The following is a 56,177-nucleotide window of genomic DNA, read 5'->3' as shown; positions in this document are numbered from 1 at the left end:
CACAATCGCCTTGCCTCTTATCATTTTCTTCCAGGACAAGGTCCAGGCTGAGTGGCGTGAGGAAATGGCCACAACCGCCGATTTTCCAACGCTTTGGCTGGTCGCAATCCTGATCATCGCCGCCGCCGTTGTAGCACTGGTCTTCCTTTTTCTTGGTCGGCTACGCGCAATCATCAACACCGTTGGCGAAGGTGACCCATTCGTACCTGAAAACGCCGAGCGGCTTACTTTCATGGCTTGGGTCATGCTGGCCATCCAGATCGTGGCCATCCCGGCAGTTGCAATTGCGATCTACCTCCAGAAGGCGCTCGAGGGCACTGATGCATCAATCGATGCGCAGCTTGACCTCAGCGGGATCATACTCGTCATCATGTTGTTCATCCTGGCACGCGTGTTCCGCCACGGCACCGTAATGCGCGAAGATCTGGAAGGAACGGTATGATGGCACCTGCAACAACCGCTTCCGAAGGAACCCGCATCATGGTCAAACTCGACGACATCCTGCACGAGCGCCGCATGACGCTGACTGAACTGGCAGAACGGATCGGCCTGACCCTGGCAAATCTGTCCATTCTCAAGACCGGCAAGGCCAAGGCGATCCGCTTCTCGACCCTTGAAGCGATCTGCCGCGAGCTCGAATGCCAACCGGGTGATCTTCTGGCTTACGAGTCCCCATAACAGCCAGCCAATCCCCCGATGAAGGGTCGTCTCATTCGAGGCGGCCCTTCCCTTTTGGGCTGCCGGGAAGAGTTTTCCGATTTTCGGAACCGATGCGAATATCGCTCGTTATGGGGCGGAAGCCGTGCGCGTCTTGCACAGCTGACAACGAGGAATTTACAATGAAAGCACTTATTGCATCCACTCTCCCTGCCGTCATGCTGCTCGCAGCTTGCAACAGCCCGGCCGAAGAACAGATGGAAGCCGAAGCTGAAGTCATGGACGAGCAGGCTGAGATGATGGAAGAGCAGGCTGACGCTCTGGAAGAAGCCGGTGACGATGCCGCTGCTGAAGCCATGGAAGCAGAAGCCGAACAGCTGGAAGATGCTGCCGACGAAATCTAATCGTCAAAAAGTTCGTGGTTTGAAACAGGCCACAAACATCTTGGAGGCCCGCCATAATTGGCGGGCCTTTCTTGTTTTTGGCCCAAGGCGTCTGCATCCACCGTTTGTTGTCCAGCGAACCATACTGCTCTCTCATTGTCGGATGAATCAAACGCTTGCCGAATTGGTCGAAATCATCCGTAATGTGCTATTCACGCGGCGGAGGATACGAAAAGGCCATGCTACGTCACTGGGTTCTCTTGCTAATCGGGATGGTTGTGATCGCCATCGCGGGAGCGCCGCTGCGAGCCGAAGCTGACCATGCTAGTGGGCGGATTGTCGCTGTGGGCGATTTGCACGGTGACTTCGAAGCATGGAAGCGCATCGCCACCGGCGCGCGAATCGTCGATACCAATGGCGATTGGACGGGTGGGGAAACAAGGCTGGTTCAGCTGGGCGATGTCACTGATCGGGGCCCGGATTCGCTCAAGATTATCCGGCACCTCCAGCAATTGCAGGCGCAGGCCAAAGCGGCAGGGGGAGGCGTCATCGTCTTGCTGGGCAATCACGAAGCAATGAATGTCTTGGGCGACCTTCGTTACGTCCATCCAGGCGAGTACGAGGCCTTCGTCGACGAAAAATCAATGGACAGGCTAGAAGGCACTTGGCGCGCCAACAAACGGCGAATTGTCGACTATTATCGAACGCAGAACGAGGACTTGCCAACTCGCGAGATCAAGCGCTTGTGGTTCGGCGCCAATCCACCCGGTAAGCTCGAACATCGCAGGGCGTGGAGTCCGGGCGGTGAACTGGCCCAATGGGCCGCCTCACTTCCAGCCGTCGTCAAGCTTGGTACGAGCTTGTTCGTCCATGGGGGGCTGAGCGGCGAACGCGCCCTCCGGCCACTCAGCGATGTTAACAGCGAAATCTCGGCGGCGCTTGGTGATGGCGACGCAATTGATCGAACCGGCCTTGAGGATCCACTGGGCCCCCTATGGTACCGGGGCAACGTTATCCGCGGGGAGAGCGATGCAAAGCGGGATGGCCTAGATGATGAAGTGGCGCGCGTACTGGCGTATCATCAAGCTGAGCGCATCATCGTGGGACACACGCCATCTGTCTCCGGCATTGAGGCAGTCAGCAATGCTCGAGTAGTTCGGGCAGATACGGGAATCTCCGCTCATTATGGCGGTGTGGCCAGCTTCCTCGAGATTGTCGGGAGTCGGGTGATTGCAAACGAGTTGAGGGGGAATGGGGAATGGATCAGTCGTCAGATCAGCGAGTGAAGATCGGTTTTCGCAGGGCGTGCCTTATCGGCGCGTCATGCCTCGCCGCGGCTGTCGTGGCAGGTCCAGGCAAGACGCAGGAAATGGCAGCGCACGAGAGCAAGGTAACGCCGCTATTTGCCGGGGACAGCGTGATCGACGTAACCATCGCGGGCCCGGTGAAGAAGATTGCGCGAGGGGCTGAACGCTCAACCGAGGCCTACCCTGCCACTCTCAAAGCAGCAGGCGAAACGCACCAGATCGAGCTTTCTGCGCGTGGCCTCTCGCGGCGCAAAAAAGAGAACTGCAGGTTCCCGCCGCTCCGGATAGTTTTCAGCGGCGAGAAGGGTGAGGACTCCTTGTTCAAAAAGCAGGGGCGCATCAAGCTCGTCACGCACTGCAACGACAAAGATGCTGCAGAGCAGACCGTGCTGCGCGAATACGCCGCCTACCGGCTCTACAACGTTGTCACCCCGGAAAGCCACAAAGTCCGCCTCGCGCGGATCACCTATTTGGACGGCGGGAAGGAAGTCACCACGCGGCTCGGCTTCTTTATCGAAGATACCGACGACACCGCTAGGCGGGTCGGAAAGAAGGAAGTCGATACCGGAACCGTCTCAACCCGGGCGCTCGTGCGCGGCGATCTGACACGGTATTTCCTGTTCCAGTACATGATCGGCAATACCGACTTTGCGGTCTATACGGGTCCGAACCCCGATGATTGTTGCCATAACTCGAAATTGCTGGGCGCAAGCAAAGACGCAGAGAGCGAGCTAACTCCAGTGCCGTATGACTTCGATAACTCAGGTCTGGTTGACGCGCCTTACGCCGTGCCTAATCAGATCCTGAAGATCAGGTCGGTGACGCAGCGCGTCTATCGTGGCTTTTGTGCGCTCAATCCGCAGATGACCGAACCGGCAGCCGCGTTCCGGGGGCTTCGTCCGGAGTTCGAAGCCGAGATAATGGCGATACCCGAAATGAGCGACGGGACGCGGTCCAAGCTCATTAGCTATCTCGGCGGTTTCTTCGACGATATTGCCAGTGACGAAGCGCTGCAGAAGAACGTTCTAAAGAATTGCCGGTAATCGGCTAAGGGCAGGGATAGACCGCCAAGCGCGCCTTGGCGGTTTCCCCTCCTTCATCCGCCAACGCCAGGCGGCAGCCGGGCAATATGGCGATGCCTTCGGCCTGCCGGTGAAGCCCGCGGTCGAGGGGACGGCTTTCCATCACGTTGCCGTCAGCATCCAATTCCACCAGCAAGTGGCTACGCCCCGACACTATCAGGAGACGCCCGCGCTCTTCATCCCATTCGATCCCAGACGGGGCGAATTCGGCACGCTGCTGCTGGTCCAGAAATGTGTCGAGCGCAACCGCAAGCCAGGGCTCGCTGTCCGCGTGTTCCGTCCCCAGCCGCCAGCGGTAGATTTCGAGGCGCGCTGTGGAGTCGCCGTTGCGCAGCCGCTTGCACAAGAGGAGAAGAAAGCCGGGTTCGGGCGCACGCGACAGTCCCTCGATCTCGCAGCGCGGGCCGATACCGCTATCATGCGCGCGATAGGGGACACGCTGGCGGTGTTCGCCCATGGGAAACGCATAGATGAGCCCATCACTGGTCACCAGGTAAAGCTGGCCGGAACGATCGCTCGCTATCCCCTCGAAATCGCCTTCGATAGTCGGATTGCCGAGCGCAAACGATCGTGTGATGCGCCCGTCAGCACTGTCGATCTCGTGTATAATGGCGTATTCGTCATCATGCGCCAGGAGCAGGCTATCCCCGACGGCCGCTAGCCCGGACACCTCGCGCAAGTTCGACGGAAGCGAATAGCGGGCCATGTCGCTGGCGGGCTCCTCGCACCCAGCCAAAAGAAAGACTGCCAATAATGGCAGCATGCCCCTCACTTGGATTGCGCCTTCACCTCATCCTCGTCTTCTTCGTGATTGGGGCGCAGATAGCGATGTGCCCCTTTCAGGCCTCCGTAGTCCGCCACCCAGAGGAACGCGAAGACGTAGTTGAATATGACCGTCATCACGAGCGCGATCTCTAGTGCGCCGATGCCCGCAGCGAGCCCTATCCCGATTGCAAGGAGAATGTAGATCGCATCGCCAGAGCTTTTCAGGGTGTTGCGAAAACGCACACCGCCAACAATCCCCGCCAGTGAAAAGGCCAGGGCCAGCGAATTGTGCACCATTACCACAATCGCTGTGACAGCGATCGGAAGCACGATCATCGTTTCGACCAGGGCCTGGTCATACTCGCTGCGGTTGCGGCTTGCCATGTAGGTCCAAGTGACCGGCAAGGTCGTCAACAATGCCCCGCCAATTGCGATCAACAGCCAGAGGATCGATCCGCCAAGGTTTGCCACCCTGCTCGCACCAATTTCGATACTTTCAAACGGGTCGCTCGCAGGTCCGGTCAAGAGCGTCTGTGCACCGCCAATCGGCAGGTAATCTGCCGCACCGGGAATGACGGCGGTGGCAGCCATGACCGTACCTGTCACAAGCAGGTAGAAGAGCGTCAATCGGATGAACAGTCGCAGGACCATGTTACCCCCCTCGCCCGGCATTCGGCGGGCTCTCCCTCGAACCGACTATAGAGCCGCGCGAGACCCACGCAACAGCAAGTCCGCGTCGCCCACCGACAGCAGGTGTTTCGCTTGACTCCAGCGCCGGTTCCGTTATTGGCCCGCCCCGACCGCGGAGCTATTGCTTTACGGTCATCCGTCCGAGACAGTTGGTGACCGGAATCTGCCGGTCTTAATTTCCAGCCTAGACGGGGAAAAGAGATTTTGTGCGAAGCCTCGCGCTTTGCAATCCGGCGTTTTCGCGCCCTCCTTCCCTGATCGACGGACTTTAGCCCGCAAGGAGCCTGTGGCTTCGTGCGGACAATTGTGAGCCGGTCGTCCAGGAGCAATCCTGGCCGATCATTGTGAAGGAGTAAGGTATGGATCGTTCGCAAAAAGCCGAGTCGGTCGCCCAGCTCAACGCAGCCTTCAACGAGGTTGGTGTGGTCGTCGTGACCCGCAATCTCGGCCTTTCGGTGGCCCAGTCCACCGAACTGCGCGCGAAGATGCGTGATGCCGGAGCGTCCTACAAGGTCGCCAAGAACCGTCTCGCCAAGCTCGCCATCAAGGACACCGATTATTCGGGCATCGAGGAGTATCTCTCCGGCCCGACAGCACTGGCCTGGTCTGAAGACCCGGTTGCAGCCGCCAAGGCGGCGGTCGAATTCGCCAAGGCGAATGAAAAGCTGGAAATTGTCGGTGGCTCGATGGGCACGCAGGTGCTCGACGAAGCCGGGATCAGGGCACTCGCCTCGATGCCGAGCCTCGACGAGCTGCGCGGCAAGATCGTGGGCCTGATCAATGCGCCTGCGACGAAGGTGGCGCAGGTGGTCAATGCCCCGGCAGCCAAGCTTGCCCGCGTGTTCGGTGCCTATGGCGCAAGCGAAGCAGCGTAAGACGTTCGAAGCATCTAACGAAACGAAACATCCGGGCCGGGGCCAATTGCGCCGAGCCCATCAATATTTGGAGTGAATATAATGGCCGATATTGCCAAGCTGGTCGAAGACCTTTCGAAGCTGACCGTTCTTGAAGCAGCTGAACTCGCCACGGCACTGGAAGAAGAGTGGGGCGTGAGCGCCGCTGCTGCAGTTGCTGTTGCTGGCCCCGCCGCTGGCGGTGGTGACGGCGGCGCTGCTGCTGAAGAAAAGGACGAGTTCGACGTTATCCTGACCGGAGACGGCGGCAAGAAGATCCAGGTTATCAAGGAAGTCCGCGCCATCACCGGTCTGGGCCTCACCGAAGCCAAGGGTCTCGTCGAAGGCGCACCCAAGCCGCTTAAGGAAGGCGTCAACAAGGCGGAAGCCGAAGAAATCAAGGGCAAGATCGAAGCAGCCGGCGGTACCGTCGAGCTGAAGTAATCTTGTAGCGATTATGTGGGTGTCTTGAAGCGCCCGCAGAATGGAGGGCGGCACCGCAAGGTGTCGCCCTTTTTCGTGACATCACGACCAACTGCACGAATTGGTCGACAAACTGCCTATGCTGACGCGGGTTTCCCGCTAAGGCAGTCTCGAACGAAACTACATGTCTTGGGGGCCGCAAAAAATGACGACCGCGAAACTTCGCCCAACCCTTATTCTTGCCAGTGCTTCTCTGGCGGCAATGGTAGCGACAGGAGCGACTGCACAGGAGGTCACGATTTACCAGCCGGGTGCACCGGGCACCGAAGGGCGTGCGATTGATGCCGAAGCGGCTTCGAAATTGGCCGACACGCGTTATTCGCCGGCGGATGTCGCATTCATGCAGGGCATGATCCACCACCACCACCAGGCCGTGGTCATGGCAGACATGGTCGAAGCGCGTACCAATCGCCCTGAACTGCGTGAAGCAGCCGGTCGGATCAAAGCCTCGCAGAACGATGAGATCGAGTTCATGCAGGATTGGCTCACGACGCGCGGCGAAGATGCGCCCGATCCCACCAAGGGTCATCCACAGCACATCCATCACACGATGGAAGGCATGGCCAGCGCTGAAGACCTCAATACCCTTGCCTCGCTTTCTGGTGTCGATTTCGACGAGAAGTTCTTGCGTCTGATGATCGCTCATCACGAGGGCGCACTGGACATGGTTGACAAACTGCTTGGCACCAGCGGCACAGCACGAGATCCAGCCATGTTCTCATTCGCCGGTGATGTGAAGAACGACCAGAAGGCCGAAATCGACCGGATGATCGACATCCTCTCCAGCCTTTCGACAGACCCGCGCGTCAATCTGGCGGCAGGAGTTTTCGACGCCGGCCAGGCAGCGATGAACATGGAGCTCGTTGCCGAGCTGCGCAAACCCGCAGGCTTTTATGACCCCGCCAACCCTGGCGGCCTTCGTCCGGTCATCGAGGACGAAGATGATGGCGATGAAAGCGACGCGGAAGAGAACGAAGATGCCGAGCCGCAGTTCGGCAGCCGCGGAGCATGGCTGAGCTTTGGCAATACCGACATGGCCTTTTCTGGCGACATGCTGATCGCCGGTAACTACCACGGGTTCAATATCTACAAGCTCGATGCGAAAGGTATGCCCAACCTCTACAGCTCGGTCGTCTGCCCAGGGGGGCAGGGCGACGTTTCGATCGTGGGCAACCTGTTGATCACCTCTGTTGAAGATGAGCGTGGCCGCAAGGATTGTGGCCTCCAGGGCATCGACGAGGATGTCAGCGACGAGCGCCACCGCGGCCTGCGCATATTCGACATTTCCGACCTCAAGCGGCCGCGCCAAGTTGGCCTCGTGCAGACCTGCCGCGGTTCGCACACACACTCAATCGTAAGCGCCGATGAGACCTCGATCATCGTCTACAACTCAGGCACTGCCGGCGTTCGCGATGAAGAAGAGCTCGAAGGCTGCATCGGCAATGTCGCCGGCGACGAGCGCACCGCACTCTTCAGTATCGACGTGATCGAAATCCCATTGGCCGATCCTTCCAAAGCACGCATTATCGATTCTCCGCGCGTGTTTGCAGACGAGGAGACGGGCAATATCGCCGGCCTGTGGCGCGGCGGCGACCATGGCGATGGCACACAGACCACCAGCACGACTAACCAGTGCCATGACATCACCGTGTTCCCCAGCCTCGCGCTCGCCGGTGGTGCGTGCTCGGGCAATGGCATCATTTTCGACATCTCCGATCCCCGCAAACCCAAGCGGATAGACGCGGTGACCGACACAGGCTTTGCCTACTGGCACTCCGCCACTTTCAACAATGAAGGGACCAAGGTCGTCTTTACAGATGAATGGGGTGGTGGCGGGATGCCGCGCTGCCGTGCATCGGATCCGCTCAACTGGGGTGCCAATGCCATCTACGACGTTGTCGATGGTGAGTTGCAGTTCCGCAGCAACTACAAGATGGCCGCGCCGCAGACCGACAAGGAAAACTGTGTCGCACATAACGGCTCGATCGTTCCGGTGCCGGGCCGCGACTTGTTCATCCAGGCCTGGTACCAAGGCGGCATCTCGCTGATGGACTTCACCGACAGTGCCAATCCCAAGGAGATCGCTTTCTTTGATCGCGGCCCGGTGAGCGACGAGCAGTTCGGCTTCGGCGGATACTGGTCGGTCTACTATTACAAGGGCAAGATCTACGGCACCGAGATCACGCGCGGGCTTGATGTGTTTGAACTGCTTCCGAGCGAGTATCTGAGCGCTGAAGAGATCGCCGCTGCGAAGGCGGCCGTCTATCCGGATGATGTCTTCAATCCGCAGACGCAAACTACAGTGACCTGGCCGCAGGATGTGCTCGACCGTCTGGAGGCGAGCCGCCAAGGCGGCTGATCTTGGCTACAAACGGTAATTCAACCGGATCCCCATCGCGTCAATGCCAGGGTTCTGGTCGCGGTTGAATAGCTGCGCATTGCTGATGTGCACCCAGCTAGCTTCGATCGAGAGGCGGTCGTTGAGCTGGGTGCCAATGGCAAGCTCGGGCTCGAACAGCACCCGGCTGCCGAGATCGGTGCGAAAACCCGTTTCCGTATTGACCCGAAACGAAGGTGCGTCGTGAATTACCAGCCCCAATCCGGGTCGCAGGTAGATCGGCCCTATCTCGGCCTTCCAGCTCAGTCCCACCCCGGCAAAGTTGGTATCGCCATCCGAGTTTGCGGACGCAAAGAAATAGGGCTCAGGTGAACCGATGATCGCCAAGGCCTCGATTCCGTCAAACCGGTAACCGACCTGCAAATCGGCGCCGCCTTCCTGCGTGTCGAAGGTGAATGGTGTATCGACCGCGTGGACATAAACACCGCCGTATACTTCATCGGCCTTCGCCGGGCTCGACAAAGCGGCGAAGGAAAGCGCTGCGAAATTCGCGATGGCTAGCTTCCTGATTGTCATCCTGAATTCCCGTGCTGCGGTCACAATTCGTTTCGGATGGCTGTGGCCGGATTGCCGCAAGCTGAAGCGAACATCGATAAGAACGCACCGAGACGCTTTCGGTTGCGCCGATCTCCCCCTATCCGGGACGGCTTTATGTCGTTCGGACAGGCCTCGATTGCCGGGGGAAACCCTTGGCGCCATGAGCTGGCAGCCACCTTGCGGCTGAGCTGGCCGCTGGCGCTCGCCAACCTCCTTCAGATGCTTGTTTGGGCGGTCGATGTCATGTTTGTGGCGCGACTGGGCGAAGTCGAATTGGCTGCGGCGAGCCTTTCAGTCGCATGGTTCGGGACCATCATGTGGGCTTTCACCGGGCTGACGGGCATGGTCTCTGCTTTGGTATCCGCAGCACTTGGGCGCGGTACGGGCGTAGCCCGCGACATCCGCCGCTCGACTCGTATGGCGATGTGGCTCGCGGTAATGGCCGGGGCGGTGATCATCCTCGCCTGCGTCAATGGCGAGGCCATGATGCTGATGCTGGGACAGCGCCCGGATATTGCCGAGCGCTGCGGAGCATTCCTTTCAATCATCATGTGGGCGGGTATCCCGATGCTGCTGGCCAATGTGATGCGCAGCTATATCGCTGCCTTGGGCCGTCCGGTGCTGGCGACGATAATTATCGCCAGCGCGGTCGGTGTCGCCGTGGTCGCGAACTACGCACTTGTGTTCGGCAATCTCGGTGCGCCGGAGATGGGGCTGGAGGGCTCGGCGCTGGCTGCCGTGATCACCTCGCTTTACAGCTTCACTGTTTACGTGATCGTGATCTTCGCAATCCCGAGCCTCGCCCGCTTCCATATCTTCTGGCGGTTTTGGAGCCCCGACTGGAGTAAGTTTGCAAAGCTGATGAAGCTGGGCTCGCCGGTGACCATGATGGTCCTTGCCGAAGCGGGCATCTTCAACGGCGCAGCATTCATGATGGGTATCATTGGAGCGTCGGAACTGGCCGGGCACACGATCGCGCTGCAGATTGCGGCTCTGGCGTTCCAGATTCCATTCGGCGTGGCTCAGGCCGCGACAATCCGCGTCGGGTATTTCTATGGCGCGCGCAATCCGGAAGGAATCGCTCGAGCAGGATGGATAGCGGTAGCGATGGGGACTGGCTTCATGGTCGTGACTGCTAGCGCCATGCTCTTGTTCCCCACACAGCTTTTGCGCATTTACGTCGACCCGGCCGCGCCCGAAAACGCCGCCATGGTGGCCTTCGCGTTGCAATTCATTGTCGTCGCCGCAGCCTTCCAGCTGTTCGACGGGATTCAGGCCGTGGCCGGCGGCGTGCTGCGCGGATTGCAGGACACCCGCGCGCCGATGCTGATCGCGATCTTCAGCTATTGGATACCCGGCCTCGCGACAATGGTTTGGCTCGGCTTCTATACTCCGCTCGAAGGGCTTGGCCTTTGGATCGGCCTGCTGGTCGGGCTGTTCTTCGCTGCCGGATTGTTGCTGTGGCGCTGGTCAGCGCGCGAGCGGATCGGACTCGTTCCGCTATCTGCCGCACATACGATAAATTAGGTTACCGAACCTCGCACACGCTTTGCCGCGCGAGGTGAAACTTTTTTCCGCCTCGCCCCGTTGACTCTGCACGTGCGCATCCCCAAATGCGCCCCGCTGGCACTCTCCGTGTGAGAGTGCCAAAGGACATATCATCCACTTTGAAGGAAGAGGCACAACTATGGCATTGCGTCCACTGCACGACCGCGTTCTGGTCCGTCGCATCGAAGCTGACGAAAAGACCGCTGGCGGCATCATCATCCCCGATAGCGCCAAGGAAAAGCCCAGCGAAGGCGAAGTCGTCTCCGTAGGCAACGGCTCCAAGGCAGAAGACGGCACGGTAACCCCGCTCGACGTCAAGGCTGGCGACAAGATTCTGTTCGGCAAGTGGTCGGGCACCGAAGTCAAGGTCGACGGCGAAGACCTGCTCATCATGAAGGAAAGCGACATCATGGGGATCATCGACTGATCCGCTGATTTTTCGCATCCAGTTCAAAACACGAATTTTCAGGAGAAACACCAATGGCAGCCAAGGACGTAAAGTTCGGCCGCGACGCACGCGAAGGCATTCTCAAGGGCGTTGATACCCTTGCCAACGCCGTGAAAGTCACGCTCGGCCCCAAGGGCCGCAATGTCGTAATCGACAAGAGCTTCGGCGCACCCCGCATCACCAAGGACGGCGTCACCGTCGCCAAGGAAATCGAACTGAAGGACAAGTTCGAAAACATGGGCGCGCAGATGATCAAGGAAGTCGCATCGAAGGCGAATGACGCCGCCGGTGACGGCACCACCACTGCAACCGTTCTCGCCCAGTCAATCGTGACCGAAGGCATGAAATCGGTTGCTGCGGGCATGAACCCGATGGATCTCAAGCGCGGCATCGATATCGCCGTGACCAAGGTCGTCGAAGACCTCGCCGGTCGCTCTAAGGAAGTTTCGGGCTCGTCCGAAATCGCACAGGTCGGCATCATCTCGGCCAATGGCGACAAGGAAGTCGGCGAGAAGATCGCTGAGGCCATGGAGAAAGTCGGGAAGGAAGGCGTGATCACCGTCGACGAGAGCAAGGGTCTCGAATTCGAGCTCGAAACCGTCGAAGGCATGCAGTTCGATCGCGGCTACCTCAGCCCCTACTTCATCACCAACCCGGACAAGATGACGGTCGAACTCGACAACCCATACATCCTGATCCACGAGAAGAAGCTCTCGAACCTGCAGGCGATGCTCCCGATCCTCGAAGCAGCTGTCCAGTCGGGCCGTCCGCTTCTGATCATTGCCGAAGACATCGAAGGTGAAGCGCTGGCGACCCTCGTGGTCAACAAGCTGCGCGGCGGCCTCAAGGTGGCTGCGGTCAAGGCACCGGGCTTCGGCGATCGCCGCAAGGCCATGCTGCAGGACATCGCGATCCTGACCAAGGGCGAGATGATTTCCGAAGACCTCGGCATCAAGCTCGAAAACGTCACTCTCGGCATGCTCGGCGAAGCCAAGCGCGTTACCATCGACAAGGACAATACGACCATTGTCGACGGAGCCGGTGACGAAGGTGATATCAAGGCCCGTGTCGGCGAAATCCGCACGCAGATCGACAACACCTCGTCCGACTACGACCGTGAGAAGCTGCAGGAACGTCTTGCCAAGCTGGCTGGCGGAGTTGCCGTGATCAAGGTTGGCGGTGCTACCGAAGTCGAAGTCAAGGAACGCAAGGACCGCGTCGATGACGCACTCCACGCTACCCGCGCCGCGGTCGAAGAAGGCATCGTCCCTGGCGGCGGTACTGCGCTGCTCTACGCCACCAAGGCACTGACCGATCTCGAAGGCGAGAACGACGATCAGACCCGCGGCATCGACATCGTACGCCGTGCGCTGCAGTCGCCGGTTCGGCAGATCGCCGAAAACGCCGGCCATGACGGTGCGGTTGTTGCAGGCAAGCTGATCGACGCGAACGACGACACGCTGGGCTTTAACGCACAGACCGATGCTTACGAGAACCTCGTAAACGCGGGTGTTATCGATCCGACCAAGGTCGTTCGTACAGCGCTGCAGGATGCGGCATCAGTCGCCGCTCTGTTGATCACCACCGAAGCGGCGATCTGCGAGAAGCCGGACGACAAGGCTGCGGCTCCTGCCATGCCCGATATGGGCGGCATGGGCGGAATGGGCGGCTTCTAAGCCAACCTTCTCAGCTGAGACCTAATACAGGGCCCGGGGGAGCAATCCCTCGGGCCTTTTTCTGCGCCCTGCTGCTTTACTACGGAATTCGTAGTGCTTTCCTTCACTTTGCGAAGCGGCTTGCTACGCTCCGCGAACTAACCCAGCGCCAGCCAGCATGGCATTTGAGTGGCACCGCCGGGCGTTCCCGGGAAACCACAAGAGGAGAATGAAAATGCCACTCGTAACTATCGATGTCATCAAGGACGTGTTCAATGAAGATCAGAAAGAAGACCTGATCCACAAGGTGACAGAAGCCATGGTTGAAGTTGAAGGCGAAGCGATGCGTCCAGTGACTTGGGTGCGGATCATGGAAGTGGAGCAAGGCGACTGGGGCATTGGCGGGCAACTCTTGCGCGCCAGCGATGTCCACGCGCTGGCACAGCAACCTAAGGCAGAGGCCGCTGCGGCCTGACATGCCCTCTCGAACCGAAATCGAAATGCCCGGGGGAGCAATCCTCCGGGCCTTTTGGTTCAGGCCTATTGTTTTGCTACCGAATAGGGCAGCGTTGACTTGATGCTCAATTAGTCCACTCTCACCGCCAATATCGGTGGGGGCATCATTAATGAGCGAATTGAAAGCGCCGCCGCGCGAGATCGGATTGGGCGGAGCAATCCTGATCAACTTCAACGGTGCGGTGGGAGCGGGTATATTCGCTCTGCCCGCCCTGCTCTATTCGAGCGTGGGCACGCTAGCCCCGCTCGCCATCCTCGTCTTCGCGCTGTTTGTCGCGTGCAATGTCGCGATCTACGCCAAGCTATCGACAATCTTCGAACAGTCTGGCGGTCCGCAGCTTTATGCCGAGTATACATTTGGCAAACTGGTTGGCTTCCAGACCGGCTGGCTAAACTTGTGCGCCAATATGGTCGGACGGGCGGCCAATTTCCACGTGCTCGTTTCGTACTTGGCTGCGATCTTTCCGGTATTCGACAATCCGGTGTTGCGCACCGCCACCATGACTGCGCTGATCGCAGCGTTCGCCTTGATCGCCATTATTGGGACGAAGCGCTCGATTGGCGCAATTGGTATCGGGACAATGCTCAAGCTGCTACCTATACTGGCCGTGTGCACTTTTGGTCTGCTGGCAAACGGATTGCCGCGAGAGGTCGCGTTGCCGGAGTTCTCCGGCTTCGAAACAGCCGCGCTTCTCATCGCTTACGCATTTTCGGGCTCGGGCATGTCAATCATCGCGGCCGGCGAAACCAGGAACCCACAAGGAACCCTGCAGCGAGCGATTTATCTCAACCTCGCACTCGTGGCGGTTTTCTACGCCTTTGTGCAGCTTTGCTACATATCGATTGCGCCCGATCCGAACGAGCTCGATAGCCCGCTTGCCGCTGCTGGCAGTGCGGTGTTTGGAAGCATGGGCGTGCTGGTTATCAGCCTTGCTGCGATCTTCTCGGTCGGGACAAACCAGCTCAACAGTTTCGTCGTGATGCCCCGCATTCTCTATGGCATGGGACGGCGCGGGCTGGTCCCCCGCGTATTCGCTAAGTTGTCTGGGAGGTTCGAGACACCTTGGGTAGCAATCACTACATATTCCGCAATCGTAGCTGGATTGGCAGCTTCGGGGACATTTGTGATCCTCGCGACCCTGACGGTGGCTGCCGAACAAGTGATGTTCGTCGTGGTGTTCCTCGCGTTCCTTACGCTGTGGCGCCGCAACGAAGGCGGGATGGCGGACACGATGGGGCTAATATGGATTCCCATCGTTGTAGGCACCATTGCCTTGTTCCTGTTCGTCGCTGCACAGCATTCGCTGGATGCTGGCCTCTCAACACTGGCCCTGATTGCAATCGGCTTCGTGCTGTACGGTATCGCGCGCCTCGGTAAGCACGAGCACGAGGAAATCCGCGTCGGGCAAGGCGAAGCTTAGCCGTACTTGCCCTTCTTCGGCCCGAGATAGCCGAACAGGTAGGCACCCACCTTCCGCATCTGGATTTCCTCCGCGCCTTCGGTGATGCGATAACGGCGGTGGTGGCGATAGATATGCTCGAACGGCTTATGCCGCGAATAGCCGATCCCGCCATGCACCTGCATCGCGCGATCGGCCGCCTGGCAGACCAGCCGGTTCGCCCAGTAATTGCACATCGAGACCTTGTCGGAGATCGTTTTCTCGATCTCCTTGTGCTCCATGTTGTCCATTTCCCAGGCAGTCTTGTAGATCAGTAGGCGCAGCATTTCGCATTGCGTCGCCAGCTCGACGAGCGGGAACTGGATCGCCTGGTTGCGCGCCAGCTCGGCACCGAACGGCTTGCGTTCGCGCGCATACTTCACGCTTTCCTCCACGCAGTATTGCGCTGCGCCGAGGCTGCCAGCGGCTTGGCGGATGCGGTTCTGGTGGACGAAGCTCTGCGCCAGCGCGAGGCCCTTGCCCTCTTCGCCGAGGATTGCGCTGTCGGGCACCCACACGCCCTTGAGGAAGAAGCGCGCGTGGTCGGTCGGCATGTTGAAGGTCCACACGAACTCGTCGATTTCGAGGCCTTCGGTCGGGTTTGGGACGAGGAAGCAGGTGATCCCGCGCGCATCGCCATCCTCCCCGCTGGTGCGCACGAAGAGCGCCACGTGAGTCGCGGCGTGCATGCCGGTGATCCACATCTTGGAGCCATCGATCCGCCAGCCCTTTACGCCGTCACGCTCTTCGGGAACGCCGCGGGTTTCCATATGCGTCGCGTCAGAACCGTGATCGGGTTCGGTCAGCCCGAAAGCTACACGGCGCGAGCCGTCGAAACCGCCGAGGATGTATTCGTCCTGCTGCTCCTGCGTGCCGAAGTGCTCGAACATGGCGACGAAGGGGAAGTTGCCGACGATCGAGTGCTCGTTCTGCAAATCGTTGTGAAGGCCTAGGCCGCGCTGCGCGAAGCGATCGCGGATCACCGCCATCCACAGGTTGGAGCCATCCTTGCCGCCGTATTTCTTTGGCGCAGTGAAGCGCCAGTGCCCGGCCTTGTCCGCGAGGCGTTTGGCCTTGATGAGCAGCTGTTCCCATTCTTCGTTGGGCAGGCCGTCGCGCTCCCAATCGGTGCGCGCATCCTCGCGCCGATAGTCGAAGAAGCGATTGTTATCGCCTTCCATCTGGAGCGGCGTGATTTCATCATCGATGAATTTCTCAAGTTCGGCGTAATAGTCTTCGAGCTCTTGCGGGATGGTGAAATCCATTAGTGTTCTCCGATCCATTTGCGCCGGGCGACGGCCAGCGCGGGGTATTTGGGGACGTCTGCCGAAAGCTTCTCCAGCGCATGCTGGCGCAATTCGGCGAGGAAGCCTTCTGTCGAAAGAGAGAGTTCCTCGGCGAGAATCCCGTCCGAGAGCTTGAGTTCGTGTTTCGCCGGCATGATTTCACTCTCGCGCCGGATCATGCCGAGCGCGTTGCGGGCCACGGCGTGCTGGAAGCGATCGTGACCTTCCATCTTGTCCTTGATCGTCTCGAGCCATTCGGTGATGGCAATGGCCAGCTCGGCCGTGCTCGCTTCACCATGCTCCCTGAAGGGCCTGACGAAATCTACCGGGCGTGCACGTTCTTCCTCGGGTGCCTCTTCCTCCAGCAGCATCAGCAAGTCGAGCTCGTTTTCCGATGTCCGCCGCGAGATCACCGCGCGCTCGAGCGTGCGGTCAGCGCCTTCGCGCCAGGTCCTGGCGCATTTTAGGCAGCCCAGCGCCCACCATACGGTGCGGTGGATCATCCAGTAACGGAACCGCGCGCGGTCCACCGTGCGCCCACTTTCCGCCTCATATGCCGCGAAGTAGTCCGCGAGGTTGCCCAGCCCCAGTGCTGGCCGGTCGTAGCGCGCAAACCGCCACACCGCCATGCAACCGAAGGCGATGTCCTCATGCGGGTCGCTGAAATGCGCCAGCTCCCAGTCGAGTACCCCGGTGAGGTGCCCGTCTTCGGCAAGGATATTGCCGAGTCGGAAATCGCCATGGTTCAGCACCGGCTCGCATTTGTCGGGGCAGTGCTCCTCCAACCACTTGAGGCCCAGCGCAATAATCGGGCGATCGCCGCCCGCTTCCTCGAATTGCTGCCTGAAATCCGCAATCGCCGCGCGATAGTCGATTTCCGGTATATCTTGCGGAACCTGCTCGCGAGTGAGCGAATGGATACGGGCCAGGTCACGCGCCGCTTCCTTGAGGATCGTATCGGCACCGTCCATGCTGAGAATCTGGCGCGGATCGGGCGTGCCCGGCAGTGCGCGCATGATAAAACCGCTGCCCAGGCCATCGCTCTCTTCTAGCACCGTGATGACTTCTGGTGCGGTAACCCCCGCACCGTGCGCCGCACGGATTACCGCTGCCTCGGTCGCATGGCCATATGGCCGGCCTTCCATGAATGCCAGGCTAGGGGCGCGGCGAAGAACAAAGTCCTCGCCGCCGCTGGTGAAACGCCAACTTTCCATGGTCGCTCCGCCGGTGAGCCGCGCCAGGTCGGAAGGTGCGCCAAGGCCGCATCGATCCAGCGCTCGTTTCAATCCAGCGTTCAGTTCGGAAATTTCGATGGCACCCCTCCTCTCATGTGGCCAGCAATGCACTGCAACAGACCGCAACTCAATTAGTCAATTTTCGCAAGTGCGGGCCGGTACAGCCCTTAGGCAGACTCTAAATTTGCTTGGCAACGCAATGATCTGTCGCGCGTTGCACACTTCCTGTCGAGAAATTGCTTGTGCGAAGGAGTCGCTCGCCGTTAAGCATTCGCCAATCTTGCTCTGTTTAAGGTGTGTGAATGGATAGAGGACTGTTTCTCAAGCCATTGCTGGCGATGTCCCTTGCGCTGGGTTGCGCATCTGCCGCACTTGCGCAGTCGGTTCCGCTGGAAGCCGAGTTTGACCGCACGCTCGGCACCGAAGTCCGCACTCCCCAGTCATTTGATGCAGTTTACGATCCGGGTCTTGAACGGCGGATCGCGATGGTTGCGGATGGCGATCGCGGCCGCATCGGCGTCTATGCCATCGACCTGACCACGGGAAAGGAAATCGGGATTCTCGCCGACCAGCGGTTCCCGATGGCGAGCACGAGCAAGGTGGCCATCGCGGCGACCTTCCTGGCCGGCGTCGATGAGGGAAAGTGGAGCTTGACGAGCGAGTACCCGCTTCCCCGGCGAGGAGGCACCTATCTTTCGGCCCAGCGTCATCTCGACCTCATGATCTCGAAAAGCTGCAACGATTGCACCGACGCGCTGCTGGAAGTCGTTGGCGGGCCAAGCGCAGTGAACAAGTGGATGAAAGATGCGGGGATCGAGGGCTTCCAGCTGAACCGCTATATGTCAGCCCTCGTGCGTGAGGACGGCGACGTCGATCCGGCTTCGCACATCGTGCTCAGGGACAGCGCCACGCCGCGGGCCATGGGGCAGCTGCTCGCCGGCATCTACCGCGGCAAATGGCTCAGTGCGTACTCGCGCCATGTCCTCCTCCGGGCGATGGAAGAGACCACAACGGGTAAGAAGCGCATGCCTGAAGGCGTGCCAATGAGCGCCAACCTTGCGCACAAAACCGGCACGCTGAGCCGTACGGCAAGCGATATCGGGATTTTCCATACCCCTGACGGGCGCGCAATTGCAGCGGCGATTTATGTCACCGGGCAAAGCACATCGATGGCAGCGGAGAACGGAAATCGCGGGCTGAAACTGGAAGCGCGCCGCAATCGCGATATGCGAATCGCATCGATCGCTAGGGCGCTCTACGATGGTTATGCGGGCGAGAACCCGGCGCAAGTCTGGACCTCGGCACGGCAGCGCCCGGGCGGCTAATCCTCAGGAATTTCGCCGGGCAAAGAAAAAGGCGGCACCCCGTGGGGTACCGCCTTTCCTGTAAGCTGTAAAAGCTTGAAGAGCGCGATTACTCGGCGGCTTCTTCTTCCATTTCAGCTTCAACTTCAGCAGCGCCTTCAGCAACTTCTTCAGCAGCTTCGTCGCCAGCAGCTTCGACGGCATCGCCAGCAGCTTCAGCGTTAGCTTCTGCGTCGGCCATTGCCGAATCAGCAGTTGCTTCTGCAGCTTCTTCGGTACCTTCCGAGCAAGCGGCGAGAGTAAGAGCGGCGCCAGCGGCGGCGGCTACGAGAACGATTTTACGCATGTGTTTCAATTCCTTGAACAGCGAGTGTTTAATGCAAGGCCGGTTAGGGTCGCTTGCGCAAAGCACGCCTGAATGACGGACTTCGTACGTGCTAAATAATGGCGAGATTGTGTCATTGCAAGCGATTTCGCCACAATTGTGCCTCACTTTGCCCCGCAGGGGGAGTAGACCTAGGGTAGATGAGAGGCAGAGCGGGCGAGACCTGGCGCGGCCGCCTTGAGATGTCAGCGCATTTTCGGCAGGGCGAGCGCGGTTTGCGGCTGACCTGATAGCTCCGCGCTGCTAGCGCTTGCGCATGGCAGATCAAAACCATCTCTATCTGGTCGACGGATCATCATACATTTTTCGCGCCTATCACCGCCTGCCGCCTTTGACCGATCCCGAGGGAACGCCGGTTGGCGCGGTCTACGGCTATACCACGATGCTGTGGAAGCTCGCCGATGATCTCGACAAGGCCGAGGGGCCCACGCATCTCGCGGTAATCCTCGACAAGGATTCGAAAAGTTTCCGCAACGATATCTACCCCGAGTACAAGGCCAATCGCCCTCCGCCGCCGGAAGACTTGGTGCCGCAATTTCCGCTGATTCGCGATGCCACGCGCGCGTTCAGTCTGCCCTGCATCGAAGAACAGGGCCTCGAAGCTGACGACCTGATCGCGAGCTATGCCCGCGCCGCCCAGCGCGAAGGATGGGACGTCACGATCGTGTCTTCCGACAAGGACCTGATGCAGCTTGTTGGCGAAGAAGATGGCGGCAATGGCAAAGGGCGCATCGACATGCTCGACACCATGAAGAGCCAGCGAATCTATCGCGAGGAAGTCGAAGAGAAGTTCGGTGTCCCACCCGAGCTGGTGGGCGATGTGCTGGCGCTGATGGGCGATTCGGTCGACAACATTCCTGGAATTTACGGGATCGGACCGAAGACCGCCTCGAAACTGATTGTCGAGCATGGCAGCCTGACCGGCGCGCTCGACGCCGCTCCCGAGATGAAGAAGTCCAAGCTGAAGGAACGGCTGCTCGAAGGGCGCGAAGAAGCCGAACTCAGCCGGGTCCTCGTGACACTGAAGGAAGATTGCGACCTTCCCCAGCCGCTCGACGAGTTCAAGCTAGATGGCGTGCCGCCCCAGCCGCTCGCGGCATTCCTCGAAAAACACGGCTTCTCCAGCCTGCTGCGCCGGCTCGATGCGGGAAGCGGCAGCCCCGAACGCGCCAACAATCTCAATCCGGCTAAGCAAGATACCGAGAGTGCGCCGGCCAGCGCCGAAGGCAATCGCCAGCCGCCGCCCGAGATGCCAGATGTTGATCGCGCTGCATACGAGTGCGTGCAAAGCCTGGAGCGGCTGGAACATTGGATCACGCGTGCGATCGCCGCACGCCGGGTAGCGGTCGACACCGAAACCTCGAGCCTCGATTCGATGCAGGCCGACCTTGTCGGCGTGAGCCTGGCGCTTGGCCCGAACGATGCGTGTTACATCCCGCTTGCGCACCTCAATGAGGAGGGCGGCGGCAGCGATATGTTCGCCGTGCCGCCGGAGCAGGTGCCATTCGACGACGCCATCGTGGCATTGAAACCACTGCTGGAAGACGATGCGGTGCTCAAGGTCGGGCAGAATATCAAATACGATCTCAATGTGCTCGCACGGCACGGGATCGATGTTGCGCCCGTCGACGATACGATGGTGATCAGCTTCGCGCTCGATGCCGGGCGCGGCAGCGACGGGATCGGCGGCGGTCACGGCATGGACGAGCTTGCGGAACGCCACCTTGGCCACAGCTGCCTTGCGTTCAAGGATGTCTGCGGCACCGGCAAGAAACAGATCTCGTTCGGCGAAGTGCCGCTCGACAAGGCGACCGAATATGCCGCCGAAGATGCCGACGTCACCTGGCGCCTGCACACCCTGCTCAAGCCCCGTCTCGCCATCGAAGGCGGCACACAGGTCTACGAACGCGTCGACCGTCCCACGATACCGGTGATCGCCAGGATGGAGCGAGCGGGAATAAAGGTCGACCGCGCCGGGCTCGCGCGGCTGTCCGAGAAGTTTGCCGAGCAGACGGCCGCACTCGAAAGCGAGATTCACGAGATCGCCGGGACGGAGTTCACCATCGGCAGCCCCAAACAATTGGGCGAGGTGCTATTCGATACTCTTGGGTACAAGGGCGGGCGCAAGGGTAAGAGCGGACAATATTCGACCGACCAGGCGGTGCTCGAACGGCTCGCCGGCGAAGGTGCGCCGATTGCCAACAAGGTGCTCGAATGGCGCCAGCTCACAAAGCTCAAATCGACCTATACCGATGCGCTGCAGGCGGCGATCAACCCCAATACGGGGCGAGTGCACACCAGCTACAGCCTGGTCGGGGCGCAGACCGGGCGGCTCTCTTCGACCGATCCCAACTTGCAGAACATCCCGATCCGCACCGAGATCGGACGCCAGATTCGCGAGGCATTTGTCGCTGAACCCGGTAACGTCCTGCTTGCTGCCGACTATTCACAGATCGAGCTAAGGCTGGCGGCGCATATGGCCGATGTTCCCGACCTCAAGGAAGCCTTCGCCAATGGAGAAGATATCCATTCGCGCACTGCCACCGAAATGTTCGGCCAAGTTGACCGCGATACGCGCGCGCAGGCCAAGACGATCAATTTCGCCATCCTCTACGGCATTTCGCGCTGGGGGTTAGCGGGAAGGCTCGGTATCGAGCCGGACGAAGCGCAGAACCTGATCGATACCTATTTTCAACGCTTCCCCGGCATCCAGCGCTACATCCATGATACGCTCGAGCGGGTGCGCGAACGCGGTTATTCGGAAACGCTGTTCGGCCGCAAGACGTGGTTCCCGCGGATTGGCTCGAAGAACCAGGCCGAACGCCAGGGCTCCGAGCGTGCCGCGATCAATGCCCCGATCCAGGGAACCAGTGCCGATATCATCAAGCGCGCGATGGCGCGGATGGTACCGGCGCTGCGCTCAGCCGGACTGGGCGAGGTACGCATGCTTTTGCAGGTTCACGACGAACTGGTTTTTGAGCTGCCCAGGGAGCAGGTCGACGAAGCCAGTGCAATCATATCAAAAGTTATGGCGCAGGCCGCAGAACCTGCAGTAAAGCTGGATGTCCCGTTGGTGGTCGAAATTGGAGCCGCCGACACTTGGGGAGCCGCACACTGAGCCCATCTGTTTCCTGGTTACGTAGCCGCGCATCCTTGCGATGGCTTAACGTCGCGTTGCTCGGGACGATGGCCCTGGCCATGCTGGGCGCGATCTTCCTGATTTTCACCACGATCGAGGCTGAGCGCTCCGAACGCGAGCAGGTTGCGCTCACCAATGATGTCCTGATCGAATTGCGCAATGTCACCCGAGCAGCCGTCAATGCTGAAACGGGCCAGCGCGGATATATGATCACTTTGGATCGGCGCTACCTTGATCCGTATCGCATGGGGAATGACCAGTTCGGGCCATCGCTCGAGCGGCTGCGCGCACTCATCGGCGCAAACGCGACGCAGCGCCAGATTGTACTCCTCGACGAGATCGAACAGCTGGGAAACATCAAGTTTGCGGAGCTCGAGCAAACGGTAGAGCTCATTGAGGGCGGGGAGTTGATGGCGGCGCGGCGTATTGTCCTCACCGATGAAGGGCAGGAATCGATGCAACGCCTGCGGAGCGCGATCGCGGAAATGGAGGAAATCGAGACCGAGATCCTCAACAATGCGATCACCGAAACGGCTCGCTCCGAAGCCCGGGTACTGCCCATGCTCGGCGGGCTGTCGGTTCTGCTGCTGCTGGCGATCCTTTCGACAGTCAGATTGGTTGCGCGAACCGCGCGCGCTGAAGCGGAGGCCTCGCAAGCACAGGCATTGGGTGAAGCACGTGACCGTGCCGATCTGCTCGCCCGTGAGCTCAACCACAGGGTGAAGAACCTTTTTGCCGTGATAATGGCGATCGTGAAGATGAGCGGCCGGGACCGGCCTGACGCCAAGGATCTGCTCGACAGCATCAACCAACGCATCGGCGCACTGCTGACGGCGCATGAAGTGACCCAAGGTGCGCTCGACAAGCCTGTCGCCTCCCTGCGCTCTCTGATCGAGACAACGCTGGCGCCCTACTGTTCTGACGAAGTTGGTGCGGCGCTCGATGGCCCTGAACTGTTCCTCGATGCCAAGACCGTTACACCCTTGGGCCTCGTGCTTCACGAACTGACAACCAATGCGGTAAAATACGGTGCATGGAGCTGCGACGGCAATCTCGAAGTCACATGGTCCAGCGACGGCGGTGAAGTGCAAATCGACTGGCGGGAAACCGGTCTGAAGCAGGTGCCCAGTTCACAGCGCGAAGGCTTCGGCAGCCTGCTCATGACCAGCTCCGCCCGGCAATTGCGCGGCGCAATCGATCGCCGCTTCACCGAAGACGGGGTACGGGTAACGATCTCCTTCCCGCAATGAAATTGACCTGAACCGCCTCTCGCAATAGGGGGCGCGAATGTTCGAACGCTACGATCCGCGCAACTGGTCGATCTCCTGGGACTACCTCGTCGAGGCGCTGGTCGCGATCGGGGCGGCTGTGGTTGCCGCGCTCGTCCTCCATTGGCTGCTGTTCGTCATCCTGCGGCGGATCACCAGACTTTCGGCCAATCCGGCAGATGATATCGTCGTAAAGGCCGTGCGCGGCCCGGTTCGCTGGGCCATGATCGGCTTCGCCCTGTCGATCGCGGCGCATGCCGATGCGTTGGATGGCCGGGCATGGGACGTTGCGACAAGCTACATCTCGCCGGCCCTGCTGGGCTGGGTTGCTTACTCGCTGGTCAAGGGCCTGTCGGCAGGATGGGAAGCCAAGCTCGAGCGGGCGGACGATCCGGTGGCCTTGCGCAGTCAGCGCACTCGCATCGCGATCCTTGCCCGAACGGTGAAAGTCGCGATTATCATCATCACTGTCTCGCTGGTGATGCTCAACATCCCCGGCGTACGCGATATTGGCGTGACAATGATGGCTTCGGCAGGCCTTGCCGCACTCGCTGTCGGCGCAGCAGCGCAACCCGCGCTCAAATCACTAATTGCCGGAATACAGATGGCGCTGACGCAGCCGCTTCGTATCGGCGATCTCGTCAAGGTTGACGGTCAGGCCGGCCGGGTCGAGGAAATCCGCATGAGCTTTGTGACGGTTCGCACGTGGGACGAACGCGTGCTGGTTGTCCCGACCAGCCGCTTTCTCGACCAGAGCTTCGAGAACTGGTCGCGTATCAACGAACAGCTGACCGGTCCGGTTATGCTGCACCTCGATCCGGCAACCGAAATTGGGCCAATCCGCGAGGAATTCGAGCGTTTCGTGAAGACCTGCGACGAGTGGGACGGGCGCACCGCGACCGCGCTGATGACCGAGGCCTATCCGGAAAGCATCGAGCTCCGGCTCGCGATGAGCTCGGCAACTATCGGCAATCTGTTCACGCTGCGCTGCCTGGTGCGCGAACACATGATCGAATGGCTGCGCGAGGAAATGCCCGACGCATTGATCCGCCACCGGCTCGAAGTCGAAGCCGCCAATGCCCGTGCGATGGGCGAAGCCTAGCTAAGCCTGGCGGCGCTACTCCATCCCGCTTTCGCCTGGTCCGGTGTGCTTCTTGTCACGCGTCGATTCGACCATGCCTTCATGCACGAAGCCGATCGGGTGGACTTCCGACGCGCGCTTTTTGAGCTCGCCGCGCATCTTCTTGTACTCGGCCTCCATTTTTGACGTCACGGTCGCGCGCGAATCCGCAAGCGCCGCGGTGAAATCCGCATTGGCGACTTCGCTTACATCGCTGCCCACCCGGCGCAGTGCGACGAGGCCAGCGCGGCGCACAACATCTTCGAGGTCGGCACCGGTGAAGCGTTCGGTTTCCTTGGCGATCTTCCCGAGATCAACGTCATCTCCCAGCGGCATGTCGCGGGTGTGGATCTTGAGGATGTGTTCGCGTCCAGCCATGTCAGGCGTGCCGACATAGACCAGTTCGTCGAAGCGCCCCGGCCTGAGCAGCGCCGGATCGACCAGCGCGGGCCGGTTGGTAGCGCCGATCACGACGACCGACTGCAGCTCTTCAAGCCCGTCCATTTCCGCGAGGATTGTATTGACCACGCGGCCTGTCACCTGCGGCTCGCCCTGGCCCGATCCGCGCGCAGGGACGAGCGAATCGATCTCGTCGATGAATACAACGCAAGGCGCCACTGACCGGGCGCGCTGGAACATCCGCGCAATCTGCTGTTCGCTCTCGCCGTACCATTTTGACAGCAGGTCCGAGCTTTTCATCGATATGAAATTGGCCTCGGCTTCCTTGGCGACCGCCTTGGCCAGCAATGTCTTGCCCGTGCCTGGAGGCCCGTAAAGCAGGAAGCCCTTGGCGGGACGGATACCGAGGCGATGGAACACGTCGGGGTTCTTGAGCGGAAGTTCGACGCCTTCCTTGAGCTTGTCGATTGCGTCTTCGACCCCGCCGATATCGCTCCATGAGACATCGGGCATCTGCACCATCACTTCGCGCATGGCAGATGGCTGGATACCTTTCAGCGCATCAATGAAATCCTCGCGCGTGACGCACAGCTCTTCGAGCACTTCAGGCGGAATCGTGCGCTCGTCGAGGTCGATCTTCGGCATGATCCGCCTGACCGCTTCGATGGCCGCCTCGCGCGCCAATGCCGCGATATCCGCGCCGACGAAACCGTATGTTGCCTTGGCCAGTTCCTTGAGGTCCACCTTGTCACCCAGCGGCATGCCGCGCGTGTGGATCGCAAGGATCTCGCGCCTGCCCGCTTCATCCGGAACACCGATGACGATTTCGCGATCAAATCGGCCGGGCCGCCGCAGCGCTTCGTCCATCGCGTCCGGGCGATTAGTGGCAGCGATAACCACCAGATTGGCGCGCGCCTCAATGCCGTCCATCAGCGTCAGCAACTGGGCGACCAGCCGCTTCTCGGCTTCGCCGGTGACCTGGCTACGCTTGGGGGCAATCGAATCGATCTCGTCGATGAAAATGATCGCGGGTGAAGAGCGCGCGGCCTCTTCGAACACTTCGCGCAGGCGCTTTTCGGTCTCGCCGTAGCCCGAGCCCATGATCTCAGGGCCATTGATGGTGAAAAATTCGGCATCGGATTCGCTCGCCACGGCCTGCGCCAGCCGGGTCTTGCCGGTCCCGGGAGGGCCGTGCAGCAACACACCCTTGGGCGGATCGACTCCCAACCGTGTGAACAATTCGGGATAGCGCAGCGGCAGCTCGACCATTTCGCGAAGTTGCTGGATAGTCTCGCCCATTCCGCCGACATCGTCGTAATTAACGGCAGCGCGGGCATCGCGCGGCGCTTCGAATTCGGCGCGCAATTCGACTTCGGTATTCTCGTCGATATGGACGATGCCCTTGGGGCTGGTTGAAACGACCGAAAGCCGGATCTGCGTGAGCGCGTAAGCCGGCGTATTAATCATGCGCTGCACCTGTGGCGGCACATTATTCACCGGCTGCTGCCCTGTCGTCGCAACGAGGTCGCCGGCCACCAGCGGGCGGCGGAAGAAATTCTGTTTGAGCGCCTGGGCGGGACCATGAAGCCGCATCTCGCGCTGTGCCGGGGCAAACACCACCCGCTTGGCAGGGCGCGATTCCGCCACGGCGAGGACAACATGCTCGCCCGAGCCAACCTCCGCATTACCGCGCTGCAAGCCATCGAGCCGCACGACGTCGAGTGATTCATCTTCGTCATATGCCGCCATGGCCACCGCAGCAGTTGTACGTTTACCGCGAATTTCGACGATATCGCCTTCAGTAATGCCCAGCGCCTGGAAGGCAGAGCGCGGCAGACGCGCAATACTGCGACCCGATTCCTCTTGCCTCGCAGCAGCTACCTGCAGCCTGACTGTCTTTTCTTCGGTTGCTGCAGCAGCACTTGCATCGGCCATTAAGGCTCTCCGTCCAGCTTGGTCTCGAGCCCTTAGCTAGGAACGCGGGCCCACCGATGCAAACAGGAAGCAGCGCAAGGGTTCCCGAACAGCCCAATAAATGACAGGGAATGAACTTGCTTGGATGGAGGGCAAAAAAATGCCCGGTCGCAAGCGACCGGGCTGGAAAGTTTTGGGAGAGGATGCCTAAAAGGCAGGGAGAGATATGCGTTGCATAATGAAATTGTGCAAGTGCGAAAAGATCACCCTGTGTTGCATGAAGCGCAACGCACCCCGGCCAATCACTTTGTAAACTTGAGCATGTAGCGGCTTGTCTTGCCGCGCACCGCTTCATCGAAGACCAAGACTTCGAGATCGTCATCGAGATTGATCAGTGCGTCGTTTTCCTCGACCAGGCGAAACCCGGCCTGCTCCATTGTAGCCACCGCCGCATCGCGATCGAGCCGGTGCAGTCGCTCTACGACCTCGCGCGGGTCGCCTTCGGGACCATCGTGATCGACAATGATCACAGTGCCGCCATCCTTGAGAGCCGCGTGCCAATTGGCCAGAACCCAAGGCACATCGAGGCGCGGAAAGTTGAACTGTTCGGATTGCCAGAACAGGTCATGAAAAACCATGTGCGTGAAAATCATGTCGACGCTGTCCGGGCCCAGGACCAATGACTTGGGATCACCCACAAGCAGGCGATAGTTGTCGCGCTTCTCCTGGTGCGCAGCCCAGACTTGCGGATCATGAAATCCCGTGGGGTTGACGATATAAACTTTGCCGTCACTCCCGACGATCGAGGCGATCATTTCCGAGAAATAACCATTACCGGCCAGAATGTCGGCCACGACATCGCCCTTCTCGATGTCTGCAAATTCAAGGACAGTCGCGGGTCGGCGCGCCTCGTCCTGCGCCTTCGCCTGCTCGCTACGTGCGTCCGCCGACACCGCAGCCGCCACTTCAGCTGATTGCGCCATGGCAGGCGATGCGGTCAGACACAGCCCAGCCGCCAAAGTCCAGATAGATTTACGCATGATAGGGTCCCCTCGTTTGTGACATTCGGTCAATTCGCGCGCACCGGAATACCATCACCGGATCGGGACAAGTACCCATCGATCAAACTGCCTACTGTTTCGACAAGAAACATGGCGATCACACTCGAAGGCCTGCCACAACGGATGACACAATCCGCACCAGACGCTATGCGGCGCGCACCATACTACGGCGTGATTCCGAAACTCTAGACGAGGTCCCCATGAAGAAACTCTATCCCGATGCAGCATCCGCACTCGAAGGGATCCTCAGAGACGACATGGTAATTGCCAGTGGCGGGTTTGGCCTGTGCGGCATTCCCGAAAGGCTACTCACAGCCATCCGCGAAAGCGGCGTGAAGGGTCTCACCTTCGCCAGCAACAATGCCGGTATCGAGAACGAAGGTATTGGCATGCTACTTCGCACCAAGCAGGTGAAGAAGATGATCTCCAGTTATGTGGGCGAGAACAAGGAGTTCGAACGGCAATTCCTCTCCGGCGAGCTCGAAGTCGAATTCTGCCCTCAAGGCACGCTGGCCGAACGCATGCGCGCGGGCGGCGCAGGTATACCCGGCTTCTATACCAAGACCGGGGTCGGCACGCAGGTCGCCGAGGGCAAGGAAGTGATGCAATTCGCCAACCATGACGGGCAGATGGAGGACTACATCCTCGAGCGCGGCATCTTCGCTGACCTTGCCATCGTCAAGGCTTGGAAAGCCGACGAGACGGGCAACCTCGTGTTCCGTAAGACCGCGCGGAATTTCAACCTGCCCGCCGCCACCTGCGGCAAGGCCTGCGTCGTGGAAGTCGAAGAAATCGTACCCGTAGGCTCGCTCGATCCGGACTGCATCCATTTGCCGGGCGTTTATGTACAGCGGATGATTGTCGGCGCGCCCTATGACAAGAAGATCGAATTCGAAACGACGCGCGAAAGGGAGGCGGTATGATTTTTGGGAAGAAGAGCGGATGGGACGGCGAGATCGATGTTTCGAGCTTCGATTTTCTCGCCAATGCCAGTGAGTTTGCACGCCTCTGGAACGAGGAAGGTGAAGGCCTGACAGCGATTATCGAGCCGCGCGGCCTCGCGCCCGATCCGTTCGTATTCGGAATGGCAATGGTGGATACGATCCGTCACGCAGCCAAAGCATATGCCCATGCGGTGCAAATTCCCGAAGAAGACGCGCTGGCCAGGATCTGGGAAGGCTTCGAAGCAGAGCGCGACAACCCAACCGACACCCCGCAGCAGATCGATCCGGACTCAGGCGAAGCAATCTGAAAGTGATCCGCTTGGTCATCTTCCTGCTCAGCGCCGCTAGCCTCTCCGGCTGCGTCGCTGCCGCGGCTATTCCGGTCCTGGCGGGTGGATCGATGCTGCGAAGCGATGCGGTTGCAGGGAGCGCGACTGAAACCCGCACCACTGCTCAGCAGCCTGCTACAGCAAGCAGCAGCGAGCCCGCGACCGGAGGACAGCCGGCATTGGTGCGTGTCGACATGACCAGCCTTCCCCCACCAACTGCCCAAGACGTGAGGGCCGCGGCGGTCCAACGGATTGAGGCGCGATCTTTCGACGATTTCTACGGCTATGCGCTCGCCCAGGCCTCGCTCGATCCGCTTGAGGCACCGATGCGCTCTGCCTTGCTGACCAATCCGGGCTCGCTCGAACCTATCCGCCACATGTGCGGTGCGCGCGCACCGGTCGTATTGGTCGACCTCGATCCTGAAGGAACCCTCTTCGATCCCGCAGCGGTCGGCAATGGAAACGCGGCGCTCGGCGAAGTTCTCGCCGTGTTGCGCAGCCGCGGGATAACTATCGCCTGGGTTTCCGCCCTCGGCGAAGAAGCCGAACCGGCAATCCGCAATCGACTTGTGCGCGAGCGACTTGATCCGCAGGGCGCTGACCTGTTGTTGCTTGTGAGCGAGGACAATGCCAGCAAGCAGCAGTCGCGCATTACGCTCGCCGAAACGCATTGCCCGATTGCGATCGCGGGCGATGCGCGCGATGATTTCGACGAACTGTTTGCTTATCTCAAGAACCCCGATGCCGCCCTGGCGCTGAACGAGATGTTCGGTGCGGGGTGGTTCCTTACCCCCAATCCGATCGACTGAAGGAACGACAATGTCCGAGACCGCCCCGCATGGCTGGGACCGCAACCAGATGGCCGCCCGCGCTGCCAAGGAACTTGAGGATGGTTATTACGTCAATCTCGGTATCGGCATCCCGACACTGGTCGCCAACCACATCCCCGAAGGCATGCAGGTCACCTTGCAGAGCGAGAACGGCATGCTGGGGATCGGGCCCTTTCCCTATCCCGACGAAGTCGATCCCGACCTGATCAATGCCGGCAAGCAGACCATCAGCGAGCTTCCGCACAGCGCTTACTTCGATAGCGCGGCGAGCTTCGCAATGATCCGCGGCGGGCATATCGACCTGACTGTATTGGGCGCGATGGAAGTCGCGGAGAACGGCGACATCGCCAACTGGATGATCCCGGGCAAGATGATCAAGGGCATGGGCGGGGCGATGGACCTGGTCGCCGGCGTCAAGAAGATCATTGTGGTGATGGATCACACCGCGAAGGACGGCAGCCCCAAATTCATCCCTGAATGCACGCTGCCGCTCACAGGTAAAAACGTGATCGACTTGATCATCACCAACCTGTGCGTCTTCCACCGCCCCGATCATGACAGCCCGTTCAAACTGATCGAGCTGGCACCCGGCGTAACGGCCGAAGAAATCGCCGAAAAGACGACTGCTCATTACGTTAGCTGACGGGAGTAGCGCAGGCGGGCATGAACCGGGCCAGGATTAGGGAGAGACGGCGATGGCGATGAACCAGGTTTGCGAGATGACTGGAGCGGAATTTCCGCTCTTCGCGTTCAGCCATTGCCGCGATGTCGTTGCTGCCGTCAGCAAGGCAGGCGGCTTCGGCGTGCTCGGGGCAACCCGCTTTTCGCCCGACCAGCTCGAGGAGGAACTCGCCTGGATCGATGCGCATGTCGATGGCGCACCTTACGGCGTCGACGTCCTCGTCCCCGAAGTGATCGATCCGCGCGTCGCCGATCTATCCAACAACGCCGCCAGAGCTGCTGCAATCGATCCGAGTTATCGCGATTTCGCCTACGATGTCCTGTCCAGCCATGGTGTTCCGAGCGAGCGAGAGCTGCCGCCGCTTGATGATCGCAAGGGCATCACGCCCGAAAACGGCCTCGCGCTCATGGAAGTCGCCTTCAACCACCCGATCAAGCTCATCGCCAATGCGCTGGGCATTGCACCGGCCTCGATGATCGAAGAAGGCAAGGCGCGCGGCGTACCCGTCGCCGCACTGGTGGGCGCGAAAGAACACGCGATCCGGCAGGCTGAAGCCGGAGTCGATATCATCGTCGCGCAAGGCACAGAAGCTGGCGGCCATTGCGGCGAAATCTCGACCCTTGTGCTGATCCCGGAAGTGGTTCGCGCGCTAAAAGGCGCGGGACACAACATTCCTGTCCTCGCTGCAGGCGGCATCATGACCGGCGGACAGATGGCCGGGATGATGGCGGCCGGCGCGCAAGGCGCGTGGACCGGATCGATCTGGCTCGCCACGCCCGAAGCCGAGACAAGCGAGACCTTCCGCGAGAAAATGGTGGCAGCGCGCAGCCGCGACACCGTTCGCTCGCGCAGCCGCACGGGCAAGCCTGCACGCCAGCTCAAGACGCCTTGGCACGATGCATGGGACGGTCCCGACGGGCCGGGGACACTGCCGATGCCGCTCATGGGGCTGGTCTCGGAGCCGAGCTTTGCCCGGGTCGAACAGGCCGCAGCAGCGGGCAACGAAGGCGCGAAGGAACTGGTGAGTTATTTCGTTGGCCAAGGCGTGGGGCTGGTCGACCAGGTCCGTTCTTCGCGCTCGGTTGTGCAAGAGTTCCGCGAGGAATTTGCCGAGGCAATCGGATCGCTCAACGCACTATTCGACTAACGCCAAATCACTTGGCGCTTCTCGCGACTCGCCATCCATGAGATACTGCGCGGATCATGTCCCCGATTGCTGCCTTTCGCGCCCGCTTCCTCGACGTCCTCGCGTCGATCTACATCTACAATGAGCACCGCGGATACACCTCGCTCGACCGGGTGCTCGAAGCCGTGCGCGCCCGCTGCCCGGATGATGCCCAGTTCATCGCCGAGGTTGAGAAACACAGGGCTGATGAGGAAAAGCACTATCGCATGTTCCGGCGCTGGTTTGAGCTTCGCGGAACCATGCCGCTCAAGGTCGATCGCACCTGCGGGCATATCGACCATTTCATCGAGAGCGTGTTCGGCTGCACGATCGAGGATCTCGACACGCAGGCCATTGTCGAAGATCACGATGCCTTCGAGCAGCTCTGCCGCGTGATCATGATCACCGAACAGCGCGGCATGGAGCAGGTCGAGATCTTGCTCAGGAACAGCCACGTCCTGTCTGATCCCGGCATGAGGGGGATTTTCAAAGTGGTCGAACGCGACGAGCCGAGCCACTGGATGCCCTATGATGCCTGGCTCAAGGCCAACGGGCGCAGGGCCAAGCCGCGCTGGCGGGAGAAATGGACCGATTACTGGATCCACAAGTCGCTGATGCTGGCCAAGCTGCCGGCCGTGTTCCTCAACCGCAAGAACCCGCGACTCGAACGCTGGCCCGATGAGGATCCATTCGCCTACCACGCCTAGCCCCTTGAACTCCGCGTGCATCGGGCGCAGCAGCCCGGCATGTGGTTCGAAACTCCTCCTCATCCGAATACGCCGCTTGCCGGCCTGAAAGTCCTCGAACTGGCGCGCGTGCTGGCGGGCCCGTGGGCCGGGCAGATCCTTGCCGATCTGGGTGCCGACGTGATCAAGGTCGAAAGCCCGGAAGGCGATACCACGCGGACATGGGGACCACCGTGGATTGAACGCGAGAATGGAGATCGCGAAGCGGCCTACTACCACGCGACCAATCGCGGCAAGCGCGGCGTGGTGGCCGATTTCCGGAACGAACGCGACCTTGCGCGGATCCGTGAACTGGCCGCGAGTGCGGATGTCGTGATCGAGAATTTCAAGACCGGCTCGCTGGCCAAGTTCGGCCTTGATTATGCCTCCTTGGCTGAGGCCAATCCGGCGCTGGTCTACTGCTCGATCACGGGTTTCGGCCACACTGGGCCGCGTGCGCATGAGCCGGGGTACGATGTGCTGATCCAGGCGATGAGCGGGTTCATGTCGCTCACCGGCGAGCCCGAAGGCCAGCCAATGAAAATGGGCGTGTCGATCTCCGATCTCGCCTGCGGAATGTGGGCCACCAATGCGATCCAGGCCGCTTTGCTGATGCGGCACCGGACAGGCCCCATGCACGGGCAAGGCCAGCATATCGACATGGCGCTGCTCGATTGTTCGGTCAGCCTGCTGGCCAACCAGGCGATGTATTACATGGCTACGGGAGAGCAGCCGATGCGCGCTGGCAACGGTCACGCCGTTGTCAGCGCCTACGGGGTTTATCCGGCAAGCGACGGCCCGGTGATCCTTGCTCCTGCCAATGACAAACTGTTCGGCGAGCTATTGAGAGCGCTCGGCCTAAACCGCTTGCTCGGCGATGAGCGCTTCATCGACAATGGAGCAAGACTGGCCAATCGCGCCGCGCTTGACGCCGAGATCGAGGCCGCCACTTCGGAAATGACCCGCGACGAGCTACTGTCCCGCTGCGCCGAAGCGGGGGTTCCCGCAGGACCGATCAACAATCTGGATGCGGTGTTCGGCGATCCGCAGGTCAGATCGCGAGGCATGGCGCTGGACCTTCCTGGAGCACTGCCCGGACTGCGCACGCCGTTCCGCTTTTCGGACGCCGAGCTTGCGCTGTCAGAGCCCTCGCCGACCAAAGGCCAGCACCAGGATGAATTCTAGGCGAGCGCAGCTTTCAGGTCTTCGGCCAGATCGGTCTTCTCCCACGGGAAGAAATCGCCATCCGCGGTCCGCCCGAAATGGCCATAGGCTGCACTTTTGCGATAGATCGGCTTGTTCAGCCCAAGGTGCGTGCGGATACCGCGTGGGGTCAGCCCGCCGAGCTTCTCGATCTTGCCGATCGCCTCTTCCAGCGTCGCATCATCGACCGTGCCGGTGCCATGCGTATCGACATAAAGCGACAGCGGCTTGGAGACGCCAATCGCATAAGACAGCTGGATCGTGCAGCGCGTGGCCAAATCCGCCGCGACAATATTCTTCGCCAGATAGCGCGCGATATAGGCCGCGCTGCGATCGACCTTGGTCGGATCCTTGCCGCTGAACGCGCCGCCGCCATGTGGGGCTGCGCCGCCATAAGTGTCGACGATGATCTTGCGGCCTGTGAGGCCGGCGTCGCCATCGGGTCCGCCGATCACGAAGCTCCCGGTGGGATTGATGTGCCAGGCCGTGTCATCCGAGATGAACCCGTCGGGCAGTACGCCTGCCACCACGCTCTTCACATAAGCTTTGAGTTCGGCCTCTTTTTCGCCCTTGTCATAGCCTTCGGCATGCTGGGTCGAGACCACGATAGCGGTTGCAGCGACCGGCTTGCCATCTTTGTACCGTAAGGTGACCTGGCTCTTGGAATCCGGTTCGAGGAACGGTGCAGCTCCCGAATGGCGGTCAGCAGCCATACGCTCGAGGATCTTGTGGCTGTAATCAATCGGTGCCGGCATCAGATCCGGCGTCTCATCGCAGGCAAAACCGAACATGATGCCCTGGTCGCCCGCGCCCTCATCCTTGTTGCCGCTGGCATCGACGCCCTGCGCAATATGAGCCGACTGCCCATGGAGATGATTCTCGAATATCAGCGTTTCCCAGTGGAATCCGTCCTGTTCATAGCCAATCTCGCGGACTGTCTGGCGCACGACCTGCTCGATTTCGTCCAGCGATCCGGGAGCCCATTCGCCATTCTCGAACACGCCTTTACAGCGGATTTCCCCTGATAATACAACGCGCTGTGTTGTAGTCATAGTTTCACAGGCAACCCGCGCTTCCGGGTCTTTCGACAGGAACAGATCGACCACCGCATCGGAAATCTGGTCGGAGACCTTGTCCGGATGGCCTTCGGAAACACTTTCGGACGTGAAGAGAAAATCGCTACGCATTGGACCCCGATATAAAGAAAGCTTTATGTGTTCCGCGAGGTCCTAGCGGGCGCTCCGGCGCATGGCAACAAGCGATCCGATCACGAGCAGTAGCGCCCATGCCAGCGGCAGGATATTGCCAAGCCTGCTAAACAGGGTGGCGGCCTTGGGCGGCGGTACAAAGCCGTCGATCCGGTCGGCCTGGTGCATCGGGATATGCTGGCGCACCACGCCATCAGCGTCGATCACGGCGCTGATACCGGTGGTTGTTGAACGCAGCACCGGAAGCCCTTCCTCGATCGCGCGCATTCGTGCCTGCGCTAAATGCTGCGGAGGTCCCCAAGCGCCGAACCAGCCATCATTCGATGGATTGAAGATGTAGTCCGGTCGCTTTTCGCCATCGGTAACCTGGCCCGAAAATATGATCTCGTAGCAGATCTGGATGCCCGCTAGTCCCCAGGCGCCGAGGTCGAGCGTTTCAGGTCCGGGGCCAGGAATGAAATCGATCGAGCCCGCAACAAGCCGTGTCGCACCGAGCGGTTCGAGCAGCCACCGCAGAGCCAGATACTCACCATAAGGCACGAGATGCGACTTGGCATAGCCGCCGACAATCTCTCCCTGCGGACTCAAGACGGTGACCGAGTTGCGGGCGCCTGTTGCGCGCTGGATACCATCGACTTCGCCGATATTGAGATGGGTTGATCCGGTCAGCAGAAGGCCCCCTTCGCCCACCACTCGCCCGATACGCCAACGGGCGAAACGCGGATCGCCGCCAGCCGTCATCTGGTCATAGTAGCGCTGCGGATAGCCATCTTCGAGATAATCGGGCACGCCGCTTTCGGGCCACAGGACAATCCGCTGCGCCCCAAGTTCGGTGGGAGCGGTAAGGCGCGCGACACGGGCAAACTGTTCTTCGAACTTGCTTGGATCGTCCAGTTCTTCCTGCCGGATATCGGGCTGGACGAGCGTAAAGGCGACAGTGCCTTCCTCGCGCGCACCGCCGGGGAAGTACATCGCAGCAACAAGCGTTATTGTTGTTCCTGCAAGGGCGATCCACTTGCGCGCAATTCCAAGAACCAGCACCGCAGTCGCAGCAAGTACGATCAGCCCCGATAACGCATAGGTGCCGATCCACGGGAGCACGGCGGCGATTCCGGGCCGGTCGAACGGTCCGAGAAAGGCCAGCCCAAGCGGACCCCACGCATAACCGGTGAAGACCCAACTGCGGAGCCATTCCGCCACAATCCAGCAGGCCGCAAGTGCCAGCCCGGTGATTGCGAGACTGTTGCGGCGCCGTACGACGAGATGCGCACCCAATGCCGCGAGGCCGGGGTAGATCGCCAGGTAGAGCGCCAGCAAAGGCACCGCCAACCAGCCAAGCCACGCGGGCATTTCCGCCTGGTAGGTAAAGGCAGTCGCTATCCAGTTATTCGTGAGGGTGAAATGCGACCAGCCGAACAGCCAGCCATACAGGAATGCCTGCCGCAGACTTTCGGACTTCGTCACGAGCCAGATCAGCAGGGCGATGCCGAGGATCGTGAGCGGCCACAGCGATAGCGGCACGAAGCCGCCGGCCGCGATCAATCCGGCAAACAGGGCGATGACGCGTGGATAGCGCGTAACAGTTTCGGACAAGCGGGTAAGCCCGGCGGTCACTGGCAGTCTAGCGCCTCAAACCGAATGCTTACTTGGATGCAACAACTTCGCTGTCGTCGCTCACCTTGCGGCGGCGGGTCGATAGCTTCTTGGGCTTCGCTTCAGCGTCGCCATCATCGGCTGCGCCAATAGCAGGCGGAAGGATGCTGGCGTCGATTTCCCCCTTGCCGGACTTGGCATCGCCGTTCGCCTTGGCAGCGCGCGGCTTGCGCGGTGCCCGCTTGCGAGGAGCTTCTTCCGGTTCATCGTCGCTGTCGTCGGTGCCAGCTACTTCGTTGTCGCGGCCGTCGTCATCATCGTACTTGCGCGAGCGGCGGTTGCTCCGGCGATTGTCGCCATCATTGTCGTCACGGCGATTGTCGTTGCGACGGCCGCGGCCGCGCTGCTGGCGGTTGTCCTCGCCGTCATCATCGTCGTCGTCATCGTCGGCATTGCTGCCACGCTCGTCGTTGCGCTTGGCGCGCGCTTCCTCTTGGCGCAGCTTGTTGTCCGAAATGACGCGGAAATAGTGATCAGCGAATTGCAGGTAATATTCGGCCTGCACCCGGTCGCCATTGTGCTGTGCGTCCTGCGCCAGCTTCTTGTACTTGTCGAGCAGCTGCGGAGCATTACCCCGTGCGCGGCTGTCGATACGATTGGCGCTATTGCTTCCGCCCTGGTTACGATTGCCGCGACCCCGACGACGATTGTTGCGATTGTTATTCAAAGGGAGATTATTCCTCATTCTGGATCGGACCCCTGCCGTCTTGGCGGGGCTACTGATCACATGATCCCTTGCCGCCTGCCTCCTGTCCGGTGTGCTAGGCGGACGCCCCTTGTAGGCTGCATTACAAGCCGCAAGGCTCTGCGATGCCGCGAATGGTGGAGCTAGGCCGGAGGGGAGCATGAAGCCAAACCCAAGGCCTGCAGCAAGAGTTAGACGCTCTGTTTTGCTTTGCCAACCCCTCTTGTGAGAATGGCGGCACGCGGACGCTTGGCGAGATCGGTACGGATTTCACAGGAAAATCCGTGGCTTGCGGCAAGATCCATGAGCGCATCTCCCTGTTTATGCCCGATTTCGAAAATTGCGAGCCCCGTTGGGGCAAGAATCGCCTTAAGCTGGGGGATCAGCCGTCGATAATCGTCGAGACCGTCAGGCCCCGCATATAAAGCCGTAGATGGCTCGAAATCCGCCACAGATGGCGCGAGATCCGCCCCGGTTTCGACATAAGGCGGGTTAGATAGAACGAGATCGAATCGACCAAGATTGATGGCCCAGTCCTGATCGTTCCAATTGGCCTGGCGCATTTCCGCACGGCCATCCAGATCGAGCATTTCCGAGTTGCGCCTGGCGATTTCGAGCGCCGGTTCAGAGGCATCGATTCCTATGCCAGTCCAACTTGGGCGGTTATCGAGGAAAGCCAGCAACAAGGCTCCCGATCCGGTGCCGAGATCGATTGCTCGCCCACTATCTCCGGTCAGTTCCAGTGCCGCTTCGACGATGGTCTCGCTGTCACCGCGCGGAATCAGCGCATCGGGCGTGACGGCGAAGTCCAAGCCGAAGAATTCCTGTTGGCCGATGATGTAGGCGACCGGTTCATCGCCGGACCGACGTTCGACAAGTGCCGAGAAACATTCAGGCGCTGCATCCTGCATCCGGCCCAGCAGCATATCGGATCGCGAGGTGCCGAGCGCGTGAGCCATGAGCAGCTCGGCATCGAGCCGTGCAGTATCGCTGGTCTCGCTCAAGCGTTCAGCGGCCATCCGAATGGCCTCGGCGATCTTCATACGAGCCGGATCACTCACTCAACGCTGCCAGCCTCTTGGCTTCGTCCTCGGAAATCAGCGCATCGACCAGTTCGCCAAGGCCCGGCCCCGCGAGCACCTCGTCAAGCTTGTGCAGCGTCAATCCGATGCGGTGATCGGTCACGCGGCCTTGCGGGAAGTTGTAAGTGCGGATGCGTTCGGAGCGATCGCCCGAGCCGACCATCGCCTTGCGCGCTTCGGCCTCCGCCCCTTGCGCCGCATCGCGCTGCGTTTCGTAGAGCCGCGCGCGCAGCACCTGCATCGCCTTCTCGCGGTTTTTGTGCTGGCTGCGCCCGTCCTGGCAGGTCACCACGATCCCGCTCGGCTCGTGCGTGATGCGGATCGCGCTGTCGGTGGTGTTGACGTGCTGGCCGCCTGCCCCGCTCGCGCGGTAGGTGTCGATCTTGAGATCGCCCGGATCGATCTGGACATCGACCTCGTCCGGCTCGGGCAGCACGGCCACGGTTGCGGCCGAAGTATGGATCCGGCCGCCGCTTTCGGTCACGGGGACGCGCTGCACGCGGTGGACGCCGCTTTCGAATTTGAGCTTGGCGAAGACCCCGCTGCCGGTAACATTGGCGACGATTTCCTTGAAGCCGCCGACTTCGGAGGCGTTCATGCTGACCGGCTCGACCTTCCAGCCCTGTTCCGCGGCGAAGCGCTCGTACATGCGATAAAGATCGCCCGCGAACAGCCCCGCTTCATCGCCGCCAGTGCCCGCGCGAATTTCGAGCATGGCGGGCTTGGCATCGGCCCTGTCGCGCGGCAGCATTGCGATGGCCAGCTGGCGCTCGGCCTCGGGAAGCTTTTCTCGGATCGCGGCGAGTTCCTCTTCCGCCATGGCCTTCATTTCAGGATCACCGAGCATCTCTTCCAGCCCCGCAATTTCCTCGCGCATGGCAGCTATTTCTGCTGCAGTCTTGGCGACCGGTTCGAGCTCGGCATAGTCGCGGCTCGCCTGGACGAATGCCTCACCTTCGAGCTGGCCAGATGCCATGCGCGCTTCGAGCTCGGCGAAGCGATTGGCGATCTGTTGCAGGCGTTCGGCGGGGATGTTCATTTGAGGAAAGGCAGGGCAGCAAGAATCCGGGGATCAGTATCGGGATCAGCGCCAAAACCATGGCCATTCTCATTGAATTTCACGATCTCTTTCGCACCGCGCTTAACGGCCTTATCGTATCTTTTACGAGGGGACCCGGACGCTATCATCTCAGCAGTCAAACCTTCGCCGCGCAGTGCTGCAAGCGCAATCCAACCTTGTTTGAGCGCAAAGTCAGAATCATCCTCGACCACCACAATCACGTCAGCAGGGGCTTCACCCTTCTCGCCCACCAGCATCGCTAGCCGCTCGATCCCGGCAGCCCAACCAACTGCGGGTGTTGGCGCGCCGCCGAGGCTTTCCATCAGTCCGTCATAGCGACCGCCGCCGAGGATGGTGCTTTGCGAGCCGAGCTTGCCGGCGGCATCCGAGCCTTCATCGGGGATGAACTCGAACGCGGTGTGTCGATAATAGTCCAGCCCGCGCACGAGGCTTTCGGCGCGGGTCCACTTTACGCCCGCGGCATCCAAACCTGACGTCACGGCGTCAAAGAACGCTCGCGCATCGTCGGACAGGTACTGGTCGATCTTGGGCGCGTCGGCGACGAAGCGCTGGTCGCGTCGATCTTTCGAATCGAGAATGCGAAGCGGATTCTTTTCGAGCCGCTCTTGGGAATCCTCGCTCAACTCATCCTTCACGCCAAGGAAATGTTCGACCAGCGCGGCGCGCCATGCCTCCCGGCTGTCGCCATCGCCCAGCGTGTTGAGATGCAGCGTCACGCCTTCGATGCCCAACTCGCGAATCACTTGGTCGGCCATCGCGAGCAGCTCGACATCGGCCTGCGGTTCGGCCGCGCCGATAATCTCGGCATCGAGCTGGTGGAACTGGCGGTAGCGCCCCTTCTGCGGGCGCTCGTAGCGGAACAGCGGCCCGTGCGTCGCCACCTTGAGCGGCGCATGCTGTTGCCAGCCGTTGGTGAGGTAGGCGCGGGCAATCCCGGCGGTAAACTCAGGCCGCAAAGTGAGCGATTCCCCGCCGCGATCCTCGAACGAATACATTTCCTTCGAGACCACGTCGGTCGTCTCTCCGATTGCGCGGCTGAACACTTCGGTCTTTTCGAACACCGGCATTTCGATCCGGCGGAAGCGGTAGAGCTTGCGCACTCGCTCGAAGGTTTCGACCACGTATGCAAAGGCTTCGGCATCGGCACCGAAAATATCCTGCGTTCCGCGGATGGCTTGTGGAGTCTTGCTCATCGAATGCGCCCTAGCGACTCTGGCGGAGTGCGCAAAGCCGTTCATCGATCCCAAGCTTGCATTCAGACGCAATGCCCGACATGGCGCGCGCCATGAGAACTGCAACGACATCCATCGCATTTGCCCTCACCATCGCGCTCGCCGCACCTGCCACTGCGCAGGAACCGGTTCGCTCTTCGCCGCCTGTGGTGGCCGAGCAGGGTAGCAACCTTCCGCCGACACTCGACGCGCCTTACCCTGGCGGCACGATGTTGCTGGAAGTCGACGCAAGCGATCCACGCAGCCGCGCCTTTCGCGCCAAGCAGACCATTCCGGTCGCTTCAGGTACGCGCGAGCTGACCCTGGTCTATCCCAAATGGCTGCCGGGCAATCACAAGGCCAGCGGGAAGCTTTCCGAGCTGGGCGGCATCAAGTTCAGCGTCAACAGCCAGCCGATCAACTGGGAGCGAGATCCCGTAGAAGTTTACGCCTTCCATCTCGACTTGCCTGAAGGTGCGAGCGAAGTGGTGGCTGAAATGATCTTCACCTCGCCGCTGCGCGCGAGCGAAGGGCGCGTCATGATGACCGACACGATGCTCAACATGCAGTTCGAGAAGATCAGCCTTTATCCGGCAGGCCATTATGTGCGCCGTATCGCGGTCAAGCCGAGCCTCAAGCTGCCGGCTGGCTGGACTGCGGCTACCGCGCTCGACGGGCAGGTTCAGAGCGGCCAGATCGTCAGCTGGGACGTGACCGATTACGAAGCGCTGGTCGATTCGCCGGTCTTCGCCGGCGCGCATCACAAGAGCTTTGACCTCGGCGAGAATGTCGATCTCGAATTGTTCGGCGATGAAGCCAAGGATATCGAAACCGAGCCCGAACAGATCGAACTCCATCGCAAGCTGGTCGATGAAGCGCTGCTCGCCTTCGGGGCCAAGTCTTTCGACAAGTACGAATTCCTGCTCGCCGCGACTGACAAGCTTGGCGGGATCGGACTCGAACATCACCGCTCGAGCGAGAACACGCTCGCAGCCGACGCCTTCACCGATTGGGAAGCCGAAGAATACGATCGCGGGCTGCTACCGCATGAGCTAGCGCATAGCTGGGTCGGCAAGTTCCGCCGGCCGGACAAGATGTGGACGCCCGACTATCACCGCCCCATGCAGGACAACCTCCTGTGGGTCTATGAAGGTCAGGACATGTTCTGGGGCATGGTGCTCTCGGCGCGTTCGGGCCTGCAATCGCCCGAGATGGTGCGCAGCGAATTCGCCACTTACGCGGCAATCTTCACTGCCCAGCCCGGCCGCGAATGGCGCTCGGTCGAAGACACAACATTCGAGCCGATCATTTCCAATCGCAAGACCAAGCCCTTCCCTTCGCTCGTCCGCAACGAAGACTACTACATCGAAGGCGCGCTGGTGTGGCTCGAAGCCGACCAGATCATCCGGGGCGGGACGAACGGCACCAAAGGCCTCGATGATTTCGCCAAGGTCTTCTTCGGGATCAGCCCGGAAGACTGGGGCGTAATCACCTTCGATTTCGATGACATCGTCACGACGCTGAACGGGGTCTATCCCTACGACTGGGCGACGTTCCTCGACACACGTTTCCGCCAGCCAAACCAGCCGGCACCCCTCAAGGGGATCGAGATGGCGGGCTATTCGCTCGCCTGGAAAGAGGAGATGGGTCCCTATCTCAAGCAGGTATATGCGAGCGGCGGAGTAAACCTGTTCTATTCGATCGGGGTGAACCTATCGAGCGGCGGCACCGTAGGCTCGACATTGTGGGACGGTCCGGCGTTCAAGGCAGGCCTCGTCAATGGCGCGCAGATCGTGGCGGTGAACGGGAAGGAATATTCCTCCAGCCGGATTACCGACGCGGTCAGTGCAACAAAAGATGGCCAGCCGCTTGAGCTTATCATCAAGCGTGACGACAATTACGAAACCATCTCGATCGATTACGATGGCGGCCTGCGCTACCCGCACCTGGTTAAAACGGTGAGCGCTGAAGCTGGGCTGGATCGCTTGCTGGAGCCGCTTGGAGAGTAGGTTCGTTCGATGGATGCGCGAAGCACGTCCGTGCTTCGCTTGCGGTTCCGGCCCTCTCCCCCGCCCAGCCACCCGATGATCTGTCGTGCACCCTATCAGGTGGCTGGGCGGGGGAGAGGGCCGGAACCGAAACACCAATAACCATGTTGCAGCGCAGCATTTACAGGCCTAAAGCGGCTCCATCATGCAAATCGACAAAATCCCCGTGGGCGATGATCCGCCCGAGAGCCTGAACGTCGTCATCGAAGTCCCGACCGGCGGCGAGCCGGTGAAGTACGAATTCGACAAGGAATCGGGCGCGCTGTTCGTCGACCGGATCCTGCACACGCCAATGCGTTATCCGGCCAATTACGGCTTCGTCCCGCACACGCTGTCACCAGATGGCGATCCGCTTGATGCCCTGGTGGTTGCGCGCAGCCCCTTCATCGCTGGCTGCGTCGTCCGCGCCCGGCCGATCGGCGTGCTTAACCTGGAAGATGAGCATGGCGGCGATGAGAAGCTGATCTGCGTGCCGGTCGACACGACATTCCCCTATTATTCGGATGTTGGCGAGCGGCAGGATCTGCCTTCGATCGTGCTCCAGCAGATCGAGCACTTTTTCACCCACTACAAGGATCTAGAGGCCGAGAAATGGGTGCGCGTGGGCAATTGGGGTGATGCCGCTGAAGCCAAGCAGATCGTAATCGAAGCTATCGAGCGGGCAGGTAACGCCTAATCTTATTCAACCGGCCTGCCCGAATCGAGCAGGTCTTTCTCCTGCCCTTCATCGGGGGTGGCGCGCTCGGCATCGACCATGCGGGCAACTTCGTTATCGGGACGGATATCCTCCAGATCGCTTTCGGTTACTGTCGCTGTAACAGCCCTCTTGGGCTCGCGCTTGGCAGGCATCTCGCGGCCGCTTTCGGTGATATTCTCGAACGGCAGCGCTGTGGTCCGCTCGTCGAAGCGCAAGCGGTAGATCGGCTCAGGCAGTGCAAACCCGGCGTCCTCGAGCGCGGTTTTCGCAACCGCAATCGCCTTGCTGCGCGCCTTGTGCCAATCGCTTTCACGCTGATCGACCCAGCCCAGAAAACGCAGCACGACGTTAGAATCACCCACCTCGGCAATGCGGACTTCGGGAGCGGGTTCGTCGAGCACGAAGTCCAGCTTGCCAAGCGTCTCGATCCCCAATGTCCGCGCCGCCTCGGGATCATCATCCGCGTCAATTCCCAATTGGAATTCAAAGCGGCGCTGCGGATTGCGGGTGTAGTTGAGGATAATCGCCCGGAAGACTTGCCCGTTGGGAATGCGCAAATGATTGCCGTCAAGCGTCATCAGCACCGTGGCGCGGCTTGTGAGGCGGATCACGCGGCCTTCCTTGTCGTCGATCAGGACGTGGTCATTGGCCCGGAACGGCTGCCGCAATGACAGCATCAGCGATGCGACGTAGTTCTCGATCGTGTCGCGCATCGCGAAACCGAGCGCGATGCCGATCACGCCCGCGCCGCCCAGCACGGCGCCCAGCAGTGCGCCTGCACCCAGCATATCGAGTGCAATGACAATGCCGCCCACAACAAACACGAAGCGGATCGCACTGCCGATCAGTTCGGCAAGGAAGACATTGGGCGCGACGCGCTCCCAAAAACCGCGCAGCCCGGCAATTGCATAGCCGATCGCCGAGATGACCAGGACGATGCCCAGGGCCAGGGCGATCAGTGGCAGCATCTCAAGGAAGCGCTCGAACCGGTCGGTCAGCGAGCTGATCGCGCCCGCTCCCTCGGCAATGGAAATGTCACGTTCGAGCGAATTGTCGATCGTTACCACGCCGGAAACGCGCGACGCGATATTCTCCGCACGGCCAATGTCCGCACTGTCCGGCACCTTACCGGAAAGCGCCACGACGCCTTGGTCCACTTCAACCGTGACGTCGGCGAACTTCTCCAGCTCGCCATAGATTCCCCGCAGGCGCTCGGCGATCTGCTCGTCGGCAGCCGCATCCTGCTCCGCATCGATTTCCTGCGTGACGCTGTCTGCCGCCTCGGTCGACTCCGGTTCGGAAGGGAGCGCGGCATAGGCCGGGGCTGCCACCAGCAGCGCCATCAGGGCCAACAGATTGAGCGCGAATTTGATCAGCCGTCTCCTGCTACGGTCATCCCATCAATGCGCAAGGTAGGGACATTGATCCCGCGGTAGTCTTCGAGATCGTCCGCCGCAGTGATGGCGGCAAACATTTCGAGCAGGTTTCCGGCGACTGTGAATTCCGCCACCGGTTCGGCAATCTCGCCGTTGCGGATGCGGAAACCGCCGGCTCCGCGGCTATAATCGCCCGTCACTTCGTTGACGCCCATTCCGACCATCTCGGTCACCAGAACGCCGTCGTCGATCGCGCCGATCATTGCATCGCGCGAAATCGAACCGGGAATCAGGTCGATATTGGAGACCGAGATTCCCGGCGCTCCGCCTGAACCCCTTCCCGCATGACCCGTGAGCCCGATCCCCAGCTGCTGCGCCGATGCATAATTGGTGAGCCAGCCGGTGATCTTGCCGCTTTCGACCAGCGCCCGCTTGCGCGTCGCCACGCCTTCGCCATCGAATGGGCGCGAACGGACCCCGCGCAGCTTGTGGGGATCTTCCACGATTCGGATGCCCTTGGCGAAAAGCTCTTCGTCTTCATGACCGAGCAGGAAGCTGCCTTTGCGAGCGACCGATGATCCTGACATCGCGCCTATCAGATGGCCGATCAGGCTGCCGCCCATACGCCTATCGAAGATGACCGGCATCTTGCTGCTGGGCATGCTCGCCGGATTGAGCTTCGCGACCGTGCGTTCCCCCGCGATCCGGCCAATCTCTTCGGGATCAGGCAGGTCTTCGAAATGGCGCGCGACGCGATATTCGGAATCGGTCTGCATATCGCCGCCTTCGCCGGCGATAACTGCGCAATAGAGCGCATGGCTGCTGCCCGAATAACTGCCGGAAAAACCGTTGCTCGTCGCGAGCGCCATGACCGAACGCCCGAAACTTGCCGCGGAGACCTGGCTATTGGTGATACCCGGAGTGGCGCGGGCGACATCTTCGGCCGCAATCGCCCGTTCGCGCAGGCTCTCGGGCGAGGGCTCACCGGTATCGTCGAGGTCCAGCGCCGCCGCATCGATCCCGCTGCCGGCAAGATCTTCCACGCCGACCAGGCCCGCATAGGGGTCTTCGGGAGCCAGCCGCGCCATTGCGACCGCCCGCTCGGCCAGCTCGGTGAAAGCCGCTTTGCTGAAATCGCTGGTGTTGACCGATGCCGATCGGCGCCCGACGAATACGCGCAGGCCGATGTCTTCGCCTTCAGAGCGCTCGACATCCTCCAGCTTTCCCAGCCTTACGCTGATCCCTTCGGAACTTTCGGCGCTGGCGACCGCATCCGCAGCGTCGGCTCCGGCTGCGCGCGCTGCATCAAGAAGTTGCGCGCAGCGATCCAGCGCGGTTTGGGAGTCGATCATGAGAAGGCATGTGGCGAGCAGTCAGCCGCAAGGCAAGGGTGCGGCGGCCGAAAGGCTCAAGCCATCATTGAAAGTCCTGCCTTGAACAATCCGGTGAGCGCGAAGGGCAAGCCAACGGCCATCAGCCAAAGCAGGAGACGGTCACGTTTGTAGGCCGCCTCATAGGCCAGGTCAGCTGCCGCTTCGTCGGAGATATCCTGCCAGCGCTTTTCGAACCAACGGCACGCCGGGATGATCGCGGCAACCAGTACGATAAGCGCGAGATAGGGCAGCATTCCGCTCATCCCGTCCTTCATCGCCTTTACGGTCACGAATATCTGCAAGCCTGTGTAAGCAAGGAGCGCATAAGCGACATTGTCGCTCATACCCTTGCGCCAATCGCGCGCATCGTGCTTGCTTGCACTCTCCGTGTGGTCGAGCATTTCGCTCATACCCAGCGTTCCCCCGAAATTCCTCTCCGACTCGCGAGTATCACAGGAACGCGGCTCATGCGCAAGGCCCTCTCGCGATGGCACAATGCGGCCTCCCGATCACGCCATGCAGGAATCCTGCCAATTTTGAATTGCGGGGCTTTATTGCTGGTGCCGCAATGCTAAGGCTTGGGCGATGACAAGTCTCGAAGAAGCTACAGAAACGGGTGATGACGCCGTCGAAGCAGGCGCCGCACCGCCGATCCCGCAAGGCGGGCTCGAAGTGATCTCGATCGCCAAGAGCTATGACAAGCGGGCAGTTCTGACCGATATCTCGCTGACTGTGGGCAAGGGCGAAGTGCTCGGCCTGCTGGGGCCGAATGGCGCAGGCAAAACGACCTGCTTCTATTCGATCATGGGTCTCGTGCGCCCCGATGCTGGGCGTATCCTGATGGACGGGGAGGATGTGACCAAGCTGCCGATGTATCGCCGCGCGATCCTCGGCCTCGGCTATCTTCCGCAGGAAACCTCGATCTTTCGCGGGCTGACTGTGGAACAGAATATCAGTTCCGTGCTCGAACTGGTCGAGCCTGACGAGGAAACCCGCGCTGCCGAACTCAAGCGTCTGCTCGATGAGTTTGGCCTCACACGGCTGCGCTCGGCACCCGCGATGGCGCTTTCTGGCGGTGAGCGGCGACGCTGTGAAATTGCCCGCGCCTTGGCGGCCAAGCCCTCGATCATGCTGCTCGACGAACCGTTCGCCGGTATCGATCCGCTCTCGATAAGCGACATCCGCGACTTGGTGAAAGACCTTAAGACCCGCGGGATCGGAGTCCTCATTACCGACCACAATGTGCGCGAAACGCTCGAGATCGTCGACCGCGCCTGCATCATATATGGTGGACAGGTGCTGTTCGCCGGCACGCCGCAGGACCTTGTCGCCGATGAAAACGTGCGGCGCTTGTACCTGGGCGAGAGTTTCTCCTTATGATTTTCTCCATGTTTGCCGGCGACTGGGCAGGTGCCTCTCAGTAGTTTCCCTTGGACCGCCGGGGCTGTGCCATCCCACTCCCCCACCCGACCACCCAAACATTATATTGCCGTGGGTGGCCGGATGCGGGAGTGGGCCGGTGCCGCAAGGATCGGATGGACATCCGTTCCGCACCCAATAAGAAACCGAGCTGGCACCGCATCTCCCGTGTCGAACAGCGACATTCGGGAGCCAATCTAATGGCTCTCTCCCCGCGCCTCGACCTGCGCCAGACCCAGTCACTGGTGATGACGCCGCAGCTCCAGCAGGCGATCAAGCTGCTGGCGGCATCGAATCTCGAGATCGAGAGTTTCGTCGCCGAAGCGCTGGACGAGAACCCCTTGCTCAAGCTCGGCGATGATACGCGCGAAAGCGGGGAGCCCGATGCACCCACTACCGATCCGGCGGGCGAAGAACATTCTTCCGATCCAGGTGACGGAGAGCAGGCGCTCGATCTCGAAGCAGCCGATCCCGATCGCGACTATGACACTGGAGATGCGGACTGGGGCGCTTCATCGGGAAGCGGCTCGATTGGCGAACTGCCCTCGCTGGAAAACCACAGCAATGACGATGTCACGCTGGCCGAGCATCTTGAATCGCAGATCGGCGCCGCATCCTACAGCCCCGGCGAGGCGATCATCGCCACCTACATCGTCGGCTTGCTCGACGAGGCCGGATATCTCCGCGACAATCCCGGGCAGATCGCGGCGCAGCTAGGCGCAAGCCTCGAGGAAGTCGAAGATGCATTGCTGCTCGTCCAGTCGCTCGACCCGACCGGTGTCGGCGCGCGGAGCTTGAGCGAGTGCCTCATGCTGCAGGCCAAGGAAGCTGATCGCTATGATCCCTGCATGGCGCGGCTGATCGACAATCTTGATCTCGTGGCGCGCGGCGAATTCTCTCGACTCAAGCGAATGTGCGATGTCGATGACGAGGATTTCGCCGACATGCTTGCCGAGCTGCGCGAATACGATCCCAAGCCGGGCTGCCGTTTCGGGACCGATAGCGAGCGCGCCGTCACCCCCGACGTCCTGCTTTCCGAAGCGCGCGAAGGCGGATGGGATATCGCGCTCAACGAAGAGACTTTGCCGCGTCTGGTGGTCAACCGCAGCTACTTCCTCGAGCTGCGCGAAGGCGCGGCCGACAAGGAAAGCCGCGCATGGCTCAAAGAGAAGGTCGCCGATGCAAATTGGCTGATCAAGGCGCTCGACCAGCGCCAGAAGACCATCCTCAAGGTCTCTGCCGAGATCGTGAAGCAGCAGGAGGGCTTCTTTCGGCAGGGCGTGTCCGAGCTCAAGCCGCTCACGTTGCGCACAGTCGCCGATGCAATCGAGATGCACGAGAGCACGGTCAGCCGCGTCACCAGCAACAAATACCTCCATTGCGCACGCGGTACTTTCGAGCTGAAATACTTCTTTACCTCCGGGGTCGGCAGTGCGGATGGGGAAGGTGCATCGTCCGAAAGCGTCAAGGCGCGGATCAAGGCTTTGACCGATGCGGAAGAGCCGAAAAAGATCCTCTCCGACGACAAGCTGGTCGAAATCCTCAAGGGCGAAGGCTTCGATATCGCCCGCCGTACGGTCGCCAAGTACCGCGAAGCGATGGGTATCGGCTCGTCGGTCCAGCGCCGCCGCGCGAAGAAATTGGCGGGAATCTGACCGCTTTTCCGCCATTTGGCAGCCTGTGGATAAGTGTTGCCGAAAAGACTCGCAGAAAAATCCTAACCTTCTTTTACCGCGCGTTAACCTTTTCCGTTCAGACCTTGTGTGGTTAATACGCGGCAACACCTGTTTACAGGGAGTTACTGCAAAGGTTTGGGGCAAAGGGGGAACCACCCATGCGCGTGCTGTTGATTGAAGACGAGCCGACTACTGCGAAAGCAATCGAGCTCATGCTGACGACCGAAGGTTTCAATGTCTATGCGACAGACCTCGGCGAGGAAGGCCTGGATCTGGGTAAGCTGTATGATTACGATATCATCCTGCTCGACCTGAACCTGCCCGACATGCACGGCTATGACGTGCTCAAGAAACTCCGTGTCGCCAAGGTGCAGACGCCGGTCCTGATCCTCTCCGGCATTGCCGAGATGGATTCGAAGATCCGCAGCTTCGGCTTCGGCGCTGACGATTACGTCACCAAGCCGTTCCATCGCGACGAGCTGATCGCCCGCATCCACGCAGTGGTACGCCGTTCGAAAGGCCACAGCCAATCGATCATCCGCACTGGCAAGCTGGCAGTGAACCTCGATGCCAAGACCGTCGAAGTCGATGGTGCCCGAGTGCACCTCACCGGCAAGGAATATGCGATGCTCGAGCTGCTTTCGCTGCGCAAGGGCACTACGCTGACCAAGGAAATGTTCCTCAACCACCTCTATGGCGGGATGGACGAGCCGGAACTCAAGATCATCGACGTTTTCATCTGCAAGCTGCGCAAGAAGCTCAGCCACGCATGCGGCGGCGAGAACTATATCGAAACCGTCTGGGGCCGCGGCTACGTGCTGCGCGATCCAGACGAGAAGGCCGAAGCTGCGTAATTTGTCGCGCTAACGCTGCGCTGCTTGAGCGCGGCGAGATCTTGCACGACTCGCAAAAATTTGGATCCCGATAGGGATGGGGGATGCGCCCGGAGCTTCAGGTTCCGGGCGCTTTTCATTTCAGGTAAGGGTGTGAAATGGCCAAAGGTAACATCCAGGGTTCGCTCGGCCCGATCATGTTGGCGCTGCTCATCGCCCTCGCCCTGTTCGTAATCTACGCGATGCAGGATCCTGAGCTAGCGAGCGAAATCGGCAACGAGCGCCTGCGCGATCCAGACTATGCCAAAGCCCGGCTTGAATGGGCGATCTATTTTGGCACCTTCGCGCTGATCGCAGGGGCCCTCTACAAGCTGTTCCGCAAGTAAGCCCAGCTGATAGGTTGAAGCCTCCTGTGATCGAGTCTAACCGGCGCGCATGTCTGCATTCAAGGAAGGCGATCCGACCACACTCAACCGGCTCTATGGCCGCAGCCAAGGCAAGCCGCTGAGCGCTCGGCAGCAGGCTCTGGTCGATAACCTCCTGCCGCAGATCGCGGTGCCCGAAGAGGGCCCGGTCACCAGCGAAGTTCTGTTCGGCGATGCCCCTGGTCATGGGCGCCCGCTCCATTTCGAGATCGGTTTCGGCGGGGGTGAGCATCTTGCCTATCGCGCCGACCTCTTGCCCGACCACGGCTTCATCGGTGCCGAGCCCTTTGTGAATGGTGTCGCGCAGGCGCTTACGCATATCGAACAGCAGCGGCTTGCCAATGTCCGCTTGCATTGCGGTGATGCGCTCGACGTTCTGGGACGCGTGCCCGATGGCGCGCTCACCATGCTCTACCTGCTGCATCCCGATCCCTGGCCCAAAAACAAGCATGCCAAGCGGCGAATGATGAATGACGGGCCGGTGCGGCTGATTGCCGACAAGCTCAAGCCCGGCGGAGAATTCCGCTTCGGCACTGACCATCCGGTCTATCTGCGCCACGCGCTGATGGTGATGCAGCGCTTCACCGATGAATTCGAATGGCAAGTCGATGGCCGTTCAAGCTGGGAGAACCGCCCATCAGGCTGGTGCGAAACGCGCTACGAGCACAAGGCTCGCACGCAAATGGGTCACGAGGTGTGGTATTTCCGCTTCCGGCGGAAGTGAAGGAGGCGTAGATGGCTGGCAAGGCGCATTGGATCACATGGCTCTTTGGGCTGATCGGCCTCGGCCTTTTGGGTGGATCCCTGTGGGCGTGGTCCTCTAGCCAGAGCTATATCAGCGACGGAATTCGCACGACCGGAACAGTTATAGATCTCGACTATCGCGATAGTGACGAAGGTTCAGGAACCTATGCTCCGGTAGTTGAATTCACCGACCGCGAGGGCGCAACGCGCATCTACCGATCCAGTTCGAGCAGCAATCCGCCCGCTTACCGCCGCGGCGAGCAAGTCACGCTCTACTACATGCCCGGCGAACCCGAGCGGGCGATGATCGACAGTTTCTCCGATCGCTACCTGCTGCCCTTGATCCTCGGCGTATTGGGCCTGGCCTTCTCGGGCATCGGCTTCGGCATGATCTACGCCGGAGCTCGCAAGCGCGCCAAGGTATCAGGACTGAAGCAACGCGGCCTGCCGATCCAGGCCGATTTCGTCGAATGCCACCGTGACACGCGCACCAAGGTCAATGGCCGCCATCCCTGGCGTGTCGTGGCGCAGGCGCGGCACCCGGCGAGCGGCAAGCTGGAGGATTTCACCAGCGACATGGTCTGGGTGGACCTGACAGGCGAGCTTGCCGGCAAGCGGCTGACTGTGCTGGTCGATCCGCAAGACCCAGAGAGCTACCACATCGACCTCTCCGAATGGCTGCATGACGACGAGCAGGGCTGAAGCCCGCCGACTTCCGCTGATTCGACAGCTTGCCGCCTTCGCCCCCGCGCCCTAACTAGCCGCCATGGTTTCTATCGCTACCTGGAATATCAATTCGGTGCGGCTGCGCATGCCGATTGTCGAACGCTTCATCGAAAGTCACGCGCCTGACGTGCTGTGCCTGCAGGAAATTAAGTGCCAGGAGCACCAGTTCCCGCACGATGCGTTCGAGAAGCTCGGCTACACCCATCGCGCAATTCACGGGCAGAAAGGATATCACGGCGTCGCCACGGTCAGCCGCATCCCGCTGACCGAGTTTTCGCGGCACGACTGGCAGGATAATGGCGAAGCGCGACATGTCGGGGTGGAACTGGGCGGAGAAGGCCAGGGCCTGATCCTCGAGAACGTCTATGTCCCGGCGGGCGGCGACGAACCCGACCGCCAGAAGAACGTGAAGTTCGGCCAGAAGCTCGATTTCCTCGAGCGCATGACGCGCTGGGCAGACAAGGTTGATCGCCCGACCATGATCGTTGGCGATTTCAACATCGCGCCGCTCGAAAGCGACGTGTGGAACCACAAGCAATTGCTCAAGGTGGTAAGTCATACTCCGGTTGAGGTCGATACGTTGCAGCGCTTCATGGACGCTCATGGCTGGTCCGATATCGGGCGCGAACAGATCGCCGCGCCCGAGCGCTATTACAGCTGGTGGAGCTACCGTGCGAAGGATTGGCGCGCGAACGATCGCGGGCGGCGGCTTGATCATATGTGGGCGAGCCCAGAGGTGGCGAAGCAGGTCACCGCGCATTCCGTCTACGAAGATGCGCGCGACTGGGAAAAGCCGTCGGACCATATCCCGCTCATTACCGAGGTATCGCTCTGAGCGCTGACGCGCCCTCCCCTTCGCCCTCTCCGGCGAGACGCGCGGCGCAGGCAGTCGACGCGCTGCGCCATGGCTGGCCGCTGGAAGTTTCAGGCGCCGGGACCTTCCTCCCCGCCGAAACCGCGATTGCCAGCGGTGCCACAGCGGATCGGATGCTGATCGGGGCGGCGCGGGCGGAAACGCTCAAGCTTGCCAACCAGCTTGAAGCCGCAATCCCCGAGGCCCCTGTCCTGATCCGCGCCGCACAGAAGTTCGACTTGGCCACCGCACGTGCGCTGGCCGACCCGGCGCTTGATTTGCGCAACCCTATGAAAGGCCCCTTTCGCGCCGAGCCGATCGCATGGCGCGAATCCGCCGAGGCCGTGCTCGAACTGGCGCGGATCGCGGGAATCTTGCCCGCATTCATGATCGATCCCGAGGATGCGGGAGAGACCCATATGGTATCGCCGGGCGATCTTGAGCATTACTCCGCAGCGCCGAACCTGCGCATTGCGACCCGCGCGCACCTGCCGATCGCAGCCGACGAACAGGCTGAGATCGTGGCCTTCCGCAGCGCCGACGACTTGCGCGAACATGTCGCACTGGTGTTGGGCCATCCCGACGGCGACACGCCGCCGCTGGTGCGGCTCCATTCGGAATGCCTGACCGGCGATGTGCTCGGCAGCCTCAAATGCGATTGCGGCCCGCAGCTCGATGCTGCGCTCGCCGCGATGTCGGAGGAGGCGCACAAGGACGATGGCTGGGGCGTGCTGCTCTACATGCGGCAGGAAGGGCGTGGCATCGGCCTCATTAACAAGCTTCGTGCCTATTCATTGCAGGACCAGGGCTTCGATACGGTCGATGCAAATCACCGGCTCGGCCTGCCCGACGAATCGCGCGATTTCCATGTCGCCGCGCGCATGCTGGACCTGATGGGCGTACGCACGGTGCGCCTTATGACCAACAATCCGAAGAAGGTTGCAGCGCTCAGATCTGCCGGGGTCACAGTGTCCGAACGGGTCCAACACCAGCTTCCCGATAATCCGCACAATATGCGATACCTTGCGACCAAACGTGATCGCTCGGGCCATTTGCTCAAGTGACGACGATCTCCATCCGCCCCGAAGCAGCGCGCGACCACGCCGCGATCCATGTTGTCACCGCGGCGGCCTTTGCCGGAATGGCGCATTCGGATGGCTCGGAGCCGCATATCGTCGACCGCTTGCGAGCGGATGGCGACTTGGCGCTGTCGCTGGTTGCCGAAGATGGCGAGCAGATTGTCGGCCATATCGCCTTCTCGCCGATCGCGATCACCGATGGCGCGCATGGCTGGTACGGGCTAGGCCCGGTTTCGGTGATGCCCGAGCTGCAAAACCAGGGCATCGGCTTCCGGCTGGTCCAGCGCGGAATCGCCGACATCCGCGAGAAAGGCGCTCGCGGTATCGTTCTGCTGGGTGACCCGGCGTATTACTCTCGATTCGGTTTCGCTCACAATCCGCAGCTGCGCTATCCCGGCCCGCCTGCGGAATACTTCCAGTGCCTGCTGATCGACGGCGACATGCCCGAAGGCGAAGTGCGCTACGCCGCCGCCTTCGGTTAGCCGCAAGCCTCATCAGCAGGTGGACGCCCGCGCCGCGGTGTCTTGCTGATGGGGACGCGGATACCCCGCTTGGCCAATGCCTCTCGTAGCAGAACCTCAATCTCCGCATTCGCCGAACGGAGTTCGCTAGCCGCCAGCCGCTCGATCGCGGCGTGAACTGCCGGATCGAGACGGAGGGCAAAGGCTTTCTTTTGCGGTGGTTTAGCCATCGGGCCTCTCCCGCAGGGGGGTTACTGGTAAAGCGAGCCGGCGTTGACGACGGGATGAGCATCCTTGTCTCCGCACAGTACGACCATCAGGTTCGAGACCATCGCCGCGCGCCGTTCGTCGTCCATCTCAACGATATTATCCTGGCTCAACTTGGTCAGGGCATCCTCAACCATGCCAACCGCGCCGAGCACGATCTTGGCGCGTGCAGCGATGATGGCGTCAGCCTGCTGGCGCTTGAGCATCGCGCTGGCGATTTCAGAGGCGTAAGCAAGATGGGTAAGGCCCGCCTCGTCAACCACAATCCCGGCGACTTTGAGCCGGTCATTCAGCTCTTCGAGCAGCTCGCGATTGATCACGTCCGCACTACCTCGAAGCGTGACTTCCTCGCCTTCGAAATCGTCATAGGGATGGCGTGATCCTACTGTCCTCAGCCCAGCTTCGATCTGGATATTCACGAATTCCTTGTAGTCATCGACATCGAATGTCGCCTGCGCGGTATCGGCCACGCGCCACACCACGTTACACGCTATCTCGATCGGATTGCCGCGCAAATCGTTGATCTTGACGCGCTCTGAATGGATGTTGTGCGCACGCGCAGATATTTTCTTGCGCATCATCCAAGGCCATACCCAGCGGAGTCCCTCACTCCGCTCGCTGCCACGATACTCGCCGAACAGTGTGATGACAGCCGCCTGGTTCGGCTGAATCATGAAGAAGCCGGCCGCCACAATCAGGTTGGCCAGCAGGAGGCCCATCAATGCACCGCCAAAGCTCAACTTTTCCAGCTTCGATGCCCCATCACCCGGTGCGAGGCCCGGTATCGCCCAGATAGAAAGTGCAACGAGAACTGCCAAAACCACCAGCATAACATAGCCGCTGTAACTGTGAGCCGCGGATTCCCGGCTGGTTTTCATCCCCGTGAGTTCGACCGTCATATAATGTCCTTCCGTAATTACGATATCATATTTATATCATGTCTTGCGGGAAATCAAGCACAAGCGAATTGATCGCAGGCGTGTGCGGCGCTATCGCCGCCGCGACGGTGACACATATCAATCAATCCTAGGGAGTTCCTGATGAGAAAGATTTCGATCGCGCTGGCAACCGGCCTCGCATTCTCGCTTGCTGCATGCGGCAGCGCCGACGACGCTTCGACCGAAGCCGAGCCCGATACAGTCGAGGTTGGGGCCGAAGAAGCGATTGCCGACGTCGATGCAGAGCCGGTCGAAGATCCGGAAGCCGCAGCGCTTGAAGCCGCAACCGCAGCCGCAGAAGAAGAAGCCGAACGGGCCACCGCAGCCGAATCCGCCGGTGATGCTGCCGCCGATGTCGCGGCGCAGGTCGACGCAGCCATGGCCGAAAGCGGCGACGAATAAGCGCATCAACCGAGACAAGCGAAAGCGGGCGGATCGACCTATCGATTCGTCCGCTTTTTCTTTGCCAACGCTCCGCTATGGTGTTCCGATGATCTCAAGGAATCACACAATGCGCGGCGCATTGCTCATTGTCGCCGCCACTCTGGTGGG

At 60.6% G+C, this 56,177-nt stretch carries 56 protein-coding genes (2 of these 56 cut by a window edge); 37 read left to right on the top strand and 19 right to left on the bottom strand.

The features are described 5' to 3' along the window. The 5 genes from ACEWMW_RS05720 to ACEWMW_RS05700 form a co-directional block, all read left to right on the top strand. Window positions 1-442: the 3' portion of a DUF2975 domain-containing protein gene (locus tag ACEWMW_RS05720; RefSeq protein ID WP_409412928.1), read on the top strand. The gene continues 92 nt to the left of window position 1, outside the view; the window shows 442 of its 534 coding nt (coding positions 93-534); its start codon lies off the left edge, out of view; its stop codon occupies window positions 440-442. Then, window positions 442-678, top strand: coding sequence for a helix-turn-helix domain-containing protein (locus tag ACEWMW_RS05715; protein WP_409413613.1), 237 nt, complete (start codon window positions 442-444; stop codon window positions 676-678). Before ACEWMW_RS05720 ends, ACEWMW_RS05715 begins: the two co-directional genes overlap by 1 nt. Window positions 679-839: 161 nt before the next feature. Next, the gene (locus ACEWMW_RS05710; RefSeq protein WP_409412927.1) at window positions 840-1,061 is read left to right on the top strand and encodes a hypothetical protein; all 222 of its coding nucleotides are present in this window, start codon (window positions 840-842) and stop codon (window positions 1,059-1,061) included. Between the two features lie 182 nt (window positions 1,062-1,243). Then, window positions 1,244-2,326, top strand: a complete 1,083-nt coding sequence (locus tag ACEWMW_RS05705; protein ID WP_409412926.1) for a metallophosphoesterase — start codon at window positions 1,244-1,246, stop codon at window positions 2,324-2,326. Next, entirely contained in the window at window positions 2,299-3,390 is a 1,092-nt protein-coding gene (locus ACEWMW_RS05700) for a hypothetical protein (RefSeq protein WP_409412925.1), read from the top strand. Before ACEWMW_RS05705 ends, ACEWMW_RS05700 begins: the two co-directional genes overlap by 28 nt. A 4-nt stretch (window positions 3,391-3,394) precedes the next feature. Here ACEWMW_RS05700 and ACEWMW_RS05695 read toward each other — a convergent pair whose 3' ends face one another. Beyond that, window positions 3,395-4,135, bottom strand: coding sequence for an SdiA-regulated domain-containing protein (locus tag ACEWMW_RS05695; protein ID WP_409412924.1), 741 nt, complete (start codon window positions 4,133-4,135; stop codon window positions 3,395-3,397). A gap of 62 nt (window positions 4,136-4,197) precedes the next feature. Continuing rightward, window positions 4,198-4,866: a DUF4956 domain-containing protein gene (locus tag ACEWMW_RS05690; protein ID WP_409412923.1), complete on the bottom strand. Its 669-nt coding sequence runs from the start codon at window positions 4,864-4,866 to the stop codon at window positions 4,198-4,200. A 377-nt stretch (window positions 4,867-5,243) separates the two neighbouring features. Here ACEWMW_RS05690 and rplJ point away from each other — a divergent pair, with 377 nt between their 5' ends. From rplJ to ACEWMW_RS05675, 3 genes are all read left to right on the top strand, one after another. Beyond that, the gene (gene rplJ / locus ACEWMW_RS05685; RefSeq protein ID WP_409412922.1) at window positions 5,244-5,759 is read left to right on the top strand and encodes a 50S ribosomal protein L10; all 516 of its coding nucleotides are present in this window, start codon (window positions 5,244-5,246) and stop codon (window positions 5,757-5,759) included. A gap of 81 nt (window positions 5,760-5,840) precedes the next feature. Beyond that, the gene (gene rplL / locus ACEWMW_RS05680; RefSeq protein ID WP_409412921.1) at window positions 5,841-6,221 is read left to right on the top strand and encodes a 50S ribosomal protein L7/L12; all 381 of its coding nucleotides are present in this window, start codon (window positions 5,841-5,843) and stop codon (window positions 6,219-6,221) included. 184 nt (window positions 6,222-6,405) lie between these two features. Then, window positions 6,406-8,619, top strand: a complete 2,214-nt coding sequence (locus ACEWMW_RS05675; RefSeq protein ID WP_409412920.1) for a DUF305 domain-containing protein — start codon at window positions 6,406-6,408, stop codon at window positions 8,617-8,619. Between the two features lie 6 nt (window positions 8,620-8,625). Here ACEWMW_RS05675 and ACEWMW_RS05670 read toward each other — a convergent pair whose 3' ends face one another. Beyond that, complete coding sequence (locus ACEWMW_RS05670) at window positions 8,626-9,174, bottom strand: acyloxyacyl hydrolase (RefSeq protein WP_409412919.1); 549 nt, start codon at window positions 9,172-9,174, stop codon at window positions 8,626-8,628. 135 nt (window positions 9,175-9,309) lie between these two features. On the opposite strand from ACEWMW_RS05670, the gene ACEWMW_RS05665 reads away from it, so the two are divergent. From ACEWMW_RS05665 to ACEWMW_RS05645, 5 genes are all read left to right on the top strand, one after another. Continuing rightward, a complete protein-coding gene (locus ACEWMW_RS05665) occupies window positions 9,310-10,722 on the top strand; it encodes an MATE family efflux transporter (protein WP_409412918.1) in 1,413 nt (470 codons plus the stop codon). A 160-nt stretch (window positions 10,723-10,882) separates the two neighbouring features. Beyond that, the gene (gene groES, locus ACEWMW_RS05660) at window positions 10,883-11,170 is read left to right on the top strand and encodes a co-chaperone GroES (RefSeq protein WP_409412917.1); all 288 of its coding nucleotides are present in this window, start codon (window positions 10,883-10,885) and stop codon (window positions 11,168-11,170) included. A gap of 53 nt (window positions 11,171-11,223) precedes the next feature. Continuing rightward, entirely contained in the window at window positions 11,224-12,867 is a 1,644-nt protein-coding gene (gene groL / locus ACEWMW_RS05655; RefSeq protein WP_409412916.1) for a chaperonin GroEL, read from the top strand. 214 nt (window positions 12,868-13,081) lie between these two features. Beyond that, a complete protein-coding gene (locus ACEWMW_RS05650; protein ID WP_409412915.1) occupies window positions 13,082-13,321 on the top strand; it encodes a tautomerase family protein in 240 nt (79 codons plus the stop codon). Between the two features lie 151 nt (window positions 13,322-13,472). After that, window positions 13,473-14,783: an APC family permease gene (locus ACEWMW_RS05645; protein ID WP_409412914.1), complete on the top strand. Its 1,311-nt coding sequence runs from the start codon at window positions 13,473-13,475 to the stop codon at window positions 14,781-14,783. On the opposite strand, the gene ACEWMW_RS05640 is transcribed toward ACEWMW_RS05645, so the two are convergent. Both ACEWMW_RS05640 and ACEWMW_RS05635 read right to left on the bottom strand, forming a co-directional pair. Next, window positions 14,780-16,066: an acyl-CoA dehydrogenase family protein gene (locus ACEWMW_RS05640; protein ID WP_409412913.1), complete on the bottom strand. Its 1,287-nt coding sequence runs from the start codon at window positions 16,064-16,066 to the stop codon at window positions 14,780-14,782. The two genes, ACEWMW_RS05645 and ACEWMW_RS05640, sit on opposite strands and share 4 nt — an antisense overlap. Next, on the bottom strand, window positions 16,066-17,373 hold the full coding sequence (locus tag ACEWMW_RS05635; protein WP_409412912.1) for a phosphotransferase: 1,308 nt from the start codon (window positions 17,371-17,373) through the stop codon (window positions 16,066-16,068). Before ACEWMW_RS05635 ends, ACEWMW_RS05640 begins: the two co-directional genes overlap by 1 nt. A 251-nt stretch (window positions 17,374-17,624) precedes the next feature. On the opposite strand from ACEWMW_RS05635, the gene ACEWMW_RS05630 reads away from it, so the two are divergent. Beyond that, the gene (locus ACEWMW_RS05630) at window positions 17,625-18,647 is read left to right on the top strand and encodes a serine hydrolase (RefSeq protein ID WP_409412911.1); all 1,023 of its coding nucleotides are present in this window, start codon (window positions 17,625-17,627) and stop codon (window positions 18,645-18,647) included. Window positions 18,648-18,735: 88 nt separating this feature from the next. Here ACEWMW_RS05630 and ACEWMW_RS05625 read toward each other — a convergent pair whose 3' ends face one another. Next, the gene (locus ACEWMW_RS05625; protein ID WP_409412910.1) at window positions 18,736-18,972 is read right to left on the bottom strand and encodes a hypothetical protein; all 237 of its coding nucleotides are present in this window, start codon (window positions 18,970-18,972) and stop codon (window positions 18,736-18,738) included. Window positions 18,973-19,267: 295 nt separating this feature from the next. Between ACEWMW_RS05625 and polA the strand changes: the two genes are divergently transcribed. The 3 genes from polA to ACEWMW_RS05610 all read left to right on the top strand — a co-directional run bounded on the left by polA (window position 19,268) and on the right by ACEWMW_RS05610 (window position 24,520). After that, a complete protein-coding gene (gene polA, locus ACEWMW_RS05620) occupies window positions 19,268-22,129 on the top strand; it encodes a DNA polymerase I (RefSeq protein WP_409412909.1) in 2,862 nt (953 codons plus the stop codon). Between the two features lie 68 nt (window positions 22,130-22,197). Further along, window positions 22,198-23,400 carry a CHASE3 domain-containing protein gene (locus tag ACEWMW_RS05615; protein ID WP_409412908.1) on the top strand — a complete coding sequence of 401 codons (1,203 nt, stop codon included), beginning with the start codon at window positions 22,198-22,200 and terminating at the stop codon, window positions 23,398-23,400. 37 nt (window positions 23,401-23,437) lie between these two features. After that, complete coding sequence (locus ACEWMW_RS05610) at window positions 23,438-24,520, top strand: mechanosensitive ion channel family protein (protein ID WP_409412907.1); 1,083 nt, start codon at window positions 23,438-23,440, stop codon at window positions 24,518-24,520. A gap of 15 nt (window positions 24,521-24,535) precedes the next feature. Here ACEWMW_RS05610 and ACEWMW_RS05605 read toward each other — a convergent pair whose 3' ends face one another. Both ACEWMW_RS05605 and ACEWMW_RS05600 read right to left on the bottom strand, forming a co-directional pair. Further along, on the bottom strand, window positions 24,536-26,872 hold the full coding sequence (locus tag ACEWMW_RS05605; protein ID WP_409412906.1) for a CDC48 family AAA ATPase: 2,337 nt from the start codon (window positions 26,870-26,872) through the stop codon (window positions 24,536-24,538). A gap of 281 nt (window positions 26,873-27,153) precedes the next feature. Beyond that, the gene (locus tag ACEWMW_RS05600; protein WP_409412905.1) at window positions 27,154-27,891 is read right to left on the bottom strand and encodes a methyltransferase; all 738 of its coding nucleotides are present in this window, start codon (window positions 27,889-27,891) and stop codon (window positions 27,154-27,156) included. Between the two features lie 221 nt (window positions 27,892-28,112). Between ACEWMW_RS05600 and ACEWMW_RS05595 the strand changes: the two genes are divergently transcribed. Genes ACEWMW_RS05595 through ACEWMW_RS05565 form a run of 7 tightly spaced genes read left to right on the top strand, consistent with a single transcriptional unit; the run spans window position 28,113 to window position 33,772 of the window. Beyond that, window positions 28,113-28,835: a CoA transferase subunit A gene (locus tag ACEWMW_RS05595; RefSeq protein WP_409412904.1), complete on the top strand. Its 723-nt coding sequence runs from the start codon at window positions 28,113-28,115 to the stop codon at window positions 28,833-28,835. Next, on the top strand, window positions 28,832-29,164 hold the full coding sequence (locus ACEWMW_RS05590) for a DUF5076 domain-containing protein (RefSeq protein WP_409412903.1): 333 nt from the start codon (window positions 28,832-28,834) through the stop codon (window positions 29,162-29,164). Before ACEWMW_RS05595 ends, ACEWMW_RS05590 begins: the two co-directional genes overlap by 4 nt. Before the next feature lie 2 nt (window positions 29,165-29,166). Then, window positions 29,167-29,994 (top strand): hypothetical protein, encoded by an 828-nt coding sequence (locus ACEWMW_RS05585; protein WP_409412902.1) that lies wholly within the window; start codon window positions 29,167-29,169, stop codon window positions 29,992-29,994. A 10-nt stretch (window positions 29,995-30,004) separates the two neighbouring features. Further along, complete coding sequence (locus tag ACEWMW_RS05580) at window positions 30,005-30,658, top strand: CoA transferase subunit B (protein WP_409412901.1); 654 nt, start codon at window positions 30,005-30,007, stop codon at window positions 30,656-30,658. 52 nt (window positions 30,659-30,710) lie between these two features. After that, window positions 30,711-31,844, top strand: coding sequence for an NAD(P)H-dependent flavin oxidoreductase (locus ACEWMW_RS05575; RefSeq protein ID WP_409412900.1), 1,134 nt, complete (start codon window positions 30,711-30,713; stop codon window positions 31,842-31,844). A gap of 56 nt (window positions 31,845-31,900) precedes the next feature. Further along, window positions 31,901-32,569 carry a ferritin-like domain-containing protein gene (locus tag ACEWMW_RS05570; RefSeq protein ID WP_409412899.1) on the top strand — a complete coding sequence of 223 codons (669 nt, stop codon included), beginning with the start codon at window positions 31,901-31,903 and terminating at the stop codon, window positions 32,567-32,569. 39 nt (window positions 32,570-32,608) lie between these two features. Then, window positions 32,609-33,772 (top strand): CaiB/BaiF CoA transferase family protein, encoded by a 1,164-nt coding sequence (locus tag ACEWMW_RS05565; RefSeq protein ID WP_409412898.1) that lies wholly within the window; start codon window positions 32,609-32,611, stop codon window positions 33,770-33,772. Here ACEWMW_RS05565 and metK read toward each other — a convergent pair. From metK to hisS, 6 genes are all read right to left on the bottom strand, one after another. Then, entirely contained in the window at window positions 33,769-34,977 is a 1,209-nt protein-coding gene (gene metK / locus ACEWMW_RS05560) for a methionine adenosyltransferase (RefSeq protein ID WP_409412897.1), read from the bottom strand. The two genes, ACEWMW_RS05565 and metK, sit on opposite strands and share 4 nt — an antisense overlap. A 42-nt stretch (window positions 34,978-35,019) precedes the next feature. After that, a complete protein-coding gene (lnt, locus tag ACEWMW_RS05555) occupies window positions 35,020-36,612 on the bottom strand; it encodes an apolipoprotein N-acyltransferase (protein ID WP_409412896.1) in 1,593 nt (530 codons plus the stop codon). Window positions 36,613-36,640: 28 nt separating this feature from the next. Further along, the gene (locus ACEWMW_RS05550) at window positions 36,641-37,336 is read right to left on the bottom strand and encodes a DUF4167 domain-containing protein (RefSeq protein ID WP_409412895.1); all 696 of its coding nucleotides are present in this window, start codon (window positions 37,334-37,336) and stop codon (window positions 36,641-36,643) included. A gap of 191 nt (window positions 37,337-37,527) precedes the next feature. Beyond that, on the bottom strand, window positions 37,528-38,397 hold the full coding sequence (gene prmC, locus ACEWMW_RS05545; protein ID WP_409412894.1) for a peptide chain release factor N(5)-glutamine methyltransferase: 870 nt from the start codon (window positions 38,395-38,397) through the stop codon (window positions 37,528-37,530). Next, window positions 38,390-39,457 carry a peptide chain release factor 1 gene (prfA, locus tag ACEWMW_RS05540; RefSeq protein ID WP_409412893.1) on the bottom strand — a complete coding sequence of 356 codons (1,068 nt, stop codon included), beginning with the start codon at window positions 39,455-39,457 and terminating at the stop codon, window positions 38,390-38,392. The genes prmC and prfA overlap by 8 nt, the downstream gene beginning before the upstream one ends. After that, window positions 39,454-40,692: a histidine--tRNA ligase gene (gene hisS / locus ACEWMW_RS05535; protein WP_409412892.1), complete on the bottom strand. Its 1,239-nt coding sequence runs from the start codon at window positions 40,690-40,692 to the stop codon at window positions 39,454-39,456. The genes prfA and hisS overlap by 4 nt, the downstream gene beginning before the upstream one ends. A 92-nt stretch (window positions 40,693-40,784) precedes the next feature. Between hisS and ACEWMW_RS05530 the strand changes: the two genes are divergently transcribed. Together ACEWMW_RS05530 and ppa are read left to right on the top strand one after the other, a co-directional pair. Further along, entirely contained in the window at window positions 40,785-42,719 is a 1,935-nt protein-coding gene (locus ACEWMW_RS05530) for a M61 family metallopeptidase (protein ID WP_409412891.1), read from the top strand. Between the two features lie 184 nt (window positions 42,720-42,903). Further along, a complete protein-coding gene (ppa, locus tag ACEWMW_RS05525; RefSeq protein WP_409412890.1) occupies window positions 42,904-43,434 on the top strand; it encodes an inorganic diphosphatase in 531 nt (176 codons plus the stop codon). A gap of 2 nt (window positions 43,435-43,436) precedes the next feature. Here the strand turns inward: ppa and ACEWMW_RS05520 are convergent, their stop codons facing one another. From ACEWMW_RS05520 to ACEWMW_RS05510, 3 genes are read right to left on the bottom strand one after another with little or no spacing between them, the layout of a single operon-like run. Further along, window positions 43,437-44,798, bottom strand: a complete 1,362-nt coding sequence (locus ACEWMW_RS05520) for a mechanosensitive ion channel domain-containing protein (RefSeq protein ID WP_409413612.1) — start codon at window positions 44,796-44,798, stop codon at window positions 43,437-43,439. Window positions 44,799-44,827: 29 nt separating this feature from the next. After that, complete coding sequence (locus tag ACEWMW_RS05515) at window positions 44,828-46,183, bottom strand: TldD/PmbA family protein (protein ID WP_409412889.1); 1,356 nt, start codon at window positions 46,181-46,183, stop codon at window positions 44,828-44,830. A gap of 56 nt (window positions 46,184-46,239) precedes the next feature. After that, a complete protein-coding gene (locus ACEWMW_RS05510; RefSeq protein WP_409412888.1) occupies window positions 46,240-46,614 on the bottom strand; it encodes a hypothetical protein in 375 nt (124 codons plus the stop codon). A 175-nt stretch (window positions 46,615-46,789) separates the two neighbouring features. On the opposite strand from ACEWMW_RS05510, the gene lptB reads away from it, so the two are divergent. From lptB to ACEWMW_RS05465, 9 genes are all read left to right on the top strand, one after another. Next, on the top strand, window positions 46,790-47,584 hold the full coding sequence (gene lptB / locus ACEWMW_RS05505) for an LPS export ABC transporter ATP-binding protein (RefSeq protein ID WP_409412887.1): 795 nt from the start codon (window positions 46,790-46,792) through the stop codon (window positions 47,582-47,584). 239 nt (window positions 47,585-47,823) lie between these two features. Continuing rightward, window positions 47,824-49,278, top strand: coding sequence for an RNA polymerase factor sigma-54 (gene rpoN, locus ACEWMW_RS05500; protein ID WP_409412886.1), 1,455 nt, complete (start codon window positions 47,824-47,826; stop codon window positions 49,276-49,278). Window positions 49,279-49,457: 179 nt separating this feature from the next. Then, complete coding sequence (gene ctrA, locus ACEWMW_RS05495) at window positions 49,458-50,153, top strand: response regulator transcription factor CtrA (protein WP_409412885.1); 696 nt, start codon at window positions 49,458-49,460, stop codon at window positions 50,151-50,153. 137 nt (window positions 50,154-50,290) lie between these two features. Continuing rightward, window positions 50,291-50,518: a hypothetical protein gene (locus ACEWMW_RS05490; protein ID WP_409412884.1), complete on the top strand. Its 228-nt coding sequence runs from the start codon at window positions 50,291-50,293 to the stop codon at window positions 50,516-50,518. Window positions 50,519-50,567: 49 nt separating this feature from the next. Next, the gene (gene trmB, locus ACEWMW_RS05485; RefSeq protein ID WP_409412883.1) at window positions 50,568-51,281 is read left to right on the top strand and encodes a tRNA (guanine(46)-N(7))-methyltransferase TrmB; all 714 of its coding nucleotides are present in this window, start codon (window positions 50,568-50,570) and stop codon (window positions 51,279-51,281) included. A gap of 11 nt (window positions 51,282-51,292) precedes the next feature. Next, entirely contained in the window at window positions 51,293-52,003 is a 711-nt protein-coding gene (locus ACEWMW_RS05480; RefSeq protein WP_409412882.1) for a DUF3592 domain-containing protein, read from the top strand. 64 nt (window positions 52,004-52,067) lie between these two features. Beyond that, entirely contained in the window at window positions 52,068-52,862 is a 795-nt protein-coding gene (xth, locus tag ACEWMW_RS05475; RefSeq protein WP_409412881.1) for an exodeoxyribonuclease III, read from the top strand. Then, entirely contained in the window at window positions 52,811-53,944 is a 1,134-nt protein-coding gene (gene ribA / locus ACEWMW_RS05470; RefSeq protein ID WP_409413611.1) for a GTP cyclohydrolase II, read from the top strand. The genes xth and ribA overlap by 52 nt, the downstream gene beginning before the upstream one ends. Beyond that, a complete protein-coding gene (locus ACEWMW_RS05465; RefSeq protein ID WP_409412880.1) occupies window positions 53,941-54,441 on the top strand; it encodes a GNAT family N-acetyltransferase in 501 nt (166 codons plus the stop codon). Before ribA ends, ACEWMW_RS05465 begins: the two co-directional genes overlap by 4 nt. Here the strand turns inward: ACEWMW_RS05465 and ACEWMW_RS05460 are convergent. After that, a complete protein-coding gene (locus ACEWMW_RS05460) occupies window positions 54,438-54,650 on the bottom strand; it encodes a type II toxin-antitoxin system antitoxin (protein WP_409412879.1) in 213 nt (70 codons plus the stop codon). The two genes, ACEWMW_RS05465 and ACEWMW_RS05460, sit on opposite strands and share 4 nt — an antisense overlap. A gap of 21 nt (window positions 54,651-54,671) precedes the next feature. Next, window positions 54,672-55,586 carry an SPFH domain-containing protein gene (locus ACEWMW_RS05455; protein ID WP_409412878.1) on the bottom strand — a complete coding sequence of 305 codons (915 nt, stop codon included), beginning with the start codon at window positions 55,584-55,586 and terminating at the stop codon, window positions 54,672-54,674. 141 nt (window positions 55,587-55,727) lie between these two features. Here ACEWMW_RS05455 and ACEWMW_RS05450 point away from each other — a divergent pair, with 141 nt between their 5' ends. Beyond that, on the top strand, window positions 55,728-56,027 hold the full coding sequence (locus ACEWMW_RS05450) for a hypothetical protein (RefSeq protein WP_409412877.1): 300 nt from the start codon (window positions 55,728-55,730) through the stop codon (window positions 56,025-56,027). Between the two features lie 109 nt (window positions 56,028-56,136). After that, a protein-coding gene (locus ACEWMW_RS05445) for a hypothetical protein (protein ID WP_409412876.1) crosses the window boundary here: on the top strand, window positions 56,137-56,177 show its 5' portion. 136 nt of this gene lie beyond the right edge of the window; the window shows 41 of its 177 coding nt (coding positions 1-41); it begins with the start codon at window positions 56,137-56,139; the stop codon falls past the right edge of the window.

It is taken from the genome of Litorerythrobacter xanthomarinus, assembly GCF_046254955.1.
In the GTDB taxonomy this organism is placed as follows: Bacteria; Pseudomonadota; Alphaproteobacteria; order Sphingomonadales; family Sphingomonadaceae; genus Qipengyuania_C.
Note: the sequence above shows the minus strand (reverse complement) of the source record. Positions and strands in the feature narration are given on the sequence as shown.

Excerpts from the sequence above, each read along its gene's own strand:
- ACEWMW_RS05605 (WP_409412906.1), bottom strand. The coding sequence starts at position 26,872 with ATGGCCGATGCAAGTGCTGCTGCAGCAACCGAAGAAAAGACAGTCAGG.
- ACEWMW_RS05690 (WP_409412923.1), bottom strand. The coding sequence starts at position 4,866 with ATGCCGGGCGAGGGGGGTAACATGGTCCTGCGACTGTTCATCCGATTG.
- groL (WP_409412916.1), top strand. The coding sequence starts at position 11,224 with ATGGCAGCCAAGGACGTAAAGTTCGGCCGCGACGCACGCGAAGGCATT.
- ctrA (WP_409412885.1), top strand. The coding sequence starts at position 49,458 with ATGCGCGTGCTGTTGATTGAAGACGAGCCGACTACTGCGAAAGCAATC.
- rpoN (WP_409412886.1), top strand. The coding sequence starts at position 47,824 with ATGGCTCTCTCCCCGCGCCTCGACCTGCGCCAGACCCAGTCACTGGTG.
- ACEWMW_RS05645 (WP_409412914.1), top strand. The coding sequence starts at position 13,473 with ATGAGCGAATTGAAAGCGCCGCCGCGCGAGATCGGATTGGGCGGAGCA.
- ACEWMW_RS05480 (WP_409412882.1), top strand. The coding sequence starts at position 51,293 with ATGGCTGGCAAGGCGCATTGGATCACATGGCTCTTTGGGCTGATCGGC.
- ACEWMW_RS05455 (WP_409412878.1), bottom strand. The coding sequence starts at position 55,586 with ATGACGGTCGAACTCACGGGGATGAAAACCAGCCGGGAATCCGCGGCT.
- ACEWMW_RS05490 (WP_409412884.1), top strand. The coding sequence starts at position 50,291 with ATGGCCAAAGGTAACATCCAGGGTTCGCTCGGCCCGATCATGTTGGCG.
- ACEWMW_RS05705 (WP_409412926.1), top strand. The coding sequence starts at position 1,244 with ATGTGCTATTCACGCGGCGGAGGATACGAAAAGGCCATGCTACGTCAC.
- ACEWMW_RS05650 (WP_409412915.1), top strand. The coding sequence starts at position 13,082 with ATGCCACTCGTAACTATCGATGTCATCAAGGACGTGTTCAATGAAGAT.
- ACEWMW_RS05515 (WP_409412889.1), bottom strand. The coding sequence starts at position 46,183 with ATGATCGACTCCCAAACCGCGCTGGATCGCTGCGCGCAACTTCTTGAT.
- ACEWMW_RS05670 (WP_409412919.1), bottom strand. The coding sequence starts at position 9,174 with ATGACAATCAGGAAGCTAGCCATCGCGAATTTCGCAGCGCTTTCCTTC.
- polA (WP_409412909.1), top strand. The coding sequence starts at position 19,268 with ATGGCAGATCAAAACCATCTCTATCTGGTCGACGGATCATCATACATT.
- hisS (WP_409412892.1), bottom strand. The coding sequence starts at position 40,692 with ATGAGCAAGACTCCACAAGCCATCCGCGGAACGCAGGATATTTTCGGT.
- rplJ (WP_409412922.1), top strand. The coding sequence starts at position 5,244 with ATGGATCGTTCGCAAAAAGCCGAGTCGGTCGCCCAGCTCAACGCAGCC.
- ACEWMW_RS05600 (WP_409412905.1), bottom strand. The coding sequence starts at position 27,891 with ATGCGTAAATCTATCTGGACTTTGGCGGCTGGGCTGTGTCTGACCGCA.
- ACEWMW_RS05530 (WP_409412891.1), top strand. The coding sequence starts at position 40,785 with ATGAGAACTGCAACGACATCCATCGCATTTGCCCTCACCATCGCGCTC.
- ACEWMW_RS05665 (WP_409412918.1), top strand. The coding sequence starts at position 9,310 with ATGTCGTTCGGACAGGCCTCGATTGCCGGGGGAAACCCTTGGCGCCAT.
- ACEWMW_RS05565 (WP_409412898.1), top strand. The coding sequence starts at position 32,609 with ATGTGGTTCGAAACTCCTCCTCATCCGAATACGCCGCTTGCCGGCCTG.
- ACEWMW_RS05550 (WP_409412895.1), bottom strand. The coding sequence starts at position 37,336 with ATGAGGAATAATCTCCCTTTGAATAACAATCGCAACAATCGTCGTCGG.
- ACEWMW_RS05520 (WP_409413612.1), bottom strand. The coding sequence starts at position 44,798 with ATGGCGCTGCTGGTGGCAGCCCCGGCCTATGCCGCGCTCCCTTCCGAA.
- ACEWMW_RS05675 (WP_409412920.1), top strand. The coding sequence starts at position 6,406 with ATGACGACCGCGAAACTTCGCCCAACCCTTATTCTTGCCAGTGCTTCT.
- ACEWMW_RS05695 (WP_409412924.1), bottom strand. The coding sequence starts at position 4,135 with ATGGCCCGCTATTCGCTTCCGTCGAACTTGCGCGAGGTGTCCGGGCTA.
- lptB (WP_409412887.1), top strand. The coding sequence starts at position 46,790 with ATGACAAGTCTCGAAGAAGCTACAGAAACGGGTGATGACGCCGTCGAA.
- ACEWMW_RS05700 (WP_409412925.1), top strand. The coding sequence starts at position 2,299 with ATGGATCAGTCGTCAGATCAGCGAGTGAAGATCGGTTTTCGCAGGGCG.
- ACEWMW_RS05615 (WP_409412908.1), top strand. The coding sequence starts at position 22,198 with ATGGCCCTGGCCATGCTGGGCGCGATCTTCCTGATTTTCACCACGATC.
- ACEWMW_RS05640 (WP_409412913.1), bottom strand. The coding sequence starts at position 16,066 with ATGGATTTCACCATCCCGCAAGAGCTCGAAGACTATTACGCCGAACTT.
- ACEWMW_RS05595 (WP_409412904.1), top strand. The coding sequence starts at position 28,113 with ATGAAGAAACTCTATCCCGATGCAGCATCCGCACTCGAAGGGATCCTC.
- rplL (WP_409412921.1), top strand. The coding sequence starts at position 5,841 with ATGGCCGATATTGCCAAGCTGGTCGAAGACCTTTCGAAGCTGACCGTT.
- ACEWMW_RS05610 (WP_409412907.1), top strand. The coding sequence starts at position 23,438 with ATGTTCGAACGCTACGATCCGCGCAACTGGTCGATCTCCTGGGACTAC.
- ppa (WP_409412890.1), top strand. The coding sequence starts at position 42,904 with ATGCAAATCGACAAAATCCCCGTGGGCGATGATCCGCCCGAGAGCCTG.
- ACEWMW_RS05450 (WP_409412877.1), top strand. The coding sequence starts at position 55,728 with ATGAGAAAGATTTCGATCGCGCTGGCAACCGGCCTCGCATTCTCGCTT.
- ACEWMW_RS05575 (WP_409412900.1), top strand. The coding sequence starts at position 30,711 with ATGGCGATGAACCAGGTTTGCGAGATGACTGGAGCGGAATTTCCGCTC.
- ACEWMW_RS05715 (WP_409413613.1), top strand. The coding sequence starts at position 442 with ATGGCACCTGCAACAACCGCTTCCGAAGGAACCCGCATCATGGTCAAA.
- xth (WP_409412881.1), top strand. The coding sequence starts at position 52,068 with ATGGTTTCTATCGCTACCTGGAATATCAATTCGGTGCGGCTGCGCATG.
- ACEWMW_RS05460 (WP_409412879.1), bottom strand. The coding sequence starts at position 54,650 with ATGGCTAAACCACCGCAAAAGAAAGCCTTTGCCCTCCGTCTCGATCCG.
- metK (WP_409412897.1), bottom strand. The coding sequence starts at position 34,977 with ATGCGTAGCGATTTTCTCTTCACGTCCGAAAGTGTTTCCGAAGGCCAT.
- ACEWMW_RS05625 (WP_409412910.1), bottom strand. The coding sequence starts at position 18,972 with ATGCGTAAAATCGTTCTCGTAGCCGCCGCCGCTGGCGCCGCTCTTACT.
- ACEWMW_RS05590 (WP_409412903.1), top strand. The coding sequence starts at position 28,832 with ATGATTTTTGGGAAGAAGAGCGGATGGGACGGCGAGATCGATGTTTCG.
- trmB (WP_409412883.1), top strand. The coding sequence starts at position 50,568 with ATGTCTGCATTCAAGGAAGGCGATCCGACCACACTCAACCGGCTCTAT.
- groES (WP_409412917.1), top strand. The coding sequence starts at position 10,883 with ATGGCATTGCGTCCACTGCACGACCGCGTTCTGGTCCGTCGCATCGAA.
- ACEWMW_RS05630 (WP_409412911.1), top strand. The coding sequence starts at position 17,625 with ATGGATAGAGGACTGTTTCTCAAGCCATTGCTGGCGATGTCCCTTGCG.
- ACEWMW_RS05510 (WP_409412888.1), bottom strand. The coding sequence starts at position 46,614 with ATGAGCGAAATGCTCGACCACACGGAGAGTGCAAGCAAGCACGATGCG.
- ACEWMW_RS05580 (WP_409412901.1), top strand. The coding sequence starts at position 30,005 with ATGTCCGAGACCGCCCCGCATGGCTGGGACCGCAACCAGATGGCCGCC.
- ACEWMW_RS05710 (WP_409412927.1), top strand. The coding sequence starts at position 840 with ATGAAAGCACTTATTGCATCCACTCTCCCTGCCGTCATGCTGCTCGCA.
- ACEWMW_RS05570 (WP_409412899.1), top strand. The coding sequence starts at position 31,901 with ATGTCCCCGATTGCTGCCTTTCGCGCCCGCTTCCTCGACGTCCTCGCG.
- prfA (WP_409412893.1), bottom strand. The coding sequence starts at position 39,457 with ATGAACATCCCCGCCGAACGCCTGCAACAGATCGCCAATCGCTTCGCC.